Below are 57,671 nucleotides of genomic sequence, written 5' to 3' on the forward strand. Positions count from 1 at the left end.
AGTCCTTTTTGAAACTTATTTTTTTTCAAGACTGTCAACTTATTTCAGGACAGGACACGTACTAATTCGAAAAAGTATGGCATATAGATAGAATTAGTATGTAATCTAAAAATAATGCCATGGCAATAAAATTTAAAGTTTATTCAACGCCAAAGCCAAACGGGCGCGCTGGTGCAAGATTAACACATGCCCGTGCAATCAGCCGGGGAACTTATAACTTGGAGAAAGTATGTAGGCTGATAAGCGAACGTTCTGCCGTATCGTCTGCCGAAGTGAAAAGTGTCCTTGACTCATTTGCCTGGGTGATTGAACTGGCATTGGAAGACGGTTGCCATGTGGAACTGGATGATCTGGGCTATTTCTCACCATCGTTGAAAACTGTTTTGAATAAAAAGAATGAAAACAGGAATATGGTTTATGTTGATGGGATCAATTATCGTTGTTCGACCTCTTTGCGTGAGAAGTTACGTGCGATCGATCTGGAATATGTAAAAGTAAAAAAGAAACCGGGGGATTGGGAGACACGGAGAAATGAGTTGGTAAAATATATGGAAGATTGGGAAAGCGTCACTCCCCGTACTTATGCAGAAGCATTTGGCTGTAGCCGTTACCGGGCGACACTCGATCTGCAACGGTTTGTGGAAGAAGGGGTATTGGCAAAAGTTGGTTATCGGAATAAGGTGATGTATTTGCTGGCGAATAACGAATGAAAGGACTGAATTATGAAAAACCATATTTTTGTTTATAGTATAATAGCATTGATGTCACTGCTATCCTGTAATAAGGAAAAAGGGACTATATATACGGTCGATTTCTCTTCCGGAAATTTTCCGCAAAAGAGTGTAGATCTGGATGATTATGTCGGTTCATGGAAAAAAGTGGTTCTGGAGACAGATTCGTTTTGTTTAGTGGATAAGTCTGCTCATTTCTATCCATGTAAAGAGTATATCATTGTTTATTCGCCCAATAGGATCATGATGTTTGATTATGACGGTAAGTTCATAAAGAATATTGCTCAGGGCGGCAACGGACCGGGTGAACTTAACTATTTATCAGACTGTACGATTGATGAAGAAAATCAGATGCTATATTATCTGGATATATTTGATACAGAGAATATACATTCTATCTCATTAAAAGATGGGGCCATTGGAACCATCCCGATTGCTATCGGGAAAATGTTAAAATCATTTGTGTTCCATCATGATGTTATAACCTGTTTCCCGTATGTAGGAAATAGAAGTCAGTCGTGTTATACACAGGATTTGAAAGGCAATATACTTGATCCGGCTTCTTTAAGGATAGAGGAACCCGATGGCCCCTTTGTTCAGTCACCGATCAATATGTTCTTTTTGAATGACGATATATTCTATCAGGGATTATATGAAGATACAGTTTACAGTGTAACAACACATCTGCCCATGCTTGTATTTTCAAAAGGCAATAGGCATGCGGACGATGTCAATACTAAAGATATCCGGGAAAATCAGGTGTTTTTTAATTCCCTGTTTTCTTCCGGAGATAACTGTGTGCTGTCAAGAGTTGAATATGTGTTGAAGGCGACTGATGAGGAGGGGCAACTCCTTGAAATGATTCCGGATGAATATAGATATTACCTTTATGACCATCATTTAAAAGAAGTAAGCGAAATAACCGGATGTACATTCACGCCGATTGATAAGAAATATGTAAAGGATAAGTTGACGGATCTTTTCCCTCTTATCTCTTCGTTTAATCCGCGTAAGATCGTATTGGCATTTCCTGCAGAGGAACTGGGCGGTGAGTTTGATGATAATCCGATTTTATATGTTGGTGATTTAAGAGATCGATGAATGGAAAGTGGAATAGGATAATTGTGCTAAAAGTAAAATATGGATAATATAGGGACGAGGATATATGTATTATCTATTTTATTCATTCAGATCCTTTTGTGTATTTCTTGCGCAAATGGAAGGAATGAAATGATATTATCCGAATCAGAATCTCTTTTGAATACTGATCCTGATAGTGCTTTATTGGTATTGAATTCAATTGCTTATCCTGAAAAATTGAGTGAGAAAGAGTATAACCGTTATATTTTACTGAAAATTCAGGCGGAATATAAATCTTATCAGGATATAACATCTGATTCGGTTATTCTTTCTGTACGTGATTATTATTTGGAAAAGAAGGATAACCCCAACCTGGCTTTGGCATCGTATTATTGTGGTTGTTATTACAAAGAGTGTGGTGATGGAGAGAATGCGATGAGGTATTTTCTGGAAGCTGACAAGTATGCGGGAAAAGGTGATGATAATAATTTGAGAGGGTTGATTTTGAGTGCGATCGGAGTCATTCTACTGGATCAATTTGACAGTGAAGGAGCAATACGTTATTTTCGTGAATCAGCAGCTTTAGACAGATTGACCGGGAATTTGAATAATGCGGCAGTTTCCTACATGCAAATCGGAGATTGTTTCCAATATTTAGAACAACCGGATAGTGCTTTACATTATTATATGAAGTGTCTGCATTTGGTAGATGAAGGGAATTTATGCCATGAACAGTCCAATATCCGGCAGAACTTAGGAATATTATATGCCCGGAAAGGAGACTTGGCAAAAGCAAATCAACTTTTGAAAGAAGCATTGGAACATGCTCCCAATCAAGACGATCAAATAAAAATATATCTCTCGTTGTTAGATTTATATGTAGAAAATCATCAGATAGATTCTGTAAATTTCTATATGAACCATTTGTTACAGAAAAAAGACAGCATAAAAGATATATATGTAAAAGCAAATTTGTTTCAGGCTCTTTCAGAGAGAGAAGAAATGTTGGGGAATTATCCGGAGGCGTTGGAATATAATGAAATGTATGCCGAGAATCTTTTGCAGATAATTACGATCAATTCGGATAAGAGATTGTTGGAGCTTCAGAAAAAATATGATTATGAAAAAATGCATTTACATAATACTCGCTTAAGACTGGAAAGAAGCTATACGTTTATTGGATTATTAGTGTTAGTTTTCTGTATTGTTCTTTCGATAATATTTTTATCAAGAGAGTATCGAAGACGTGAAAATGTAATGCTGGAATTAGAAGATAAAGTATCGCAATTGAATAGTTTGGCGAAAAAATATGATGAAAAAGAGAAAACATTTGTTTCCTATTTACTTAAACATTTTAAAGTTTTAAAGAAAGTATCCAGTTTGGAGATTTATATAAATAAAAAACAATCTCATAAGGATGAATTTTGGATAAAGAAATTTAATGATATAGTCTATGGTCAAGATACTTTGAATTGGGATATTTTATATGATGTAATGAATGAATTGCATAATGGTTTTTTTATCAAATTGAAAGCATTATATCCGCAGTTAAAGGAAGTAGATTTTCGTATTCTATGTTTGACTTATTCAGGCTTTTCAACAGAAGAAATAGCGATTGTCTTAAACTTAAGTATAAATACGATTAATACAAAACGTTCAGCTATACGTAAAGGTCTTGCCATTCCTTCTTTTGCCAATTTGCGTGACTTCCTGGATGACAAATTGCTTTGATAAACCTATACTATTAGAAAGAAAAAGTTATATCTGATATTTATTATATTCTTGAATATCATTATTCTATCTTGCTTTTTGTGTGTGAAAAGTTATATCCCTGAATAAGGATAGTTAAAAATAGATACTTTTACTCCTGGTTTTTTAATTTAATTAAAAGAGTGAATGTATGAAACTAACTAAAACACTATTCGGTATTTTTATTGTGGCAGTATGTTTATTAAAACCATCTGTGCAAACTATAGCATCTTCTTCTGCTAATAATGAATTGTCTTCTAAAATAATGAGTTCTACCAAAGTCTATTTGAAAGGACGATTATCTACTCCGACAAAACGAAGTGTATCCCAACCTGTTGAAGTCTATCAGGAAAATAAGACTTTGATGATTTCTTATTTGTCTGAATTGGGAAAAATAGAAATTATAATTAGTGATGAATGGGATTCGATTGTGTATTCGGAAATCGTATCTGTTTCTGAAAGTACTGTATCATTTGTTGATTTGAGTGGACTTAAAAAAGGGAGTTATACTCTTAATTTGAGAAATATTGAAGGAGAAGAGTTATCCGGAATGTTTGCTGTTGAGTGATAGACTATCTGTATTTTGTTTTATAAATGACAAGTAACATAAATAACTGGATTGATATGAAAAAGAAAATTTACTTATTAACTGTTTTAATAACCGTTTTGTGTTTTAATTCAAATGCTCAATTGAGATTATTGCAGAATGGCCGTGTACAAGTAGGAACATTGAGGTTGGAAGGTGAAGATGAACTGAATGTAACAACAATGCAGGTATTCGGACCTCATGGCGACATGCGTTCAGGATCGAAGTTAACCTTTGGTGATTTTGGGAAATTTCCAAGTAATGGCTGGAATGTTTTTATAGGGGAATACGGAACGGGGGATACCGACCAATTATGGTTACATGGTAAAAACGGAATTTATTTGACCAGAGGCGGCCAGGCAAGTAATGTGATCGGTTATTATAATCCGTCTTCCAACAGCAATTTTGTATTTAATACGAATCTACGTGTGAACGGAGTCGATATAACTTCCGATGCCCGGTTGAAAGAAAATGTTCAATCGCTTCAAAATCCACTGGATCTTTTGTCTCATGTAAGTGGTGTAACTTATAATTATAAGCTTTCCGAAATGAAAAAATATCGTGAGCCGGATAAATCGAAGTTTACTGAGGAACAAAGCATGCAAGATAATGCATCAGATATGCAAACATCGATGGATGCAGCCGCCATCGAGAAAGCAAACAGAGACAAACTACTTCAAGATGCAATTGACCGCAAGGATGCAGAAGAGGCTGGTCGTAAGAGAATCGGTTTTTTGGCTCAGGATGTAGAAAAAATTCTGCCGGAATTGGTTAAGACGGATGAAGATGGTGTAAAATCTATTGATTATATAGGCTTTATTCCTTTATTAGTTGAAAGTATCAACGAAATGCGACTTACTATTCAGGAACAACAAAATGAGATAGAGATGTTGAAAAGTTTACTGTCTGTTGAAACAAAATCGACATTGCGTTCAACATCAACTGGCAATCCAAATGTGATAGAAGGTGCAAAATTATATAATGGAACCGGGGCATCTGTTTCTTATATATTGCCGTCTACTTTTAGTAATGCATATTTACAGGTCTTCGATATCTCCGGAAGGATGGTAAAGAAAATTACTCTGACTGTTGCCAATGACGTTGTAGAAATTAACCCTACCGAAATTGGTTACGGAACGTTTGTCTATGCCTTGTATGTAGATGGACAAAAAGCGGATACGTTGAAGAAATTTGTTAATTGATTTTCCTATGAAAATAAAATATGCATTTACGACATATGCGAAATTATGTATGTCGGCCTTCTTCTTATTTTGTTTTGTGGATATTGTATTTGCCAGAGACTTAAAAGAAGGAGAAGAAGAATCGAAGGATAGTATATATAAAACTGAACAAGATAGTTTGAGAGTTGAACAGATTGATCGTTCTTCAGTTACTTATGCTTCTTCATGTGTTAATTTGTATGAAAACAAGACTGTAGCTTCTGTTGTCTCGGTTTTAGGATGTGATACTCTTGCTGTACGGAATGTAACGGTAACGAATAGTGGTAATTTAACTCTTATAGCTCCAGGATATGTAACGTTAAATGGACTGTTTGAAACAAATTTGGGAGGGACGTTGAATATAAAAGCAGAGCCGACTCGACTAATTTTTGAGTTTTTTTATGATGATTCTGGAAATCGGATTATGCGACAAGTAAATGTAGTGGATTCAAACCTTTAATTATTTCGACATATAATATGGCTAAATACGTTTTATATATATTACTAATCTTTGTCTCTTTGGAAGGGTTAGCTCAGAATACATCTAACTTATCCGGTTCATTCGATATTGGCCCGGTTGGAAATGCGACATATAATATACCGGTTGATCTACCTCCTGGAACGGCTGGATTGAAACCGGACATTTCTATTGTCTATAACAGCTTTTCTGGAGATGGTGTTATGGGAAAGGGTTTTTCATTGTCGGCTATATCTTCTATCACGCGTGCCAATACAACTGTTTTTCATAATGGTTATATCAGTGATATAAAGTTCGATAATACAGATAAATATATGTTGGACGGTAATCGTTTGATGTATAATGCGTCGACGAATCAATACCGAACGGAAATGAATCCCTACTCTCAAATAAAAATCGTATCACCGAATACTTCTTCAGCCTATTTTGAGGTAAAGACAAAAGAAGGTTTGATTATGGAATACGGTAATACATCTGATTCTAAATTATATGCTCAGGGATCTCATAAAGACCAGGTGGCATTCTGGATGCTCAATAAAGTGAAAGATCGTATAGGAAATTATTATACGTATACATACGAAAAAAATGATGACAACGGAGAAATCCGTTTAAAGCAGATTGATTATACAGGCTATATGGGAAATACAAACCGTGCTCCTTATTGTTCCGTGAAGTTTGCTTATACGAGTCGAAATTATGATGTTAACTTGAACTATATAGCAGGAAGTGAATTTGAGGAAACTAAACTATTAAGTGAAATCGGAATTTATTATGGAGCAGAGCTTTATCGTAGATATACCATGACTTATAATTATGACGGAAATGATTTTACTTATCTTTTGTCAAAAATAACAGTTACCGGTCAGAATAATGAAACTCTAAAACCAGTAGTATTCAATTGGTATAAAAATACTGATTTTAAGCATAAACAGGTTGTATACGATCAATCGTCGAGTGCCATGAACTACATTAACAAAGCCTATATATCTTTGGGTGATTATAATGGTGACGGTAGAACTGATCTTTTAGCAACGCCGATGGAAGATGCTGATTGGACAGGCTGGAGATTGTTTTTAGCGAATACAGATGGAAATAAGCTCACTTATTCGGGGAGTGGAACTCTTCCTGAAAGATATAAGGAGCCGGTTCCCGGTGATTACAATGGAGATGGTATTACAGATTTTCTGGCGTGCCGGGAGACTGTAGCAAAATCTCTTGATGGGGACGATCCGGCTTCAGCTTCATCGGTAGACACGTTAATAAATCAGACATCTGAGAATAGGGCATCTGTCACTTACTACAATTATTTTGTTTATTATGGCACCGGTAATGGATTTACAGCAGGGCCGGTGCCTGCTATTACAACTGAATCACGTCCTCATGGAGTTCGGGTAGCGGACTTTAATGGAGATGGTGCTATGGACTTGTTTGTGTATTATAAGGAAAAGAATGGTTCTGTGGATTATAAAATCTGTATGTCCGGCTATTCTGGCGGGACATTGACTGCGTTTAATACAATTAAAACGGGTACTATCCTTTCAGATATGAATTGGGATCAGGTGGAAGTATGGGATTTTAATGGAGATGGTTTGGCTGAAGTGATTAATTTTCGTGACGATGGTTACGACTATATGGAGAATAACGGAGCCGGTTCATTACATAGAAGCCGGACCGGAACATTTCCGAATAAAAAGCATAAAATAAGTTTTGGTGATTTTAATGGAGACAGAAAAATCGATTTATTGCTGACAGGTTGGAACGATATAGAATGGAGTGAATGGCAAACCTTGTTATCTACCGGTTCCGGATTTAAAAGTTATTCTTTTCCCAAGAAATTTAATACTTATTCTAAAGATATTTATGTCTGTGACTTGAATGGTGATGGAAATGATGACTTTTTTGCCGTTGATAAATCTTCGGAAAATTTAAGTGCTCTCAAATGTTTTATAGGATATGATAACGGGCGTAATTTTAAGGAATATTCCAGCGTGAGTACATACGGGTCTGATAAATGGAACTTTTTCCCGTTGGATACCAGAGGCGATGGAAAATTAGGCTTTTTAGTAACGTCTGCGCCTAATTCATGGAAGGGGTATCAATTGTATATGCCGAATGCCGAGTTTTCTAATTTATTAAAATCAGCAACAGATTCTCATGGGAATGTGACGTCTATTTCCTATAAAAAAATGCCGGATACTTCCATATATACAAAAACATCGCCTGTAGGAGGGAGTGCAACAGTTTCCGGATATGATAGCTTATCTTTTACTGCTCCCTTCAAATTGGTTTCGAATGTTAGTATAAGTAATGGTATCGGAGGGACGAACAGTATTGCATATACTTATGAGAATGCAAAAGTATTTAAACGGGGACGTGGCTTTCTGGGGTTTACAAAGACAATAATGAGTGATTTAAGTACTTCTGTTAAAACGACGATTACACAGAGTTTTTCAGATACTTATTATCAAGCGGCTGTTAAAAGTATAGAAAAAATCTACACGCCGACGAACCGAAAATTGACACAAACAAACTATACAAATACTTTAACGAAGCCTTCAAATGCATACGGATCATTTGTATATCAACCAACATCTGTAACGGAACAAACTTATGAACCGACTGCAAATAAGGTTATTCAAACTGTAACAACAAATTATTCTTATGACGATTATGGGAATTTGTTGACTCAGACTGCAACGTATGGTAATGGAGATGTACAAAAAGTAACGAATACATATAGTAATAATACAGCAGCCTGGCTTATAGGATTATTAACAAGAAGTGTGAGTGTCAGTACGGTTAATAGCAGTTCACAAACAAATACGGTCGATTATAGTTATTACAGTACAACCGGGTTGTTGCATACGCAAACGGTTGAACCTAATCAGCCAGCTTATAAATCGGTGGTCACTTATACATATGATGAATATGGGAATGTAGCGACAAAAACTAAAACGGTAGGTAATACTTCCCGTATGGAATCTTATACGTATGTAAATGGGCGTTTTGTTAATACTCATACTGATGTATTAGGACAAGTCGAGTCCTTTATTTATGAACCAGTCTCAGGCTTGATGTCTTCTCATACGGATATAAACGGTGATAAGTCGACTTACACTTATGATGGTTTCGGAAAAATCAAGACGCAGACGTCCAGTTCTTCGTCAGGAAATAATGTTTTAACGAGTTGGACATGGACGAATGGTAATCCTTCAAAATCTGTAATTCTTCGAACTGAAGCGGCAGGTGACGGTCAGGTTATCAAAAACTGGTATGATGCTTTAGGGCGTGAGATTCAATCCAGCCACAAAAATTTCTCAAACAAAGAGGTTTTTTCAATGACGGAGTATGATGCTTTGGGGCGTGCTATAAAAACGTCTGAACCCTATTTTTCGGGAAGCACTTCGTCTGCAATTCAATATCATACCAGTCAATATGATAATTATGGCAGAATAAGTAAATTAGTGACTCCTTTGGGAACAATAACATATAGTTATTCGGGAAATCAGACAACAATCAATGATGGAACTAAGGGGTATACGACTGTCCGGGAAACTGATACAGGCGGGAAGTTAAAGTCTGTAACGGATCCGGGCGGTAAGATTACTTATACTTATGGTCCGTCGGGTGATCCGGTGAAAGTGGCCTGTGGTTCTATTTTTTCTACTATCAGTTATGATTTATTAGGGCGCCGTACCGAATTGAAAGATCCGAACGCCGGAACAATTTCTTATGCATATGACGGATGGGGTAATTTAAAGATGCAGACGGATGCCAGAGGTGAAACAGAAGAATATGCATATGATAATAATGGCTTGCTAAAGACTTATAAAAGGGGGAAAGAGGAATCATTTTCCTATACTTATGATTCGAAATATAAAGGACAGGTTGGTTCAGTGGTGTATGGTGGTAGTAAAACAGCATACACGTATGGTGATTATGGACGATTGAAATCGAAGACAGAAACGGTAGATAACAAATCTTTCCAATTTTCGTACAGTTATAATACCAAAGGACAACTGGAAACGCTGACTTACCCAAACTCGAAGTCAATAAAATATGAATATATCAACGGTGACCTTTATAAAATAATCTGGCAACCGAGTACTACGACAGTTTGGCAAAAAAGTGAGGAAAATGCAAAAGGGCAGATTTTGTCTGTAAATTTAGGAAATGGTATGCAGGGTAGTTATACTTATAATACGATAGGTGTACCTACATCGATTCGTGCCTTAAAAGGGACTACAGCCTTATTAAACATAGGTTACCTGAATAACGATTCGCGTGGAAATATCAGAAACAGAAAAGATTTGATAAAATCACAGGAAGATAATTTCACCTATGATAATATGAATAGGTTGATTGATGGAGTTGAATATGAAGCGAATGGTAATATTTCCTATAAATGGGATGCCGGGACGTATGAATATGAAGCAAATCATCCTCATGCAGTCAGGAATGTGTCTCCCAGTAAGAGTATGGGATTGACGAATACCAATTTGTCGGTTAAATATAACAGTGTGCGTCTTCCTATAGAAATAAAAGAATCCGACAAAAAATATACGATAATCTATAATGGCGAGAATAGTCGTATAAAAAGTCAGTATATAGATAATAATGCGACAGTATTTACTAAATACTATTCTGGTCCCTATGAAGAAATACAAAAAGGCTCAACAACTCGTAAAAATTACTATATTTATGCCGGAGGAGAAATAGCTGCCGTTTATACGGAGGGAACCTCCGATGCTGGTATGTATTATTATCATAATGACCATTTGGGTTCTCCCTGGTTGATAACTAATGCATCAGGTGTTGAGGTGCAACGTTTGAATTTTAATGCTTGGGGGCGCAGGCGTGATGTCTCTGACTGGGATAATTATATGAATCTGCCGGAGATGAAGTTTGATCGTGGCTTTACTGGCCATGAGCATTTGGAGATGTTCGGTCTGATTAATATGAATGCCCGTTTGTATGATCCGGTATTGGGACGTTTCTTAAGCCCGGATCCTATTGTTCAGGTGCCGGATTTTACGCAGTCTTATAATGGATATTCGTATGCGTTGAATAATCCGTTGTCGTATACTGATCCGAATGGTGAAAGTTTCATCCTCGTAGCTGCGATTATTGGTGGATGGATTGGCATGGGAAGTGCTATGGTGTCCAGTGATAAAAGTGGCTGGGGATTGGCAGGTGATATGTTTAAAGGTCTGTTTGTCGGTGCAGCTTCAGGTGCGGCTGGTGCATGGGCTGGTGGAGCTGTGGCTGGGTCGATAACAGCGGGCGGTTTTATTCATGGAAGTCTATCAGGTTTGGCTGGTGGATTTGGTGGAGGTTTTGTTGGTTGTTCCGGGAATGCTTGGTTATCAGGTGCTGGTTTTGGCGCTGGGTTGAAAGCTGGATTTGTAGGAGGTGCGTTGAGTGCTGCTTTCAGTGGTGTATCTGGTGGTTTGATACGTGGGTTTACGGATATGGCTAAAGGATATTCTTTTTGGGATGGAAGAACAACCTCTGAGTTTGTAATAGGAAATTCAATAGAAAAGACAGATTATAAATCAATGGGAGATAATTATAATGACAGTTTTACTGCTGAATTGAATGATGAAAACTTGAGAACTAGAATTCAAGGAGAGTATAGTGTAAAAGAGGGTGATTTTGGCATAGAAAAAATAACAACACGAACAGGAGAAAGATATGGTATGACGACAAAAGAATCATATGTAAACCTAAAAAACGGACACGAAGTTGCTGGATATGCAGATTTATCCTCAACAGGGCGTAGTTCTAAAATACATATTTCACCAAAATACGCAAATGCATTGGATGTAGCTGATTTTAGGGCTGTAGCTGGACATGAGCTGATTCATGCTTACCACCAATATACTTTTGCTCAAGCTTTTGTGAGAGCTTCTTCTGAAAGTGTTGCTTATCGATATTCGGCAAATATTTATTTGAGAGCATCTCAACCAGTAAAGGCATTTCAGTGGATGCAAAACGCTATTAGTCGACGTTTTTTTTGGCACCCTGGTAGTTATGAAATTCCCTATATTTATAGGTTTAGATAATGAAATATATATTTGTCATACTATTTATGTTTTGTGCAAATCCTTTATTTGCACAAAGATATGTTTTGGGTGAAAGTAAATTCTTGAACCATTGGACTCAGGAGTATATGGATTGTCGGTTGTATCTATTGGACAATAAATATACTATGAAATTATCTTTGATATCAGATGATATCGTTTTTAATATGTTTCCCTTTTATGGGTATGTCCGAAAAGAGGGAAATTTGTATTATTTGAAAGATATTCCAACCAATGCTGAAATAGTCTTGGAAAAGGATAAGTCTGCTAATTTCAATATAAAAAAGGGCTTTTCATTTATGCAAAAGAAATGTCTTACTTATGAAGACAAAGCTGATAGTGATGATTTTTCTTGGTTTGATATCGATGTTGAGAATGATAAAAAGAAGAAAGATGTTCAATCAGTAAGAGATAAACAGTTACCTGATAAACTAAAATTTAGGTTTGGGGAATATATGAATGGGAATGTTCATGTGTCTCTTGAAGAAAATGGTTCATATACAATTGCATATAGATTTCAAGAGTATTTGATTGTAATTTCAGAAGGAAAATGGTCAACCAGAAATGGTATTTTAAAATTAAGAGATCCATTTCTTAATTATTCGTTTACAATGTTGACGAGCGTGGATAAAAAGTTGATTGCGATTGATTTTCCAAATGAACTGAACGAGGAGTGGATATACTCCTTTGTGGAAGAAGGGAATGAATATAAAAAAATAAATTTGTAGGAATAAAAATTCCTTATCCAGGCAATAATATAATAAACGGGATCTATCTTTTTCCTCAAAAAGATCAAATGTATCCTTTTACTATGTGGTAATTCTTTGTATAAGAGTGTGTAAGATAGAAATATAAAAAACGAAAAAAATGAAAATAGCAAACTTATTATTGATTTTACTTCTACCTATCTGTTTAGGTAGTTGCGCTCCGAAAGTAATAACCCATATCGAAAGAAGTTACTCTCCTCGTGCTGCGGCAGAGGAGGTTCATTTATATGGAGTGGGACAAACCGTGCCGGAATCGGCAGAGTTGATAGGAACTGTAAAGGTGGTGGATAGTGGAGCTTCAACCAAATGTAATTATGACCAGGTTGTTGCACTGGCAAAACAGACAACCTCCAAAAACGGAGGAAATGCGTTAGCCCTGACCGATCATCGGGAGCCTTCTCTTTTAGGAAGCAGTTGCCACCAAATAGCAGGCAATATGTTGTGGATAGGTGATGCGACCAATCTGGAAACTGAAATTGCTCCGGTAGTTACGACTTCTGGTCGTGATAATAATGCAGGTGTTTCTAAAAGTTCGTTTTATCATAGTACGATCTATGTCAATATCGGTTATGCCTTTATGACGAATAAATTTTATCTTCCCAACGGAGCGTCGGGTCATCCCAAGAAAGGGATGGATTGGCAAGTCGGTTATGATTGGGTGTCAAGGAGTGGTTTTGGCGCTGGTCTGATGTATTCGGGATATAAGTCATCTTACAGTTATTCCCATGTGGATGTGAATGTAGGGCTTGCTTATATTGCTCCTCAGTTCGTGATGAAACAAAAAGTGGGTCGTTGGGGAATAGAAGAAAAGTTCGGCATCGGTTATTTTAAATATCGTGAATCGGCGAAAGGAGTTAGTGAATCGCTATCGGGATTTGGGTATAACTTCCTGATCGGAGCAGAATATTATTTGTCTGATCATATAGGAATCGGAGCGAATTTAGGGTATATTGGCAGTTCTCTTCCTAAACAGGATAATATAGACTATAAGGATGGAGAACATTCGGGAATATTTCGTTTGCATCTGGATGCTGGAATACGTTTTCATTTCTGATAGATTACGAAAAACAATAATAGCGGGATAACCGGATGTACATTCACGCCGGTTGATAAAGAATTATGTAAAGAATGAGTTGCAATGATTAGTTTGGACAGAATATGAAATATGTTTTAAGAATATGTATTGTTTTTATTTTTCTGAGTGCTAAAGCATATGCTCAATCTCCGGTCTCTTTCCGGGTAAAGGCTGGTGCAGGAATTGCGAGCATGTGGGGTAAGAACACGGAGGAAAATGCTAAATTCGCTTATAAGGTGGGCGTTGGAATGGAATATGGTTTTAATAAAACCTGGGCGTTACAACCTTCTTTGAATTTTGTTTCAAAGGGATCTAAAGAAGATGGAAAAGATTTGGGAAAGGCTACGGTGAATATGCTTTATCTTGAATTGCCTGTTATGTTGTCAGCCCGGCTGCATCTTACGAAAACATCTAACCTGGTTATTTCGGGAGGACCTTATATGGCTTATGGAGTAGGAGGCAAAACATCGATCGATGTATGGTTACCGATTCCGGGTACTACAGGATTTCATAACGTTCATAAAGAATATAAACTCAATACCTTTGGTAATATGACCGATGGGAATATGGGATGCAAACGCTTTGATGCCGGAGTTGGACTGGGAATTGCCTATGAGTACCGGAGAATTGTAGTTGGATTGGAAGGACAGTTGGGACTGGTCAAAGTACATGATGGAGTTAGCGGACTTTCCGAGTTGGAGAATATGACTGAACTAAAAGACTATGCTCCTAAAAATCTATTGATGTTAGTCTCGGTAGGATATAATTTTTGATTGTGTTAAGTTCGGATAATATGACATATCCTCAATCGTACTCATTTGGGAATGACAACACATGGCGGGATGCGAAATCGAAATGGAATAACATGCCGATACCAATTTCTTGTAGCTTATATTTGTTACAGGAGAATCGCTATTATATTGATATTAGTATTTGGGAGTCGGATGATATTGTTTTTGGAATGTTTCCGTCTTATGGCACTTTTTACAAAAGAGGAAAGTTTTATTATTTAGAGGATATCTCAAGTGGAGCTGAGCTTGTATTGAAAGAAGTGAAGTATTCCAATTTATTGGTGAAGAAAGGCTTTTGTTTTATGAAAAATGAGTATTTTTTCAAGGATGAATATACTTATGATTCGGATGAGAATATGATTGATTTTGAGGAAGAAGCCGTGAAAAGACAAAGGAGGGAACTGGATTTATTGAAGAATAAACAAACAGATCCCGTGCCTTTGCAATTGGGTGTCTATAAAAATGGAACTATTTCGTTATTTTTGGAGCTTGATTTTCATTATAGAATTCTTTTTTTCAGTGAGAGTCCTCTTTGCTTACTTTCAGAAGGGAAATGGGAAAAACACGGAAATGTACTGCATTTGTATGATCCTTCTCTGAATTATACGTTTTTGGCCTTTGTAGATGTGAAGGGAGTAAAAATGATTCGTTTTCCGAATTGTGGCTATCCGGATTGGATGTATGACTTATCTATAGGATATCCGTTTATTATGAGATGAATGAGAAAATCGTTATTCGATGTCAGGTTCGCTTATGTAGAGTTTCATTATTTCTTTGTTAAAGAATAGGAGGTATATTGCATATCCGATGTTTTTGTTTAATTTTGTTTAAAATAAGGAAGTTGTTGTGAGATATTAAGATTGATGGACTTCGAGAACTTTTATATAACATGGTATTCACGTGTCAAACATTTTGCACGCGACTATGTCCTTTCTGATGAGGAAGCGGAAAACATTACACAGGATGTTTTTCTTGATTTCTATCAAAAGAGAGATACTTTGGATTTCCATATAAACGTAATAGCCTATTTGTTTACCTCTGTAAAGAACAGATGTATAGACTATCTGCGGCGTAAATTACTGGAACAGGAAGCAGCCACGAAAATGCAGGAGGATTTTGATCTGTCCTTCCGTATGAAGTTTGATTCTTTGGAAGCGTTCGATGTGGATGGACTTTCGGAGGATAATATAAAGGATATAATAGAAAAAGCACTTAACGCACTTCCCGAACGATGCCGCGAAATATTTATATTAAGCAAGCTGGAAGGGAAAAAACAGAAAGAGATAGCAGAAGAACTGAATGTATCTGTCAAAACTATTGAAACACAGATGACTATAGCCTATAAAAAGTTAAGGGAAGAATTGAAAAACCATTTACCTCTATTGTTGTTTATTTTGTCTTCCTGGGAAAATTGAGAAAAACTGAAAAATAATCCGATTTCTTTAGGGGGATTATTTTTTCTGTTCGTTTACTATATAAAGAACAGTGAATAATGGACGAAAGAATCATAAAATATTGTCAGGGAATATTATCGAAGCAAGAACAGGACCGACTTTTAAAAGAAGCCTATAATGATCCCGTACTTAAATCTCAAATAATAGATTATCAACATGTGCATAGCCTGTTGGAGTTGGCTCCGGAAAAAGCCGATTCCCTGCAAGGACACGAGGGATATGGCAATTTTAAAAGACTTGTAGATTCTCAAAGGAGAAAAGTGTGGCTGATTTCGTTTAGCCGGTATGCAGCAATAATAGCGATCGCTTTTGTGTCTGCATGGATGCTGGCGTCTTACTATTTCTCCGGCAATGTCACGGAGAAACAAGAGTTGATAGCTTTTCAGCAGGAGTTAGTGGTTCCTTCCGGTCAACGTGCAGAGCTTACGTTGCCCGATGGAACGAAAGTTTGGTTGAATGCCGGTTCCAAATTATCTTATCCTTCTTTCTTTGAAAAGGAACGGAAAGTCTTTTTGTCGGGGGAAGGTTTTTTTAGTGTTGCTAAGAATGAAAAAGTACCTTTCATCGTTTCTACCCGGACGATAGATGTTAAAGCTTTAGGTACCCAGTTCAACGTGTTTAGTTATCCGGAAAGTGATTATACCAGTGTTTATCTTCAGGAAGGAAAAGTAAAAGCTTACTTTCCCTCTTCCGAAACAGAAGGGGTAGAACTTTCTCCGGAACAATATCTGATACAGGAAGGAAAACAATTTAAACTGTCTACCATGGACCCGGATGATCTGTTATGGCGCGAAGGTATTTACACCTTCAAAAGACAGAAGCTGGCAAGTATTATAAAGAAACTTGAATTGTACTATGATGTAAAGATCATAGTGAAGGATAAAGATATATTAGATTACGAATATGTCGGGAAATTCCGTCAGAGGGATGGTGTTATGGAGATATTGCGGTTAATCCAGCGGATACATAAGTTTAAAATCAACAAAGATGATGACCTGAATCAAATAGTGCTGAGTAAGTAAAATAATTATTAACCTTAAAAAATAATATGTATGAGTCCATGAAGAATTAAAAAAAAATCGGCAGATATTGGCGTATCTACCGATTTAGCGAAAAGCAAACCCATTTGTGTTCAAAAAATTAGTATTTACTTAACAAAACAAAGATATGAAAATAAATCCTTTGTTAACGCATATCCTGTGTCTAAAAAATTATCAAAAGGCATTCAGAATTATGAAACTATCCTTTTTTATCCTGTTTGTTTGTGCTTGTCAGTTGTTCGCTGTGAATACGGAAGCGCAAAATGCTGTTATCGAATTGAACTCTAATAAAATTTCAATAGAAGAGCTTTTTAAAGAGATTGAAAAACAGACTGATTATCTGGTGATCTATAGTACAAGCGGTGTTCGTTCAAACTTTGAATTATCATTAACGAAAAAGAAAGCAAAAGTATCCGAATATTTGGAGGAAGCTTTAGCCGGACATAACTTGAAATATGAGTTTGTGAATAATTACATAATCCTGTCGAGTTTGGAGGTAAAACAATCCCAACAGGATAAAAAACAATTGCAAGGAACTGTTTATGACCAGAATGGAGAACCAGTCATTGGTGCGAATGTAATAGAAAAAGGTACTCACAATGGAACGGTTACAGATATCGATGGTAAATTCTCTCTTGCTATAGGAAAAAATAGTTCTTTGGAAATTACCTTTATCGGTTATTTGGCACAATCTGTAACACCTAAAGACAATACAATCAATATTTATCTGAAGGAAGATTTACAAACTCTTGACGAGGTGGTTGTAGTTGGTTATGGTGTACAGAAAAAGGTAAATGTAATTGGAGCTGTAGCTGCAGTTAATTCTGAATCGATCGGAAACAGGCCTGTGACTAATATATCCAATGCTATTCAAGGTCTGTTGCCTGGGGTGTCGGTTACTTCCGATACAGGACAGCCAGGGCGTGATAACCCCACACTGCGTGTTCGCGGAACCGGAACATTAAATAACTCGAATCCTATGTATGTTGTGGATGGAATGCCTGTAAGCGGTATCAGTGACATCGATCCGAATGATATTGAAAGCTTATCTGTTCTGAAAGATGCTTCATCTGCTGCTATTTATGGATCACGTGCTGCTAACGGTGTAATTCTCATCACAACCAAAAAAGGAACCGAAAGAGCTCCCCGTTTAAAATATGACGGATATGTAGGATGGCAGAATGCAATTAGTTTACCGGAATATCTGTCTTCTGCGGAATATGCAGAGTTGTATAATAAGGCTTTGGTCTATGAAGGTAAAGCTCCGAGATATACAACGGAAGAGATCGCTCTGTTTAAAAACGGATCTGATCCGGATAATTATCCGGATACGGATTGGCATGATCTGTTTTATAAGACAGGGTTTATGCAAAATCATAGAGCAGAAATAAGCGGCGGAAATGGTGGGACATCCTATATGTTTTCGGTCGGTTATTTAGGACAAGATGGTATCGTTAAGAATTCTGAATATGATCGTTATACAGTAAGAGGTAATGTGAATTCGAAAATAAGCAATGTGATTACAGCTGGTGTAAATCTGTCTTTTATGTATGGAGATATGAAAGAACCTATTTCTGCGAAAACTGGGTCGACAGGTTCTTTATTCACTATGATAAATACAATAGCTCCCTTTGTTCCTTATAAATATTCGAATGGCTATTATGGTTATAATTCCGATGGTAATCCGATATCCAATTTGGATATTAATAATATAAATAACGAAAAATGGTACTCAAGTCGCGCTGTAGGAAATATTACTTATGAACCGATTAAAGGGTTAAAACTTCAGGAAAATGTCGGATTTGAATACAAAGCGAATGTAGCGGAATGTTTCAAAAAAGATCAGCAGTTCTATAATTGGAAAACCGGTTCTCCAAGTATGTATATCGGTCCTAATAGTCAAACGGATGAACGTAATAATCAATTACGTGTCAATTTGCAGACATTAATTAATTATAATAAGACTTTCGGACCTCATGATATAGGTATTATGGGAGGATTCGAACAGGAGTACACTCGTTATGACTGGACAAAAGGATATCGGATCAATTTCCTTAATAATGACTTGTGGGAATTGAATGCCGGTTCTCCGGATGGACAACAAGCTTCCGGTTCTGCCTATGAAATAGCTCTCCGTTCTTTCTTTGGCCGTTTAAGCTATATTTACGATAACAGATATTTATTGGAGGTCAATATCAGAAGGGACGGAACTTCTCGCATTGCTCAAAGTACACGATGGGGCAATTTCCCTTCTTTCTCTGCTGCCTGGAGAATTATTAATGAATCGTTTATGGAAGGAACCCGGGATATTTTGTCTGATTTGAAACTTCGTGGAGGTTGGGGTAGATTAGGAAACCAGGCGATATCCAATTATCCTTATCAATCGGTTCTTGCACAGAAGAACTATGCATTGGGTGGTTCTGTTTATCAGGGTGTTGCTCCTGTTGACGGAGCAAACAAGGACATCAAATGGGAGACAACGGAAACGATCAATTTGGGATTGGATGTTGCTTTCTTATCCAATCAGTTTGTTTTGTCGGTCGATGCATATAAGAAAAAGACATATGATATATTAATGAAATTACCGGTCAGTCCGCTTTACGGATTATCAGCTCCTTATCAAAATGCAGGGGAGGTTCATAATACAGGAGTTGAACTTCAATTAGGATATAAATATGCACATAAAGATTGGACAGTAGATGTTACTGCGAACACTGCTTATAATAAAAATGAGATCGTAGATTTAAAAAATAACGGTGCACGCATCTGGGATGGATATAAATTCCTGCAGGAAGGGTATTCCATTGATTCCTATGGCGGATTTATTGTAGACGGTATTTTCCAAAATGAGGAAGATGTTAAGAATAATGCAGTGATAAATAGAGCAAATGCCGGTCCGGGTGATTTTAAGTATAGAGACGCAAAAGAGGATGGCGTTATAGATGCAGAAGATCGCGTTTATCTGGGATGTAGTACTCCTAAATGGATATTTGGTTTGAACTTGTCCGCTACATGGAAAAATCTGGATGCATCGGTGTTCTTCCAAGGGGCTGCTGATGCGAAAGGATTTCTTCATTCATGGGCAGTCGGCGAATTGATGGGAGATAAATCGAAGCCATCTTCCCTGTATCGGGATGCATGGGATGCAGAGACCAATCCTGACGGGAAATTTCCAAGGCCATTGTCATCCTGGTCGCAGAACAGCAGTATATATTATAATTCGTCATTTTGGATGAGAAATGCTTCCTATCTGCGATTGAAAAATCTCCAGGTTGGGTATACAATACCAAAAGAATGGCTGAATATCCTTAATATAGAAAAAGTACGATTTTATTATAGTGGCCAGAATATGCTTACCATCACAAAATATCCAAAAGGATTTGATCCGGAAAGAACGTATACGGACGGTGGTTCCAATCCTCTGTTAAGAGCGCATACGTTTGGTGTAAATATTGTTTTCTAATTTAATACGATGAAAAAATGAGAAATATAATTTATTCGATAATAGGTGCGCTGTTTTTATCAGCGTGCAGCAGTGATTTTTTGGAAAGAAATCCATTGGACCAGCCATCAAACGAAGGATTTTGGAATACGGAAAAAGATGCTGTAGCTGCGGCTATGGGATGTTATGACGGGTGGTTTTCAATGACAGAGGTGATATCTTTAGATTGTGCTTCTGATAATGCACATGATCCGTTCCCTTGGGAAGGATGGTCGGTTCAGGCTTCCGGGTATGCAACACCTTCTGATCCGGGGACAGATTATTTTGGATATAGCAAAATGGTCCGTTACAATAATTTTCTGGAAAATATTCATCGTCCGGAAATGGATGATGCATTGAGAACCAGACTAACTGCGGAAGTCCGGTTTTTGCGTGCATGGGATTACTTTTGGAAAGTTCTGTTTTATGGTGATGTCCCTTTGGTAAAAGAAGTTTTACCTATAACGGATGCGAATAAACCGCGTAATCCGAAAGAAGAAGTTATTCAGTTTATTTTGGACGAACTTACCGAGATAGCACCTCAACTAGATATTAAATATACAGGAAATGATGTGGGGCGTGTTACACGTGGAGCTGCATTGACATTAAAAGCGAGGATGTTGTTGTATAATAATCAATATGCAGATTGTCTGAAAGCATGTGAAGAAATTATGAAACTCGGATATTCCTTGTTTCCGGATTACAGAGGTTTGTTTCGAATTTCGAACAAGAATAATCAGGAAATAATCATGGATGTTCAGTATGTTGAAAATTTATATTCTAATGAGACATTGGGTATATTGCCTCCTGCCAGTAGCGGAGGGTGGTGTTCTATCAATCCGACACAAAGTTTGGTGGATGTATATGAATGTATAGATGGAAAAACGATAGGAGAATCGCCTCTTTACGATCCTGACCAACCTTATCAGAATCGTGATCCTCGACTTAGTGCCAGTATTTTATGTCCGGGTGACCTGTACGAGGGAAAATACTATGATCCGATAGATCAGAATGATCCCAATGGAGATTATTATGCTCCTTACGGACGTTCTAAAACAGGTTATCTGGTTCGTAAATATGTGGATAATTTGGGTGATTATGCTGATATGTGGAATACGGCTATGAATGCTATCGTGATGCGTTATGCAGAAGTCTTATTAATGTATGCAGAGTGTAAAGTAGAATTAGGGGAAATAGATGCTTCTGTCTATGACGTACTTAATGAACTTCGTGATCGTGCCGGTATGCGTGAAGTCGATAAAACGGTTTATGCGACTCAAGCGAAAATGAGAGAACTGGTGCGGCGCGAACGTCGTGTAGAACTGGCTTTGGAAGGATTACGCTGGTTTGATGTTTGTCGTTGGAAGATTGGTGAAGAGGTAATGCCCGGGCAGGTTTACGGATGTCGTTTAGGAACAGTGGATCCTGTAACCGGTAAATTGGCTTTAACGGAGGAACGGATCAAGACGGAAGTTCGGATTTTTGATCCTGCGAAGCATTACCTGTGGCCTATTCCACAAACAACGATCGATGCAGCTTCTGAGATAAAACAAAATCCGGGGTACTGATAAAATATCCGGTATAACTAATCAAGGCAAAACTGATTGTCTGTTTTGCCTTGACCTTTATAAAAGATCATCTATAATGAAAAAAATAATCTGTTGTATTTTTCTACTTTTTTCTTTACATCAGTTTTTAATATCCCAAACTACCGGACGGATATCGTTAGCCGGAGATTGGCGGTTTGAACTGGATTCGGCTGACATTGGCGAAAAAGAATTATGGTATACAAAAACATTAATTGATAGTATAAAACTGCCGGGCATTACGGATGAAGGCGGTTATGGTCCAGAAGTTATTGAGACAGGAAAACTGTCCCGGTTGCATAAATATATAGGGAAAGCATGGTACCAGATGGATATAAGCATACCTGAAAACTGGAAAAATAAAAATGTATCCCTTTGTTTTGAGCGGATAATGTGGAAAAGTAAGTTGTGGTTAAATGATCAATATATTGATGCGCAGGAATCGTTATTGACACCTCACTATTATTTTTTAGGTAAGTTGTCTCCGGGTACCTATAGGTTGACTTTATGTATTGATAATCGCGAAATCTATCCGATAGGAAATGAATGGGGACATAGTTATGGCGAACAGACACAAATTATCTGGAACGGAATAATCGGAGAAATGATCATGTCATCACATCCGGATGTACAAATCAGCCAGATACGTACTTTCCCGGATGATACGGGACAATTGGATATTGAAATTTCGGTTTTGAATCGATCAAAAAAGGAACAGAAAGCAAAACTGTGTTTTGAATTAAGGGATAGGAAAACGGGCAAGGTGGTTAATACAATGGAGTCGAATTGTCGGATAACTTCCGGAAAAAACAGGATCGTCGAATCTCTTAAAGTCTCTGATGTAAAACTTTGGGATGAGTTTTCTCCTTCCTTATACGAACTGAACTGTTCTTTGATGAGTAAATCGGGAAATGATGTTTATGAACCTGTTATATTCGGATTCCGTTCGATTGGAAAAACAGAGGATTATATAACGGTTAATGGTCTGGAACGTTACTTGAGAGGAAATTTGGATTGTGCCGTTTTTCCATTGACAGGATACCCGGCCACGGATAAAAAGAGTTGGCTTCATATTCTTCGACACTATAAAGATTTTGGTTTAAACCATGTCCGCTTTCATTCATGGACTCCCCCTAAAGCTGCTTTTGAAGCAGCAGACGAACTTGGCTTATATATATTGAGTGAAATATTCTGGCGAGACGGATGGATGGGGAAAGAATTGGATATTGAAAAAGTAGAACCTTTTTTGCATGCAGAGTTAAGGAGGATAGCTGATTCTTATGGGAATCATCCCTCTTTGATCATGCTGGCAATGGGAAATGAACTGGGGGGATTTGATCGTAATAAGTTGGACCCTTGGATAAAAGACGTCAAAGAGTATGATCCGCGGCATTTTTATACAGCATCGGTCAGACGACCTGTTACAATGAATTCGGATATCAATTTTCAAGGGGATCTTTCATCTCCTTATCCGTTACTTTTTATTAATGAAGGACGATTATCCACGGATTGGGATTATGCCCGGTGGTATGGGGATGCCTCTCCGTTACCATCTATTCAACATGAAGTCGGGCAATGGGTGTTTTATCCCGACTGGAATGAAATAAATAAATATACAGGAAATCTGAGAGCACGATCGATGGAATCGTATAAAAAACTAGCTTTGAAACATGGTGTATATGAGCAAAATAAGGAGTTTATACAATCTTCCGGACTCCAATCGCTTACTTTATATAAGGAGAATGTGGAATCTTTATTGAGAACTCCTTATTGTGGAGGTTTTCAATTGTTGAGTATTCAGGATTTTCCGGGACAAGGAGTGGCATTGGTCGGCTGGTTGGATTCGTTTTATGATAACAAAGGGATTGTCACACCTGAAAAAGTTAGAAATTGGTGCAATACGACAGTTCCGCTTATGCGGGTCCCATCTTATATATACATGTCAGTCGATACTTTGAAAGTCGGAATAGAGGTTTTTCATTTTGCCAATAAAGATATAGAAGATGCAAGGATTGATTGGCAATTAAGGAATGAAAATGGTTATGTATGGGATAAAGGGACTTTCGACCATTATGATATTAAAAATGCGGTATTGAATAAAATTGGATTATTGTCAGTCCCATTGAATAAAATAGATCGTTCACAGAAATTGGTTCTGGAGGTCTCGATACGTGATACGGAGTATAAGAATAACTGGAATTTATGGGTATTCACCGAACAGAAGGATTTAAAGGATAATTCAGTGAAAGAAACAACTTCTGTTACAGAAGCTATTGATTATCTTAAAGCAGGAAAGAGTGTTGTTTTGTGGGCACATCGGTTGGGGGGTAATAAAAATGCCGGATATGCTCATTGGAAACCTACTTTCTGGCAGGCGGGAGATCAGGGAAATGAAGGGTTCACGAATGGAGCGGTTATTCGAAACACACATCCGGCATTCAACAATTTTCCGACCGACAACTATCTGGATTTTCAGTGGTTTGAGATTTGTCAGGGAGGACGTGGTTTTGATTTAGAAGGATTTCCGTCTACTATACGCCCTATTGTACAACCGATTCATGATTTTCATTTTAATCGTAAATTAGGTTCCATCATGGAATTTGTAAGTAAAGAAGGAGGACGTATTTTAATCTGTGGGTATAATTTGGTGGATTCGTTGGAGAAGAGACCTGCAGCGCGGGCTTTGAAGAACAGCTTACTAGGATATGTCGCTTCCTCCGGTTTTCAACCAAGTGACATTATTGATTATGATTGGATGAAACGCGAATTATATGATATAAACACATCTTACTTAGCCCCTAGTGAATTTGAAAAGGCTTATCTCTATGTAAAGGCTGGAGGCCGTTGGGAGCAAAACGGGGTAACAGAATGGACACTCGAAAAGGATGCTTCTACATTTTATGAAACAGATAAATATGGTTATCGTGTTCATTGTGATAATATAATAGTAGATGAATCATTTTCGGCATGGCAGGGAAAGAAGATTGAATTGGACTTAAAATTACCATTTGATTTTGATGGTGTGATTAAATTATTCCTCTGTAATCCGGATAATAAGGTTAGAAAAGGGACTGTTCTTTTCAATGGAAGAGAAACAATTGTCGATCATATTCCGCATAAAGGAAAATGGATTACATTTAAGTTGAATCCGGGAGAAACCTTATTAGGTAATATCGGTATTACGCTTACAGGCCTTGATGGTGGATCTTTGTTGGTTGGTGAAATAGCCTTGATGCCTAAACAATAATATTTTATGAAGAGTGCGAAAAAGTATATAAATAAGTTTTTAAGTGGGATCATCTTCTTTTGTATGTTTTTTGCGGAAACGTATGCAGGAGATGTTTCACGGATAAACCTTTCAATGAATACTGACTGGGCTTTTTTTCGGGGTGATATTGAAAACGGTGAATCTATTACGGCTGATGACTCCTCTTGGATGCCGGTTTCAATTCCTCATATTATGCAACTGGAAAGGAAACATTGTGGTGGAGATGTGATTTATGATGGGATAGGTTGGTATCGTCGTTATTTTACTCTCGCTCCTGAATATAAAGATAAAAATATTCGTATAGCATTTGAAGGTGTTATGACTTCATGTAAAGTCTATCTGAACGGGCATGAAATAACTGAAAATCATGGTGGGTATATTGGCTTTATTGCAGATATCACGGGTATGGTCAACTTTGACGGAAATAATGTCTTGGCAGTACGTGTATCCGCGGAATATGATCCGTTGACTCCGCCTGGAAAACCACAGAGCGATCTGGACTTTTATTATTATAGCGGCATATACCGGGATGTGGGAATGATAATTTCAGATAAGCTTTATGTTACGGATCCTCTGGAAGAGAATGAAATTGCCGGAGGAGGAGTTTTTGTCACTTATCCCGAGGTGAGTAGAGAAAAGGCAAAGATACATATAAAGACTCATGTCAGGAATCGGAACAATATTTCCAGAAAAGGATATCTTCTCACCTGTTTGATTGATTCGGATAACAAGGAAATTGTTTGTCAACGGCGTCCCTTTTCATTAAAAGCTGGTACAAGTATTCATTTGGAGCAAGAATTGTCGGTTGATAATCCTTCTCTTTGGTATCCTTATCGTCCTTGCTTGTATGAATTGAGAACAGAAGTGGTAGTTGACGATAAAACGGTAGATAAGGTTACCCGCCAAATAGGAATACGCTCTATACAATATACGACAGAAGATGGCTTTCTTATAAATGGAGAAAAATTGTATATGCGTGGTGCAAACCGGCATCAGGCTTATCCCTATGTAGGGGATGCCGCTTCGAATTCGATGCAGGAAAGAGAAGTGATCAATATGAAACAGGGTGGTTATAATGCGGTACGTGCAGCTCACTATCCACAAGATCCAGCTTTCCTTGACGCTTGTGATAAATATGGACTGTTGGTTGTAGAATGTATACCGGGGTGGCAGTATTTTAATAATGATACTACTTTTATAAACCGAGTTTATGAGGTTTGCCGTAGAATGATCAGGCGTGACAGGAATCACACCTCGGTTGTTTTATGGGAGACAGCGTTAAACGAGACGCGTTATCCGAAGGAAATTGCTAAGATGCTTTACAGGATAGCTCATGAAGAATATCCCGGTGATCAAATGTATACGGCTGGAGATTATTTTGGTCATACGGATCTGGTGGATTGTTATGATGTGTTCTATAAACAAGTAGCCCGTTTCCCGAAAGACGGTAATGTAATGAGTAATTATACGGAGGATCAAGTTGTAATTAAGCCGTTACTAACCAGGGAATGGGGAGATGGAGCCGGAGAGAGACCTCGTGTGAGTATAGCTGGGGATGAGAGAGAATTGCTTGAACAATGTAATACCCGCTATGAACAGCTGGAAGGAAGAGGTTATTTTGATTGGTGTATGTTGGATGCCAATGAACGTTTAGGAGGACATTTCTTATGGAGTTATAATGATTATAATCGGGGAAGTCAGGAAGCGACAATGTATTGCGGCGTTGTGGATGTAAACCGTGCCCCAAAGTTTAGTTATTATATGATGCAGAGTATGCGTGATAAAAATATAAGCCAGGCTGGTTTATATGAAGGGCCGATGGTGTTTATCGCTTCCTATAATATGCCTTCGGAGACCGGGGGGGCTTTATCCCCAATCACTGTGTTTTCTAACTGTGATGAAGTAAAACTCTATCAGAATAAACGGCTTATAGGAACACAAACTCGGTTGGAGCGAACTTCATTCCGCCCTAATATAGTAAAAAAAGGAGGGAGTCCGGATTTCGTTTTTTATCTAGATAGATATGAGCAAGGAGAATTAATGGCTGAAGGTTTATCAGATGGCAAAATTGTAGCTACACATATGGTACGTACCCCTGGGAAGCCACATCATCTGGAAGTCTTTTTTAGTCATAAAAATGTGATGCCGGTGGCGGACGGAAGTGATATGATACCAGTTTATATAAAGGTTTGTGATGAAAACGGGACATTAGTGAATAATGCTACAGATTTGATTACTTTGTCAATACGTGGAGAGGGAGAGATCATAGGTGATGGTATTGAACGGATAGGTGTTAGTCGTCAAAAGGTAGAAGGTGGTATTGGTTTTGTTTTTGTCCGGACCGGCAAATATCCCGGGGAGATAATAGTTAAGGCTGAAGCGAAAGATCTGCAGGAAGGAATAGCTGGTATAAAAAGTATCCCTTATGACGGTTTGTTCGTGCCGGACGGTATTCACGCACCTTTTAAAGGGAAAGAAGAAGATGGCGTAGTAGAAAAGATGAATGTAAAAGAAAGGATGTTGCTAAATCTTCCTGTGTTAATTCCCCGGAAGGTTACGGCAACCAGTTCTCATGTTTCTTATCCTGTAGTAAATCTCGTAGATGGGGATGATCGGAGTTGGTGGATTGCGGATACGGATAGTCTGCCTCAGGTTGTGACTTTTTCGTTTGATGAACCTGTCGATATAAAGGCAAGTCGTATTCTTTTTCAAAAGGATAGCTCTTTGTACGGACATACTGTTGAAGTGTCGTCTGATGGAAATAATTGGAGTTTGCTCTATGAGCGGGAGTGTACCGGTTGGGAGTTTAAACCGATAGAATTGAATTGTAGAAATGTGAAGTATTTTCGGGTTACAATTCATAGTGTATCGGAAGGACGTGCTGGTATGGGAGAAGTTACTTTGTTTGGGAAACGTAATACAGATTGATTTCAAATATTCAATTCTCAAGGACGAATGAGTGACTTTTTAGACAACCCCCTTTTGTTTTTTATTATTAATGTTTAACATCGTGGTTTGCTTAGTTTACCAATCCCTCTGACGGACTGAACATATAAATTGCAGAAACTGGCAAAAGGGACTGATAGGGAATAATAGAATTTTTGCGTGGCGATTTGGAGATAATCATGTATATTTGCAAGTTATAAAAGATACCTGGACTGTTTTTCAGATATCATTGAACGAGGATTTATATGGCAAAGAAAGCAACTACAACAAAACAAAATAGTAATAACGAGCCGGGCAAATTTGCGTTGATGAAAATGTTTTTCACTAATGAGCGTACCCGTTTCATTACAGGATTGGTAATAGCAATTATCACTATTTATATAGGATTGGCACTTATATCCTTCTTTTTTACAGGAGGTGCCGATCAGAGCAAGATTGAAAACGTTCCGTTGGCAGACCTGCTGACGAACAGAGGGTCGGTTGAGAACTGGACGGGAGTGCGGGGGGCTGTTTTGGCTGACCTGCTGATGAACCGCTGGTTCGGGATATCTTCTTTTATGATCTTGTTTTTCCTCGGATCGGTAGGAGCCAAACTGATGAACCTTCGGCGGGTATCGCTATTGAAGCGGTTTCTGTTTTGTGCCGCTATGCTGGTTTGGGGATCTATGTTTTTTGCCTTTGTATTTATCAGCGGATATGAAGATACATTTATTTATCTGGGAGGGCAGCATGGATATTATCTGTCGGAAATGATGATCACCAATGTCGGTATTCCCGGAACTATCTTGCTGTTGGCCGGAGTTTTTCTGATCATTGCTATATTTTCAAGCAAGAGAACGATCCCGTTCCTGCAAAGTGTGCTTTCTTTCGGATGGCTGAAAAAACGCCTGAAGAGAGAAAAGGTGGAAGATACGGATGACGCGGAAGAAGTAGTTGAAAATAAAGAGGATGAAGAGAAGGAGTCAGGCAGAACTGTCGTAGAACGGCCGGATGAGAAACCCGAAACGGTTGATTTCGTATTCGATACGGAAAGAGAAATGGAGACTGCCCGCCATGAGGAGAAGAAGCAGAAAACAGAAACCTATTCGAATATCTCCAATGATGATACGTTTGAAGTGACAGTACCTCGGGAAGAAGATGTTTATGATGCTCCGAATGCGGAAAATCAGCCGGATGAACCGGAAGATCTTCCCGGCGATCCGCGTTTTACCGTTGAAGTTCCTACCGGTGATGACGAAGTGTACGATGCTTCCGCTTTGGGTGATTATGACCCGAAACTGGATCTGTCCAGCTTCCGCAATCCGCCGATCGAACTGCTGAAGAAATATGATGTCAGCGATCATCAGGTAGACATGGAAGAGCAGATGGCTAACCAGAAACGAATCAAACAGACACTGGAAAGTTTCGGTATCAGCATCGCATCAATTAAGGCGACGGTCGGTCCGACCATTACATTATATGAAGTAATTCCGGATACGGGTGTCCGTATTTCGAAGATCAAGAATCTGGAAGACGATATTGCCCTGAACCTGTCGGCTTTGGGTATCCGTATCATTGCGCCGATGCCGGGTAAGGGCACGATCGGTATCGAGGTGCCGAACAAAGACCCGCAGATCGTATCTATGCAGTCGGTTGTTGCTTCACGTAAATTCCAGGAGTCGAAATATGACCTGCCAGTCGTTTTGGGTAAGACCATTACCAACGAGATCTTTATGTTCGACCTGTGTAAGATGCCCCACTTGCTGGTGGCCGGTGCTACCGGACAAGGTAAATCTGTCGGGCTGAACGCCGTAATAACATCTTTGTTATATAGAAAACATCCGTCTGAACTGAAGTTTGTACTCGTCGATCCGAAGATGGTGGAATTCGGTATCTATTCCGATCTCGAACGCCATTATCTGGCGAAACTGCCGGATGCGGACAAAGCCGTTATTACCGACTGTACCAAAGTGATCATGACGCTGAATTCCGTATGTAAGGAGATGGACGACCGTTATGAATTGCTGATGAAAGCGCATGTGCGTAATATCAAGGAATATAATACCAAATTCGTATCCCGTCATCTGAATCCGGAAAAAGGACATAAATTCATGCCGTTCATCGTGGTGATCATCGATGAGTTTGGTGATCTGATCATGCAGGCAGGTAAAGAAATTGAAACGCCGATCGCCCGTATCGCACAGAAAGCGCGTGCCGTCGGTATCCATATGATCATTGCGACACAACGTCCGTCTACCAATATCATTACCGGTATTATCAAGGCGAACTTCCCGGCCCGTATGGCATTCCGTGTAATGCAAATGGTCGACTCGCGTACTATTCTGGATGCTCCGGGAGCGAACCAGTTGATCGGTCGTGGTGACTTGCTGTTTTCGCAGGGAGGTGATACGAACCGTGTACAGTGTGCCTTTGTGGATACTCCGGAAGTGGAACAGATCGTCAATTATATCTCCGGCCAGGTCGGATATGCTACAGCTTTCCTGTTGCCTGAATATGTGGGCGAAGGTGGTGACGACAAAGCACCGGGTTCGGTCGACCTGTCCGATCGTGACCCCTTGTTCGATGAAGCAGCCCGCCTGATCGTAATCCAGCAACAGGGATCGACTTCGCTGATCCAGCGTAAGTTTGCTATCGGGTATAACCGTGCCGGTCGTTTGATGGACCAGTTGGAGGCTGCCGGTATCGTCGGACCGTTTGAAGGAAGTAAAGCCCGTCAGGTATTGATTCAGGATGAATATAATCTGGAGCAATTACTTAATTCGCTGAAATAAGGTTTCCTTTTTTCCTAAATAATTAATTACCTATGAAAAGAGAACAGAAAATAAAAATATGGAGAGCGATCGCTATTTTCGGACTGCTGGCATGCCTGCTCTTTGGGATCAGAGTAACAAGCCGGGCACAGAATGCTGCTTCCATCCTGGATAAGGCGGCCGATGCTTATGAAAAGTCAAATGGTATTTCAGCCTCCTTCGCTCTGAACACCCGTTCGGACGTGCAGAAAGTATCTGAGAGTTTTGAAGGTACGATCAATATGAAGGGGGATAAGTTTACATTGGTTACCCCCGATATGGTTACCTGGTTCGACGGAACGACCCAATGGTCTTATGTGGAACGCAATGACGAAGTCAATGTAAGTACCCCGAGCGGTGAAGAACTACAATTTACCAATCCGGCTTTATTGTTACGGGCGTATAAGAAAGGGTTTACCCCTAAATATATCGGTGAAAGTACAGCTTCGAACGGAAAGTCTGCCTATGATATCGAATTGACGCCTAAAAAGAAAGGGGATATCCTGAAAGTGGAATTACAGATCGAGAAATTCTCCAATTTCCCTGCCAAAATAAAGGTTGAAGCAAAGAATGGTATCAGTAATACGATTCATATCAGCAATTTGAAGACAGGCGTAAACCAACCGGACGATTTTTTTGTTTTTAAGGAAAGCGATTATCCGGATGCCGAAGTGATCGACCTGCGTTAAAATATAAGCGATAAAATAAGTTTCAAGTATCAATTTCAATTAACATAAAACTATGAGTGATTCAATAAATGAAAAGGTTCGTTGCCTGATTATAGGTTCCGGTCCTGCAGGATATACAGCAGCAATCTATGCTTCACGTGCTAATTTGTCTCCCGTATTGTACGAAGGAATTCAACCGGGCGGCCAGCTGACAACGACTACAGAAGTTGAAAACTTTCCGGGATATCCTGAAGGTATCACCGGTCCGGAGTTAATGGAAGATTTGAAACAGCAGGCTTTGCGTTTCGGAGCCGATATTCGTTTCGGCATCGCTACGGCGACAGATCTTTCCGCTGCTCCTTATAAAATAACGATCGACGGCGAGAAAGTGATTGAAACAGAAACATTGATCATTGCTACCGGTGCAACCGCTAAATATCTGGGAATCCCCGACGAGCATAAATATGCCGGGATGGGTGTTTCTGCCTGTGCAACCTGCGACGGTTTCTTCTATCGTAAGAAAGTGGTAGCTGTAGTAGGTGGTGGCGATACGGCTTGCGAAGAAGCTATTTATCTGGCAGGTTTGGCTAAACAGGTGTATCTGATCGTACGTAAACCTTATCTGCGTGCTTCGAAAGTGATGCAGGACCGTGTGTTCAATACGCCGAATATCATGGTGCTGTTTGAGCATAATACAATCGGTCTGTTCGGAGAAAATGGCGTGGAAGGTGCTCACCTGGTAAAACGTATGGGTGAACCGGATGAAGAAAAGGTGGATATCGCTATCGACGGTTTCTTCCTGGCTATCGGACATAAACCGAACTCTGATATTTTCAAACCGTGGCTTGAAACTGATGAGATCGGTTATATCAAAACAATACCTGATACGCCGCGTACAACTGTTCCCGGTGTTTTTGCGGCAGGTGATGTAGCAGATCCGCACTATCGCCAGGCAATTACTGCTGCCGGTAGTGGTTGTAAGGCAGCCATTGAAGCTGAACGCTACCTGTCTGAAATGGGTAAATAAGCTCTGATCTTTTAAACTAAATATCAGTAAAATAATAGGTAATACATCTATGTATCATGCATAGATGTATTATTTTTGTCCACCAAATAATATCGTAGAGGGAGTGGTATGAAGAAAATTTTATTGTTGTTGCCTGTATTTTTATTGATAATAGGATCTGTACGTGCGGTGGAATCTCCGAAACGGGAGATACGTGCGGTTTGGCTGACTACTATATACGGTCTTGACTGGCCGAAGAAACCGGCGACAACAGAAGCCGGACGAAAAGCCCAGCAGCAGGAGTTATGTACTATATTGGATCAGCTGGCCGATGCCAATTTTAATACCGTCTTTTTGCAGGTTCGCTTGAGGGGTGACGTGATCTACCGTTCGGCAATTGAACCGGCATCGAAAACTTTCTCAGGTAAATACGGAACAATGCCCGGATATGATCCGTTGGCTTTTGCAATAGAAGAATGTCATAAACGGGGAATGGAGTGCCATGCCTGGTTTGTCACATTTCCAGTCGGTACGGAAAAGGCCGTGAAGGAACAGGGCAAGCTTTCCGTTGTGAAACGGAATCCGAAGTTGTGTAAACGGCATAACGGAGAGTGGTATCTCGATCCGGGAGTGCCGGAGACGGTCGATTATATTTTATCATTGGTGAAGGAATTGGTGAACGGATATGATATCGATGGTATTCAGTTCGACTATATCCGTTATCCGGAGCAGGCAAAGACTTTTCCGGACAAGGCGGTCCATCAGAAATATGGAAAATCTACCCGTTTGCCCGATTGGCGCCGTGAGAATATCAATAAGATGGTATATCGCATTTATGACTGGGTCAAACAGGCAAAGCCCTGGGTTCAGGTCAGCAGTTCGCCGCTGGGTAAATACAACCGTATCGAACGGGTTCCCAATGCCGGATGGACGGCGTATGAAAGTGTTTTCCAGGACCCTAAAATGTGGATGCAGAAAGGGAAACAGGATATGATCGTTCCGATGATGTACTACCTGCACGACAATTTTTTCCCGTTTGTGGACAACTGGGTGGAAAATTGTAACGGGCGTTTGGTTGTCCCGGGATTGGGGGCTTACCGGATGGATAAATCCGAAGCAGACTGGACGGTTAATGACATTACGGACCAGATAGATTACAGCCGTTATTATGGAGGTGCCGGTTGTACTTTTTTCCGCTGTGCAAATGTGCTGGACAATTCGAAAGGGTTATATAATGAGCTGAAAGATAATTATTATAAATATCCCGCCCAGTTATTACCGCTGACCTGGTTGAATGACCGCATCCCTGGTGCGCCGGAGGGGATATGCGTGGAGCGGATAGGAGATGAGTTGAAATTATCCTGGCAGAAACCGGCAACGGAAAAAGAGGATCTTACCTATACGGTATATTACTCGTTGACGGATTCGATCGATACGGCGTCGGCCAAATCCATGCTCGCAACAGGGATAAGGGATACAGTCTTGTATCTGCCGGTCGGACCGAATGAGGAGAGAGGTTACAGTTTCAGTGTTTCGGCTTCTACCCGCTATCATATAGAAGGGCAGCCGTCTCCTGAAACCTATTATTACTTATCCAAGTTTCCTAAATAATATTAACGATTAGGAGTGAATATGTGAAAGCACTATCTTTGTGCTGAATGAAAAAGACTGTTACATATCTGTTTATCGTTTTTCTGGCGTCTCTTATTTTCTATGGAGGTGCCGGAGTGAACTTTGTGACGTATTGTTGCAATGATTGCCGTACGGAAGGTGTAGCAGTTTTATTAAATGATAATTGTTGTGAAGTGCACGGTCATGGTTGTTGTGACACAACTACAGAAGAGGCATCCTGCTCCTCCGGTTGTTGCGAAGACGACTGTTGTGATCTGGAACGGATCAGTTTTGATTGGAGCAATTTTAATAATCCCATAGTAGAATTACAACCGGTAATGATCGACTTATTGTCGTTCAGTTCATCTCTGACCTCATTGGTACCGGTTCCTTCCATAAAAGAATCTATCTCGCAGGATCAGGACGGACCACCTATTGTCTGTCCCCGCATTTATTTGAATTTACTTACTTCTCTGTTGATTTAGTAGCTTAATATTAGAAAAAGGTGAAACCTTTTTCAGTTGACAGTTGACAAGTGACAGTTGACAGTTAGGCTTCGCAATCGAATATATAAAACGGGAGTCTATTCGTCAATCGGCTTCTGTTATCAATAAGGCATGCTTTGTTACAGGTTCATTTGCCGTCAGTTTTAACTGACGGAGTACAAGTTGTTTCTCTTTTTGGCTTTAGCCACATTTCTCTTAGCATGGAGAGTGTGTTTAAAATGGGACTAAAGTCCAAAGAAATAGATCATTTACTAATCCGTCAGTTAAAACTGACGGCAAATGAACCTGTAATAGCGAAATATCTTTGATAAGGGGATAGCTCAAACTGATAATCTTTGAAACATTCAATTCAGATAATTATTGAAACATTCAAATCTGATAATAACTGTCAACTGTCACTTGTCAACTGTCAACTACAGAAATGTTTCATTTCTGTAATAATAGAAACCCCAAATTCCGGTTTTACCGGAATATCTACTGAATCAAAATATAAAGTAATGTTGAAACAACTCTATCTTATTATAATACTGATTTTCTTCGCCATTACAGCCCAGGCGAAAGAAGTAAAAGGGCATGTGTTTGATGATAATGACCAGCCGATAATCGGAGCGAATGTCTATTGGGAAGGAACCCAGCAAGGGACAACAACCGATGTAGACGGTGCTTTCAAACTGAAAACCAGGGAAGGCGCGAATAAACTGGTCGTAAGTTATATCGGTTATGAGACTTTTGTCTTACCGGTTACGAATGTAGACGAGCCTTTGAAGATAAAACTGAAAGGTGAAGTCGCTCTGGAGGAAGTCGTGATCAGTGAACGTAAAATAGGAACGATCGCTTCACGAACCAGTGTGTTGCAGACACAGAAGATCACTTATGATGAACTCTGCCGTGCCGCCTGTTGTAACCTGGCGGAAAGTTTCGAGACAAACCCTTCTGTCGATGTCTCCTATGCGGATGCAGCTACCGGAGCGCGACAAATCAAACTGTTGGGGTTGGCTGGAACCTATGTGCAGATGCTGACGGAAAATTATCCGAATTTCCGTGGTGCAGCTTCTTTATACGGACTGGATTATGTACCCGGTGCCTGGATGGAGAGTATTCAGGTGTCTAAAGGAACCTCTTCCGTTAAGAATGGCTATGAAGCACTGGCAGGCCAGATCAATGTGGAATTCAAGAAACCACCGACGGCAGATATCTTTTCCGTAAATCTGTTCGGTAGTGATGCCGGACGTTATGAAGGAAATGCAGATGCTTCCTGGCATATCAATGACAAGGTTTCGACCGGCTTGCTGGTCCATTATTCCAATGATAAGAAGCAGCATGACGGTAACGATGACGGTTTTCTGGATACTCCTTTGAGGGAACAGGTCAACCTGATGAACCGTTGGTATCATAAACTGGATAAATATGTTGCCCAGTATGGAGTCCGTTATCTGCATGAAAGCCGTACCGGGGGACAAGCCACCAAACATCATGATTTTGTCGATCCGTACAAGGTTCATCTGAATACGAACCGGGCGGAACTCTATACGAAGCAAGCCTATATTATCGATAATGAAAAAGTAGAAAGCGTGGCATTGATCCTTTCCGGTTCTTACCACGAACAGAAGTCTATGTATGACCGTACCCCTTACAATGTGTATCAGAACAATGTTTATGCAAGTTTGCTTTACGAAAAGGAATTTTCGCCGGCCCATAGTCTGAGCACCGGTCTAAGCATGAATTATGACGGCTTCAATGAAAACCTGTTACAGAATGATGTGCGTAATGTCTTTGACCGGACGGAGGTGGTGCCAGGTGCTTATCTGCAATATACTTACAACCTGAACGATAAATTAATTGTGTTGGGAGGTATCAGGGCAGATTACAGTTCTTTGTATGATTTCTTTGTTACGCCTCGCGTACATATTAAATATAATCCGTTTGACTGGTTTCATGTCCGTGTTTCTGCCGGTAAAGGTTTCCGTACGGCAAATATTCTTGCAGAAAATAACTTCCTGCTGTCGAGTAGCCGTAAAATGAATATCGCAGATAATCTGGATCAGGAAGAGGCCTGGAATACAGGTGTAAACCTGGCTTTCTATATCCCGTTGTTCGGAAAGGAACTGACATTGAACGGAGAATGGTACTATACCAATTTCCTGAAACAGGTCGTAGTCGATATGGATAGCGATCCTCATGCCGTTAGTTTTTATAATCTGGATGGGAAATCTTATTCAAACAGTTTTCAGGTGGAAGCGACTTATCCCTTCTTCCGTGGATTTACATTGACGGCCGCTTACCGTTATACGGATGCGAAAACCGATTACCGGAATGCTGAGGGAGTAACACAACGTCTGAAGAAACCGTTGGTTAGTGATTATAAGGGACTACTGACTGCTTCTTATCAAACTCCTTTGAAGAAATGGCAGTTCGACCTGACCGGCCAGTTCAATGGAGGAGGCCGGATGCCTGCCCCGGATGCAACAAATCCGTTGTGGAAATCCGACTTTAATGCTTATACTGTTGTGAATGCGCAGATAACGAAGTATTTTCGCAGATGGTCGGTCTATATAGGTGCGGAGAACCTGTTCGATTATAAACAATCTCATCCTATCATAGATGCTGAAAATCCGCGGGGAGATAATTTTGACGGTTCGATGGTCTGGGGGCCGGTTCACGGACGAAAAATATATGCCGGTCTGCGTTTTAACATCAGCCGCGATTAAATAACGATCATATTCACCAATTAATACAGATACATTATGAAACAGTTTGTAGTAGCATTGATTTGTGCCGTATTTACTTTTTCTACGGCGTATGCACAGGATGCAAAAAAGAAAAAAGACACCGTGACTTTCTTCGTTGAAGGAATGGAGTGTGCCAATTGTCAGAAAAAAGTAGAAAAGAATATCTCATTCGAAAAAGGAGTGACCGATATGAAGTGTGATCTTAAAACCCGCACGGTAGAGGTTACTTACAAGACGGATAAGACATCGAAAACGAAATTAGCTTCAGCCTTTAAAAAGATTGGTATGGAAGCCGTGCCGGTGGATGATGGTGCCGGTTGTCCGGTCAGTCCTGCGAAAAAAAATTAAGCAGTCTATATCCGTTAACACGAAAATTCGTTAGAACATCTTATCTTTGCAAAGCATACCTGTATGGGGCGGATCTATGTGTCCGCCTCTTTTATGAAAAAAAAGTTCATAAAACATGCAGCGTTTTGTACGAGAATAACATCATAATAGTTGTATGGCCTCGTAAGAGGTGAGAAGGCACACACTGAATGGATGAGACACAACTGATAAATGGTTGTAGGAAGGGGGACAGGCTGGCTCAGAAAGAGCTTTACGAGAGGTATTCCCGCAAAATGATGGGAGTTTGTCTGCGTTATGTGAACGACAGGGAGACTGCCCGCGATTTGTTGCAGGATGGATTCGTAAAAGTTTTTACCAGTATGGACTCTTTCTCGGGTATAGGTTCATTCGAAGGGTGGATGCGTAAGATCTTTGTCAATTGTGCATTGGAACATTTGCGTAAATCGGATGTGTTGCGCGAATCGACCGATCTGGATAACACGGCTGAATTGATACAGCCGGATAGTTCGGTCATATCGGATATGTCGGCGGCGGAGCTGATGAGGCTGGTACAGGAGTTACCGGCAGGTTTCCGTACCGTATTCAACCTGTTCGCAATAGAAGGATATTCGCATAAGGAGATCAGTGATATGTTGAATATAACGGAAAGTACGTCACGTTCACAGTTTACGCGCGCCAAACAGATGTTGCAAAAGAGGATTAACGCTTTGTATTGAAAGGAAAAAATGGAAAAGGAAAGAGATACAATTGATGATTTGTTCCGCTCGAAATTACAAGATTTTGAGGTGGATACAATGCCGGGCGACTGGGAGGCAATAGCCGATCGTTTGCCGGATAAAGCGCCGGTACCTTTCCGCCGGACCCTGCGCTATTGGGCTGCAGCAGCGGTTATATCGCTGTTAATGATAACGAGTAGCGTTTATTTATTCAGGTCAGAGAAGGAGGCAACTCCGATCGCGGCAAAGATCGAACAGGAAACAAAGAAAATAGAAACAGAGCTGGCAAAGGAAACAGAACCATCTGTTGCTCAGATACAGCCTGTAGAAGAACAAATTACAGCTACACCGGTTGCCAGAGTGCAACAGCCGGTGAAGCATGAAACATATAAGGCGACTGTAACAGTTGCCGATACTGAACCTGCCGTTATTTCTTCAGATGATGACATGGAGGAGAATGCAGAAGTAATAATACATTCGGATGATACCGCTGTGGTTGAAACAGAGGATGTTGTACAGGATCATCCGAAAGTAGGTTCTGCTGATGAATCCCGTTCGTTGATAGCAGACGCTGCTCCGGTCGGCAAAAAAGAGAAGAATGTTTCTACTCGTCGTTGGGGATTCGGTATGGGAGGCGGTAGTGTTACTGCCGGGACAAGCAATTCGTTGAATACGTATGCTTTGAAGAATACATCGCTGACAGATCAGGAATTGTTATTCCTGAACGCGGCTAATTTTGAGAGTTCGTTGCCGAGGACCAATGTAAAGCATAAGACACCGGTTTCTGTGGGGATGTCGATAAGTTATTCTTTGAATAATCGTTTTGCTTTAGTGACCGGTTTGAATTATTCTTTATTGTCTTCTTCTTGGGAAACAACTGCGTCGTATCATAATAAAACGAGTCAGAAGCTTCATTTTATAGGCATTCCGTTGTCTTTGTCATATAAAATAGCGGAATGGAATCGTTTCCAGGTATATGCTGCAGCAGGAATTATGACAGAAGTGAATGTGGCAGGTAAATTGGTTACGAACAAATATATGCATAAAGAATTATACGGTAAAGAATCCGAACATATTCGTATGAAGGAATGGTTGTGGTCTGTTAATGCCCGTGCCGGTGTTAGCTACCCGTTACTTCGTTTTTTAAGTCTCTATGCTGAAGTGGGAGCGAATTATTACTTCGATAACGGAAGTACCATTGAAACAGTTCGTTCTGAAAAACCATTTAATGTAAATCTGCAAGCCGGTTTCCGGTTCGGTTTTTAATCTGATAAGAAACAAATACTAATAACATAAAAATAAAAAAACGGAAAATGAAGAAGCTTAAATCTTTAGGAGCGGTTGCTGTGGCAACTGTGTTGTTGACCTCTTGTTTGGATGGTAATAATGAGAGTAGTTTAAATGGCATTGGAGTTATTGATTATTCGGATGATTTTAGAACTGTTGCTTATATAGATGATTACACACCTGTATATTCTCCGGTATTTAAAGATTTGAAAACTGGTGATTGTATTTATTTTACTAGCACTTATAGTTCGGATGATCCTGCAAATAATGGCTCGAACAAATATGTGACAGTAACTAATGCTGTAGTCACAAACAAAATAGATAATGATGGATATTTCAATAGTCAGCTGGATACGGCTAACATTAAACCCGGTGAAATAACTGCTTTGAATGCCGGTCTTTTATATGCAACTCAATATTCGTATACTCTTAAAAATTATTTATTTGTAGGTTCCAGTCATGAAAAAGTCCCGGCAGATCAGGATAATACATATTTTTTGGAATATGATTATAGTCAAGAACCCCAGACTGTAGATGGGAAACGTGTTTATGACTTCTTTTTGCGTATTGTGAAAAATGCTGATGGTAAAGGTGTTGTCGGTACTAATCCTTTTAATTATGCATTTAATACACATGGTTATTTCAAAACTTTACAGTCAAAAGAAACTGCTGCAGGAAACGAGACCTTGAACATCCGAATTAATTATATCAAGGAGTTTAATAAAGATACGACAGCTGCAACATGGGCTAAGTCTCAGATTTATCAAACCCAGATATTGAAGGAAACTAATTAAGACAATATAATATCTACAATAAAAAAGGAATTCAGTAATGAGTTCCTTTTTTATTGCTACTAACCAATGAAATACTTTTCGGGAATATAAGTTTTAGTCTGTAAACTTATTGATTTGTTCTATAAGAGCACTTTTCTCCATTACTCCGGATGTTCTCCATACGACTTCTCCTCTTTTGAAAATGATTAATGTCGGGACTGACTGGATCCGGTATAAATTCGCAACAGCCTCATTTTTATCGACATCAATTTTCAGGACGCGAGCCTGACCGATCAGTTCCTTACCTACAGCTTCGACTGTCGGACTCATAACTTTACACGGACCGCACCAAGTGGCAAAGAAATCTACCAATACTGGTCTATCTCCGTTTATGATATCTTTGAAAGTTTCCATATTGCTTTTTATTTATTATAACAATTGGAATGTAATGCTTGTTCATAGGACAGATGAAGCCGGTTATTTAATTTCATTAATAACAGTTTGGCTGCTTTCAAAAACGATAAATACACCTTCCCATTTGCCTTCTTTCTCATAGCTATCAATACCTTCTTTCTCAACAAAACGAATTCGATATGTCGCTTTTATTTTTTTCATCGTAAAAGTTGAGCTGTTTCGTAACTCACATGAGGGAGCTAACGATATCGTTTCTGTAATTGTTCTGTCTGGTGGAAGATGTGTTTTTTCATTTTTGAAAGGTGCTTTTCTACCTCCAATGAAATATTTGTATTCAGAAGATAACAATTCGAATACATCAGGAAAAGCGATCGTTATCTCTTCTTCCGGCAAATAAGGCAATATATTTTCGTCAATGAAAAATTGAGAAGATTCTTCTACATTTTCAGACGAATTAATAACAATCTCTTTTGTTGTATTCCCTGTATTACGGAAAACCTGTTCAGGTGTTTTTATTTCAAAAAGATCTTCTCCGTCACCTTCCTGCAAAGCCCACATGATAGAACTAAATTCATATTGTTTTTCTTCGATTAGTTCTTCATCATTGTCTTTGTTGCATGATATCAGTGAGAAAAATGATACAAGTAAGAATAGGAGTCCAATTATATTTTTCATGACATTATAAAATTTATTTATACAAATATAAATGATAATTCTGGGTGTTGTGATTTTTGCTTTAATGTAAATAGGCATTTAAGGTTATTTAAACAGTAATGGATGAGATCTTTTGAAAAACAATGCTAAAGTCGGGGTGATGTCGATTTGAAATGATCTATGGGAAATTGATAAAATAGAGATTATCCATATTAATTCATTACATTTGTCTTTCATAATCTGTTAACAATAAACGACGTGATTACGGCTTATTGATTGCTAATATCTAATTTGAAGTGAAATACACATGGATACTGATTTTATAAACTTAACAACAGAAAATCTTGCCGATGAGCATTTATGTTGCATTATCCGCTCTAAAAAGCTCCATCCTGGTGTTGAGGCAAAGCGGCAATGGCTTTCTGACCGGCTGAATGAAGGTCATGTCTTTAGAAAGTTGAATGCAAAGGCAACCGTTTTTATAGAGTATGCCCCTTTGGAAACGGCCTGGGTCCCCATTACTGGTGACAACTATTATTATCTCTATTGTTTATGGACGCTGGGAAGTTACAAAGGGAAAGGTTATGGGAGATCGCTGATGGAGTATTGCATTGCCGATGCCAGGGAAAAGGGTAAATCAGGTATTTGTATGCTCGGGGCGAAAAAACAAAAATCCTGGCTTTCCGACCAGTCATTTGCGAAGAAGTTCGGTTTTGAAGTAGTCGATACTATCGATAATGGATATGAATTGCTGGCACTTTCTTTTGACGGAACCATACCGAAGTTTGCGCAAAATGCGAAAAAGCTGGAAATAGAAAGCAAAGAACTGACAATTTATTATGATATGCAGTGCCCTTATATTGATCAAAAAATTGAGATTGTCAGACAGCATTGTGAAATGAATGATGTTCCAGTATCTTTTATCCAAGTGGATACGCTGCAAAAAGCCAAGGAGCTACCTTGTGTATTCAATAACTGGGCCGTATTTTATAAAGGACACTTTGAGACGGTGAATTTATTACAGGATGTTGCCAGTTTAATGAGAATACTCAAAAAGTAAAAATGTAATTCCTGCTTTTTCCTGTTTATGATAATAATACCAGTGCTGATCTACTGGTTTTGCGTGTTTGAAAATAGCATTATAAAAAAGGAAATAAAAAAAGGTTATGAAATTTAATAACTTCATAACCTTTCTTGTTTTGGCGGTCCGGACGGGACTCGAACCCGCGACCCCATGCGTGACAGGCATGTATTCTAACCAGCTGAACTACCGAACCAAAACAAATAAGAAAAATAGTAATTAAAAAGAAGCGGTCCGGACGGGACTCGAACCCGCGACCCCATGCGTGACAGGCATGTATTCTAACCAGCTGAACTACCGAACCTCTTTTTATTATCAATCTCTCTCGATTGCGGTGCAAAGGTAAGTATTAATTTCAATTCTGCAATACTTCGTGCAAAGAAAATATGCGTTTTTTTTAATCATGGCTGATATGCAGGAGATTAAGAAATGAAATTTTTTTTGCCTATTTCGGATGTACCGGAGTTCTTTGTCGGGCAATTTAAAACAGGTTTGTCACATTTCTACACTGTTTCGCAACTTTTCATAAACCAAAGGGGAATATGTTATGATAATTTGTTACTTTTGCAACTCAATATAAAAAAAGAAAACGGAGAAAGAAAATGGACGTCGCCATTATTAAGTATAATGCCGGAAATATCTACTCAGTGAGTTACGCCTTGAAAAGATTAGGGGTAAGTCCAGTGATTACAGCCGACCCGGAACTATTAAATAAAGCAGATAAGGTAATTTTCCCGGGTGTAGGGGAAGCACAAACTACCATGGACTATCTGAAAGAACATAAAATGGATGCTGTTATTAAGGATCTGAAACAGCCCGTACTGGGTATTTGTCTGGGTATGCAATTAATGTGTCGTCATTCTGAAGAAGGAGATGCAGAGTGCCTGGGGATTTTTGATGCGGAAGTAAAGAAGTTTATTCCACACCGTCATGAGGATAAAGTACCTCACATGGGGTGGAATACGATCACTCAAGTTAAAGACGGTTTATTTACCGCACAATTGGAGAATAAATTTGTTTACTTCGTACATAGTTATTATGTACCCGTAAATGAATATACGGCTGCAACCACTAATTATATTCAACCGTTCAGTGCTTCGCTGCATAAGGATAATTTCTATGCAACACAGTTCCATCCGGAGAAAAGCGGTTCAGTCGGTGAAGTTATTCTGAGGAACTTTCTAAAATTGTAAGATAATATGATCGAGCTTATCCCTGCTATAGATTTGATAGATGGCAAATGTGTCCGCCTTACGCAAGGCGACTATGATACGAAGAAAGTGTATAATGAAGATCCACTGGAAGTAGCGAAGATGTTCGAAGCACATGGTATCCGTCGTTTACATGTGGTTGACCTCGATGGTGCCCGTCAGGGCAGGATCATCAACTATCGTGTGTTGGAAAGACTGGCAACGCGTACTTCTTTGGTGATCGACTTCGGTGGAGGATTGAAGCAGGAGGACGATCTGGAAATTGCATTCGAAAGCGGTGCCCGGATGGTGACAGGAGGAAGTATTGCCGTTAAGAATCCGGAGGTTTTTACTTCCTGGATCACGAAGTTCGGAAGCGAAAAGATTATATTGGGAGCTGATGCGAAAGATAAGAAAATAGCCATCAGCGGGTGGAAAGAGACTACAGATAAAGAACTGATCCCTTTTATCCAGGGATATTACGACAAGGGGATCACGAAGGTGATCTGTACGGATATCAGCCGGGATGGAATGTTGCAGGGACCGGCTATCGGATTGTATAAGGAAATACGGGAAGCAATCCCTTTTATATATATCATAGCCAGCGGCGGTGTCAGTTCGATTGAAGATATAGAAAAACTGGCTGAAGCGGGAATACCGGCGGTAATTTTCGGCAAGGCCATTTACGAAGGGAAGATCGATTTAAAGGATCTGCTTCGTTTTACCTGAAATTTGGAGGAGAGATCAACGTATGCTAGCCAAGAGAATAGTGCCCTGTCTGGATATCAAAGATGGAAAAACAGTAAAAGGAATTAATTTTGTGAACTTCCGCGACGCAGGAGATCCTGTTGAGTTGGGGGCACAATATAGCCGGGAGGGAGCCGACGAGCTTGTCTACCTGGATATAACCGCTTCGCATGAAGGACGTAAGACCTTCACCGAACTGGTCAAAAAAGTAGCAGCTAATATCAGTATCCCTTTTACGGTGGGAGGTGGTATTAACGAATTAAAAGACGTAGACCGTCTGTTGAGTGCCGGTGCAGATAAAGTATCGGTCAATTCGGCGGCACTACGCAACCCTTCGTTGATCGAAGAGATTGCGAAGAATTTCGGAAGCCAGGTTTGTGTAGTCGCTATCGATGCGAATTACGAGGACGGGGACTGGATTTGCTATCTGAACGGGGGACGTATCCCGACAGAAAAGCATCTTTTCCAGTGGGCAGCCGAAGCCGAAAACCTCGGAGCCGGAGAGATCCTGTTCACCAGTATGACCCACGACGGAGTAAAAGATGGATATGCCAATGATGCCTTGTCGACATTAGCCGACAATCTGCATATACCGGTCATTGCATCGGGTGGTGCCGGAAAGATGGAGCATTTCCGCGATACCTTTGCCCGGGGAAAGGCCGATGCCGCACTGGCAGCCAGTGTGTTCCATTTCGGTGAAATAGGCATAGCCGACCTGAAGCTGTATTTGAATAAGGAAGGAATCAATGTAAGAATATAATTACAAGAATAAGATGAAATTAGATTTTGAAAAAATGGGCGGACTTATCCCGGCAATCGTTCAGGATAACAATACCAACAAAGTATTGATGCTGGGTTTTATGAATGAAGAAGCCTATGAAGAAACAAGGGAAACCGGTAAGGTTACATTCTTCAGCCGCACGAAGAACCGTTTGTGGATGAAAGGGGAAACCAGTGGCAACACCCTGCAGGTGGTGAGTATGATGGTGGATTGCGATAACGACACGATCCTTATCAAGGCAGTTCCGGCTGGTCCCGTTTGCCATACAGGTGCTGATACTTGTTTCGGTGAAAAGAATGTGGAAGATATCATGTTCCTGAAATATCTGCAGGACTTTATCGAACAGCGCCGTCAGGAAATGCCTGAAGGTTCCTATACCACTTCCCTGTTTTTGAAAGGGGTGAACCGTATGGCTCAGAAAGTGGGTGAAGAAGCTGTTGAAACCGTGATCGAAGCAACTAACGGAACAGAAGAAGGCTTTATTTATGAAGCATCCGACCTGATATATCATCTGATCGTATTATTGACCAGCAAAGGTCTCCGTCTGGAAGATCTGGCACGTGAATTAAAGAAAAGACATAAAGGATAAATTGCTATGGAAGATACAACACTGCTCAGACTGGATGGCGTAGAGATCTGCCGCGACGAAAATGTCATATTACACAATGCCTCTTTTAGCTTGCGTAGCGGAGAGTTTGTGTACGTCATTGGAAAAGTAGGCTCCGGAAAGAGCAGTCTGTTGAAATCCTTATATTGCGAAATTCCGATCAGTCAGGGCGAAGCCTGGCTGATGGATTACAATCTCTGTAAGATGAAGCGGAAGGACATTCCTTATCTTCGCCGGAAGCTGGGGATTGTTTTTCAGGATTTTCAGCTGCTTACCGACCGTTCAGTGATCAAAAACCTGGAGTTCGTCCTGCGGGCAACCGGGTGGAAGAAAAAGAGCGAGATAAAGGAACGCATCGAAGAGGTGCTTCACCAGGTAGGCATGCAGACCAAAGGATATAAAATGCCGCACGAACTGTCGGGTGGCGAACAACAGCGTATCGTCATAGCAAGAGCACTCCTGAATGACCCTGAACTTATATTGGCCGACGAGCCTACCGGTAATCTGGACCCGGAAACAAGCGGGCAGATCGTACAGCTTCTGCATGATATTTGCCAGAAGGGTACAGCCGTGATAATGACCACACATAACTATACACTGGTACATAATTATCCGGCCCGTATAGTTAAATGTGAGAATGCATGCCTCGGTGATGTCGGAGAATGATTTTTTATGTAACTTTGCACACGCAAAATAGCAAGGAACAAACAATTTAATTATAGGAAAAGAAAATGAAAATTTTAAAGTTTGGCGGTACTTCTGTGGGATCTGCACAGAGAATGAAAGATGTAGCAAAATTGATTTGCTCAGGCGACCGTAATATTGTCGTATTGTCTGCCATGTCAGGTACAACCAACTCGTTGGTTGAAATATCCGACTACCTGTACAAGAAAAATCCGGATGGTGCAAACGAAATCATCAATAAGCTTGCACAGAAATATTACGGACATATCGAAGAACTGTACAGTACCGACGAATATAAACAGAAAGCCAAAGAACTTGTAAAATCTCATTTCGATTATATCCGTACTTTTACGAAAGACCTGTTCACTTTGTTTGAAGAAAAGGTTGTATTGGCTCAGGGAGAATTGATCTCTACCGGGATGATGAACCTGTATCTGAATGAAACAGGTGTGAAATCCGTCCTGCTTCCTGCGCTGGAATATATGCGTACGGACAAGAATGCAGAACCGGATCCTGTTTATATTAAGGAACGTCTGGTTAAATTACTGAACGAGCATAAAGATGCTGAATTATATATCACCCAGGGATATATCTGCCGTAATGCCTACGGTGAGGTGGATAACCTGCAGCGTGGTGGCAGCGACTATAGCGCATCTCTGATCGGTGCAGCCCTGAATGCGGATGAAATCCAGATATGGACGGATATCGACGGCATGCACAACAACGATCCGCGTATCGTAGATAAAACGTCGCCGGTTCGTAACCTGCATTTCGAAGAAGCAGCAGAGCTGGCTTACTTCGGTGCGAAGATCCTGCATCCGACCTGTATCCTGCCTGCCAAGCTGAACAATATCCCGGTTCGCCTGCTGAATACCATGCAGCCTGAAGCTCCGGGTACATTGATCTCTAACGAAACGGAAAAAGGAAAGATCAAAGCTGTTGCAGCAAAAGATAATATCATCTCTATCAAGATAAAGAGCGGTCGTATGTTGCTGGCTACCGGTTTCCTGCGCAAGGTCTTCGAAATTTTCGAAAACTACCAGACGCCGATCGACATGGTTACAACTTCCGAAGTAGGTGTATCGGTAACGATCGACAACCGCAAGCATCTGGAAGAAATCGTAGACGACCTGAAGAAATACGGTACGGTCACTGTCGATCAGGATATGGTGATCGTTTGTGTTGTGGGCGACCTGGAATGGGATAACGTCGGCTTCGAAGCCCGCATCGTTCATGCGATGAAGGATGTGCCGGTACGTATGATCTCCTACGGAGGCAGCAACTATAACGTATCGCTGCTGATCAAGTCGGCAGACAAGAAGAAGGCGCTGCAGGCGTTAAGCGATCATTTATTTAACAACTAAGTAATATGAGGGCAGCCTATTCGAGACTGCCCTTTTTTTTAATTTATATATAATAAAATAATATGCTCAAAGGAACATTCCCGATAGACAAACTGAAGGCACTTCCTACGCCTTTTTATTATTATGATGTAAAGTTATTGCAGGATACATTGGATATGGTGAAGAACGAGGCCGGTAAATACGGTTATCATGCGCACTATGCCGTCAAGGCGAATGCCAATCCGCGTATCCTTTCTATTATAGCAGCGAACGGGTTGGGAGCCGATTGTGTGAGTGGCGGTGAAGTACAGGCTGCTCTGAATGCCGGATTCCCTGCCGGTAAGATTGTTTTTGCAGGTGTAGGTAAAGCCGATTGGGAAATCAACCTGGGGCTGGATAACGATATTTTCTGTTTCAATGTGGAATCGGCTGTCGAGCTGGATATCATTGACGAGCTGGCTGCTGCTAAAAACAAAGTAGCTTCGGTGGCCCTTCGTATCAATCCGGAGGTAGATGCCCATACCCATGCAAAGATCACGACCGGAATGAAAGAAAACAAGTTCGGTATCAATCTGAGCCAGTTGGGAGAGGTGCTGGACAATCTGGCGAAGCTGAAACATGTGAAACTAATCGGTATCCATTGCCATATCGGTTCGCAGATCACGGATATGTCGGCATTCCGTAACCTGGTTATCCGGGTGAACGAAATACAGGAAGAGCTGGAGGCACGTGGCGTCCGGATCGAAAATCTGAATTTTGGCGGCGGTTTGGGTATTGATTATTATCACCCGAATCATTTGCCTATCCCGGCATTCGATAATTACTTTGCAGTATTCAATAAATTGCTGAAAGTTCGCCCCGGCCAACAGGTTCATTTCGAACCGGGCCGTTCGGTTGTCGCCCAATGCGGAACACTGATCTCCAAGGTGCTGTATGTTAAAGTCGGTGAAACGAAGAAGTTTGCGATCCTGGATGCCGGTTTTACCGAATTGATCCGTCCGGCAATGTACGATGCTTATCACCGGATCGAGAATATATCCAGTGACGAAGAAGTTGAATTGTATGATGTAGTTGGTCCGATCTGTGAGTCGTCCGACGTGTTCGGCAAAGACGTCGAGTTGAACAAAGCACATCGTGGCGACCTGATCGCATTGCGTTCAGCCGGTGCTTACGGAGAGGTGATGGCATCCCAGTATAACTGCCGCCAGCTTCCGAAAGCCTATTATTCCGATACGATTTAATTGTTAATTAATAATATAACGAAAGCCGGGTTTCTTTGTTTTTGCAAAGGTTCCCGGTTTTCTTGTTTGTAGTGTTTCCTTTTTTACTACCTTTGTACGATCCCGTCATGTGGGGTGTGGTAAAACTTGAATGTTTATAAAGATTGAAAGTGATGAAAAATAAAGAGTTATATAGCATACTCATTGTTTGCTTGATGATGTTGTCCTCTTGTCTGGGAGATACGAATACACGGATTACTGTAGGTGAGCAGGAGGCTGTCTATCAGGTACGTCCGACTAAAGGTTTTTATGTTAAAGACGGCCGTTTCCTATATGGCTCTAATCTGAGTGTGAGCGGTGATGGCGGCGATTGTTTCCTGATAGAATATTCATTCGATTCATCGGCCCCTGAATTGCAGGGATCGGACAGTTTGTCTATCGAACTGATCGGTAATCCTATAAGTGTTCCTTTATGGCCTTTGGACAGTCAATGGACGGATACGACAAAAGTATTGAAAAACGAAGTTTTGACGGAATCATTACTGAAACGGAATGCCTATATCAGAGGACGTTTGTTCTTATGGTCCAATCATACGGAAACAGAATCTCAACAGGATAGTTTCATGATGAGTTATGATCCTGAAAAGATGTATACAGCAGAGAACGGCAAGCGTATTTATAATCTTTATCTTAGAGCAATAAAAAAAGTAACAGAGAAAGAAGAAGGATCTGAAGGAGAGGAAGGTACTGAACCGACAGAAGAAGAAAAGACTGTAAAAGTATTGATTACAAATGCTTTCAATATCGAAGAGTTCTATAACAAAGCGAAGACGTTTGAAGAAGAGAATGGAGAAAAAGAAGTTGCTATAGCTATAAATTATGCATCTGCCTACAATAAAGATACGACAGCATGTTTATGGAGCGTGACGGATACGATAAAGATTTCATTCAACGGAAGAACTGAATAAGGGGAAGATAAGGGGGTATTAAATAGAAAAACAGAGAGATGTATAAGGAGATAATTAAATGGGTTATAGCCATTATATCCCAACCGGGGAAGGCCTGGGATATGTTGTCGAGGAAAGAAGAGAAGGGCGACGAGTTCTTGTCGCGATTCATATATCCGTTAATCGGGCTGGTTACAGTAGCTGCTTTTCTGGGTGTATTGTTTACGCGAAAGGAGTTTGATGTTGAATTGGCTTTGAAATCGTCTATCAAAACGTTGGTAGCCTCTTTCGGAGGATTCTATCTTGCTGCCTACTTCCTGAACGAACTCTGGCAGGGATTCTTTAAGAGAGAGAAAGACCTGAAACTTTGTCAACGTTTCGTCGGTTATTCATCCTCATTGATGTTCGCATTGAATATCGTACTGATGCTGTTGCCGGAGTTTTTCTTCCTGCGTATCTTTATACTTTATACTTTTTATATTGTATGGGAAGGAGCCGGACCTTACATGCAGGTGGAAGAAAATGAACGCCTGAAATTTGCCGGTATAACGACCGTTATTATTTTACTGACTCCGGCTGTGATCGAATTTGTTTTGTTCATGTTGATGCCAGGGTTACGTTTTTGACAGTTAGAAAAAGATGAAAGAAAAGATTAGTAACAACATTCAGATAAAGAATAAGCGGGCAACCTTCGATTATGAATTGCTCGACACTTTTACTACCGGGATCGTGCTGACCGGGACGGAGATCAAATCTATCCGTCTGGGCAAAGCCAGCCTGGTCGATACGTTTTGTATCATGGAAAAAGGTGAGTTGTGGGTCAAGAACATGTATATCGCCGAGTATTTTTATGGTACTTACAACAATCATGTCGCACGCCGCGACCGTAAATTGCTGCTTACCAAAAAGGAATTGCGAAAGATTGACAGTGCAGCCCGTAACAGCGGCTTTACCATTATCCCGACCCGTATGTTCATCAACGAGAAAGGATTGGCAAAAGTGGTCGTTACCATCGCCAAAGGTAAGAAGGAATATGATAAACGCGATTCTATCAAGGCCCGTGATGATAAGCGGGAGATGGACAGAGCTTTTAAACGGTAAGAGATACTCCTGCCGTTTCTTTTTTCAAAAAGAAAAAACATATCTATGAATAAAGAATTATTTATACGGTCCCTGCAGGAACGTATCCTGATTTTGGATGGTGGTATGGGTACCATGATCCAGGGATTCAAGCTGAATGAACAGGATTACAGAGGCGACCGTTTCGCCGATTTTCCCGGACAACTGAAAGGAAACAACGACCTGTTGTGTATAACCCGTCCGGACGTCATCAAGTCTATCCACCGCCAGTATCTGGATGCCGGAGCAGATATTTTTGCAACAAATACATTTAATGCGAACGCTATTTCGATGGAAGATTACGCCATGCAGGAGTATGTGCGTGAAATTAACCTGGCAGCAGGAATGTTGGGACGCGAAGTCGCCGATGAGTTCATGGCGGAGCATCCGGACCGCACCATCTTTGTAGCCGGTTCTGTCGGACCGACCAATAAGACGGCCTCCATGAGCCCCGACGTGAGCAATCCCGCTTATCGCGCCGTTACTTATAAAGATGTATATAAGGCATATAAAGAGCAGGTGGAAGCTCTGGTCGACGGAGGTGTGGATATTATTCTTTTTGAAACGACTTTCGATACCCTGAACGTAAAAGCCGGATTGGAAGCAGCCGAAACTGTTTTGAAAGAAAAAGGCAAGGATTTACCTATCATGTTGTCTCTGACACTTTCAGCTCAGGGAGGACGGACGCTTTCCGGCCAGACTTTAGGAGCCTGTCTGGCTTCGGTTCAACACATTAACCTGGTAAGTATCGGTTTGAACTGTTCTTTCGGGGCGGCGGATATGAAACCTTTCCTTGCCGAACTAGCCAAACATGCTCCCTATTATATAAGTGCTTATCCGAATGCGGGATTACCCAATACTTTCGGAACTTATGACGAGACACCGGAAAAGATGGCCGGTCATGTCAAACCATTTATCGAAGAAGGTCTGGTAAATATACTGGGAGGTTGTTGTGGTACGACTCCCGCCCATATCGCCCAGTATCCGGCATTGATAAAAGGAGCGAAGCCGCATATCCCTGCTCAGAAACCGGATTGCCTGTGGCTGTCCGGCCTCGAATTGCTGGAAGTAAAGAAAGAGAATAACTTTATCAATATAGGCGAACGTTGTAACGTCGCCGGTTCCCGTAAATTCCTCCGCCTGATCAAAGAGGGGAGTTACGAGGAAGCACTTACGATTGCCCGTAAACAGGTAGAAGACGGAGCACAGGTGATCGACATCAATATGGATGACGGGATGTTGGATGCTGTCAAGGAAATGACGACCTTCCTGAACCTGGTCGCTTCCGAACCGGATATAGCCCGTGTGCCTGTCATGATCGACTCTTCCAAATGGGAGGTGATCGAAGAAGGTCTGATGTGTGTGCAGGGAAAAAGTATTGTCAATTCGATCTCATTGAAAGAAGGTGAAGAAGTGTTCCTGGCCCATGCCGCCCGTATTAAACAACTGGGGGCTGCCGTTGTCGTGATGGCTTTCGATGAGAAAGGACAGGCCGATACGTTTGAACGAAAGGCGGAAGTCTGCGGACGTGCCTACCGTTTGCTTCGGGAGAAAATCGATTTCGATCCGAATGGTATTATTTTCGACCCGAACGTACTGGCAATCGCAACCGGTATGGAAGAACATAACGGATACGGTCTGGACTTTATCCGTGCCGTCGAATGGATCAAACAGAATCTGCCGGGAGCAAAGATAAGCGGGGGGATCAGTAACCTCTCTTTCTCATTCCGCGGAAATAATTATGTACGTGAGGCGATGCATTCCGTATTCCTGTACCACGCCATCAGCAAAGGGTTGGATATGGGTATCGTGAATCCTTCCTCTGCCGTATTATATGAAGATATCGAGCCGGAGTTCCGGAATCTGCTGGAAGATGTTATTCTGGCACGTCGTCCGGAAGCAGCCGAAGAACTGATCACATATGCCCAGAACCTGCATGTGGAGAAGCAGGGTGGTGCTGAAGAAAAGCATGAAGCCTGGCGGGAGCAACCGCTGAAAGAACGGTTGGAGTATGCGTTGATAAAAGGTATCGGCGACCATCTGGAAGAAGACCTGCAGGAGGCGTTGAAAGAATATCCGCGTGCCGTGAATATTATCGACGGTCCGCTGATGGGCGGCATGAATAAGGTAGGCGAACTGTTTGGTGCCGGTAAAATGTTTTTACCGCAGGTCGTGAAGACGGCCCGTACCATGAAAAAGGCAGTCGCTATCCTGCAACCGGCCATTGAAGCCGATAAGACGGCGTCCGGCTCGGCTAAAGCCGGAAAGGTTGTCTTTGCGACCGTGAAAGGTGACGTGCATGATATCGGTAAAAATATCGTCTCGATTGTTCTGGCCTGCAACAACTACGAAGTGATCGACCTGGGTGTGATGGTTCCTGCTGAGGTGATCGTAAAGACAGCGATCGACGAGCAGCCCGATCTGGTCTGCCTGTCAGGATTGATCACTCCTTCTTTGGAGGAGATGGTACATGTGACGGACGAAATGCAGAAAGCCGGACTGACCATACCTGTGATGGTTGGCGGTGCCACAACCTCTAAATTGCATACTGCTATAAAGATAGCTCCCCATTATGATTATCCGGTAATCCATGTACTCGATGCCTCGCAGAATCCGCTGATCGCGGCTAAGTTGCTGAACCCGAAAACCCGTAATAGTTATATTGAGGAACTCAATAAAGAATATGAGGTCTTGCGTGCCTCTATGGAAAAAAGGAAAGAGGTACTGGTTTCATTGAGCGAAGCCCGTGCCAATCCTCAGGAAATAGACTGGTCGGCCTATACTCCGGTTGTTCCTGATCGGATGGGGGTACATGTACTTCCTTATATTCCGTTGGAAGAAATCATACCTTATATAAACTGGATTTTCTTCTTTAGTGCCTGGAAACTGAGCGGCCGCTTTGCTTCCATAACGAAGATACACGGATGTGACGGATGTCGTGCTGCGTGGTTGGCCGATTTTTCGGAAGATGAACGTCCGAAGGCTGCCGAGGCCATGCAGTTATACAAGGATGCCGTTAAACTGCTGGATCGTCTGGTCGATATGAAAGTGGAATACTGCAAGGCCATTTACGGATTTTTCCCGGCTAACAGCGATGGGGATAATATCCGGGTAGGAGACCTTGTGATCCCTGTGTTGCGTCAACAGGCAAAAAAGGAAGAGGGTGTTTATAAATCGCTTGCCGACTACATCATACCGGCTTCGGAAGGCCGTACGGATTATGTCGGAGCGTTTGTCGTGACAGCCAGTGTAGGTGCCGAATCTTTGAAGAACCAGTTTGAAGAAGAAGGCGATACCTATAATTCGATGCTCCTTCAAACCTTGACAGACCGTCTGGCGGAAGCGTTTGCCGAATATTTTCATGAAAAGGTCCGCAAAGAATACTGGGGCTATGCTCCGGACGAGTCTTTATCCATCCCGGATCTGTATAAAGTGAAATATCAGGGAATCCGTCCGGCGGTAGGTTATCCGTCACTGCCCGACCAGTTACTGAATTACACCTTGGACAAGCTGCTGGATATGTCGCAGATCGGTGTGAAACTGACGGAAAACGGTGCTATGTATCCGACGGCAACGGTAAGCGGTATTTATATAGCTCACCCTGATTCTCAGTATTTTATGATCGGTTCGATCGATGAAGAGCAAATGAAGGATTATGCGGCCCGTCGTAACTTGTCGGAAGCGGAAGCGAAGAAGTTACTGAACAAGAATTTTGCCTGAATAACTGAAAGTATATAATAATCTTATATATATTGAAATAATAGTTTTGAAGTAAAAAAGGTTGATAGAAAAGAACTATTTTTGGCTTCGATTGTAACGCATTTATGGGAAATATATATATAAGACTAGTATTAGTTGTAGCGGGGATCTTCCTGGGGCTTGTGCGCAGTCAGGCAGAAACGGTGACAGATTCCCAATATGTTTCTGTTCGCGACAGCCTTTTGTCCTTACTGAATGAGACTTCAGATACAGGGGTTAAACTGGAAGCCTTGACTAAATTGGCCCGGCTGAACTGGAATACATCGGAAGGCTGTGAAAATCTGAAGCAAATGGCTTCCATTGCCGGGGAGACTGATTCGATCAAAGAGTATTATTGGGCAGCCATGCAGTTGGGACGTTACTATTGTAACAAAAGAAAGCTGGATAGCCTGCAGCTTTGGGCGCATCTGGTCGATTCCGTTGCTACTGCACGTCAGGAGGTCCCGGATGCTGTATTTGAGTTTCTGAACTGTTACTGCCGTTATTATCTGATAGGGGAGAATTATGAGCTGGCGATGAATGAAGCCGTGCGGCTCCAGCTTTTATCGGAAGAAACGGGTAACCAGAAAGGACTTATCTCCAGTAATGAATACATGGGATTGATCTATCTGTTGATCGGACGTGACAGCGATGCTGTCGTGGCTTTCGAGAAAGGAATCGATTTACTGAAACAGAAAGGCGATTCACCGGATTATCAGCTTCAGATCATTCCCTATTTATTGATCTCTTATCAACGGTTGGGTAAATTAGAACAGTTGAATGAAACGCTCGATTATGCAATAGGCCTGCTGAAGGATATGGAAAAGCAGGACTCTCTCCGTTGGATGAATTATCCTTTCAAAAGTAAATACTGTGTGCTGTACGCAAATTACCTGAACCTGTATGTCGCAAGAAACGACATGGAGCGTGCCCGCGAAGCATTGGATAAAGCTGCCTATTATTTTGTTGAAAATTGTGGTAATGATGTGGAGTCTGTTTATTTTCTGGCACGTGCCCGTTATTATTTCCATATAAAAGAGTATCCGAAGGCGCTTGAAGAGATCGACCGCACGCAGGAAACGGATTATTCGGTGGAGGTATTGAAATTGAAAATAGAAATACAGGAAGCGACCGGAATGAGAGATGCTGCGTTGAAGACCCATGATGAGTTGCTGACATTTATGGAACAGAGCATTATCTCGGCATATACGCGACAGATCAGCCAACTTCGTTCCATCCACGATCTGAATGAAAAGAATATACAGAAGAAAGAACTGGAATACCAGAAAGAGAGTCTGGAACATAAGCAGGATCAGTTAAAAGTATTGGTCATCTTATTATTGGTCCTGGTCTTTTTGCTGTATTTGCTGTTTTGCTATGCCTACCGTACGTCCCGTTTGAAGAATGTACTCCAAAAAGAACGTGAGGCATTGCTCGAAACCACCAGAAAACTACGTGTAGCCAAGGAAGAGGCAGAAGAATCCAGCCGGATGAAAGCCGCTTTTGTAGCCAATATCAGCCATGAGATACGGACACCGTTGAATGCCATAGTCGGTTTTTCCGGATTACTGGAAGACGCAGACGAAGAGGAACGGAAAGAGTTTATCCATATCATTAATAACAGTTCCGATCTGCTGCTCAACCTGGTGAGTGACGTACTCGATCTGTCACGGCTCGACTCGACTAATTTTAAACTGACCCTTGCTGATTGTAATATATATGATTGTTGCCGGAAGGTGCAGGAAAGCATACAGCCCAGGATACAACCGGGCGTTGACCTGACCCTGACATTTTCGGATAAAGACTTCGTTATGAAGACGGACGGTTTACGGGTGCAGCAATTGCTGCTGAACTTACTTAGCAATGCGGCTAAGTTTACGGAACAGGGGGAAATAAATCTGGATTATAGAGTAGACCGGGAAGGAAAACGGATTGTCTTTTCTGTTACGGATACGGGATCCGGCATTCCTCCGGAAAAGCAGGAAAGTATTTTCAACCGGTTTGAAAAGATCGATGAATTCAAGCAGGGTACCGGTTTAGGGTTACCGATCTGCCGTGTGATTGCCGATCGTCTGAACGGAACCCTTACCCTCGATGCTACTTATACCCGGGGAGCACGTTTTATATTTGTGCATCCCTTTGTCGAATAACTGCTATTTTCTATCTTTGTCTGTATGATAAAAGGAATAGATTGGATTAAAAAGATACGTATACGCTGGGTAGTCCTGGTTGTTTGTCTGGCTTTTGTCTGGACTGTGATGGCTTTACCGGTATGGGGCGAATGGTATGCCCGTAGAATTTATCCGTTCTTTTCGATCGTATTATCACGTGTTTCTTCCTTTTTCCCTTTTTCTGTCGGTGATTGTTTTATTTACGGG

At 40.7% G+C, this 57,671-nt stretch carries 43 protein-coding genes and 2 tRNA genes (1 of these 45 running past the window's edge); 41 read left to right on the forward strand and 4 right to left on the reverse strand.

Annotated elements, in window-relative coordinates; genetic code table 11:
- Positions 1–119 precede the first annotated feature (119 nt).
- The 27 genes from DWX23_RS20975 (at position 120) to DWX23_RS21105 (ending at position 40,789) form a co-directional block, all read left to right on the forward strand.
- Entirely contained in the window at positions 120–710 is a 591-nt protein-coding gene (locus tag DWX23_RS20975) for an HU family DNA-binding protein (RefSeq protein ID WP_122375905.1), read from the forward strand.
- A 12-nt stretch (positions 711–722) separates the two neighbouring features.
- Positions 723–1,832, forward strand: coding sequence for a 6-bladed beta-propeller (locus DWX23_RS20980; RefSeq protein WP_122375906.1), 1,110 nt, complete (start codon positions 723–725; stop codon positions 1,830–1,832).
- A 129-nt stretch (positions 1,833–1,961) separates the two neighbouring features.
- Positions 1,962–3,542: a tetratricopeptide repeat protein gene (locus DWX23_RS20985; protein ID WP_158607109.1), complete on the forward strand. Its 1,581-nt coding sequence runs from the start codon at positions 1,962–1,964 to the stop codon at positions 3,540–3,542.
- 169 nt (positions 3,543–3,711) lie between these two features.
- Positions 3,712–4,128 (forward strand): DUF3244 domain-containing protein, encoded by a 417-nt coding sequence (locus tag DWX23_RS20990; protein WP_122375908.1) that lies wholly within the window; start codon positions 3,712–3,714, stop codon positions 4,126–4,128.
- A 56-nt stretch (positions 4,129–4,184) separates the two neighbouring features.
- A complete protein-coding gene (locus tag DWX23_RS20995; protein WP_122375909.1) occupies positions 4,185–5,348 on the forward strand; it encodes a tail fiber domain-containing protein in 1,164 nt (387 codons plus the stop codon).
- Between the two features lie 7 nt (positions 5,349–5,355).
- Entirely contained in the window at positions 5,356–5,826 is a 471-nt protein-coding gene (locus DWX23_RS21000) for a hypothetical protein (RefSeq protein ID WP_122375910.1), read from the forward strand.
- A gap of 17 nt (positions 5,827–5,843) precedes the next feature.
- Positions 5,844–11,909: an FG-GAP-like repeat-containing protein gene (locus DWX23_RS21005; RefSeq protein ID WP_122375912.1), complete on the forward strand. Its 6,066-nt coding sequence runs from the start codon at positions 5,844–5,846 to the stop codon at positions 11,907–11,909.
- Positions 11,910–12,055: 146 nt separating this feature from the next.
- Positions 12,056–12,655 carry a hypothetical protein gene (locus DWX23_RS21010; RefSeq protein ID WP_158607110.1) on the forward strand — a complete coding sequence of 200 codons (600 nt, stop codon included), beginning with the start codon at positions 12,056–12,058 and terminating at the stop codon, positions 12,653–12,655.
- A 139-nt stretch (positions 12,656–12,794) separates the two neighbouring features.
- Positions 12,795–13,748 (forward strand): outer membrane beta-barrel protein, encoded by a 954-nt coding sequence (locus DWX23_RS21015; RefSeq protein WP_122355572.1) that lies wholly within the window; start codon positions 12,795–12,797, stop codon positions 13,746–13,748.
- A 104-nt stretch (positions 13,749–13,852) separates the two neighbouring features.
- Positions 13,853–14,542 (forward strand): porin family protein, encoded by a 690-nt coding sequence (locus DWX23_RS21020; protein WP_122355570.1) that lies wholly within the window; start codon positions 13,853–13,855, stop codon positions 14,540–14,542.
- Between the two features lie 92 nt (positions 14,543–14,634).
- Positions 14,635–15,279 carry a hypothetical protein gene (locus tag DWX23_RS21025; protein WP_147382558.1) on the forward strand — a complete coding sequence of 215 codons (645 nt, stop codon included), beginning with the start codon at positions 14,635–14,637 and terminating at the stop codon, positions 15,277–15,279.
- A 144-nt stretch (positions 15,280–15,423) separates the two neighbouring features.
- Entirely contained in the window at positions 15,424–15,975 is a 552-nt protein-coding gene (locus DWX23_RS21030) for an RNA polymerase sigma-70 factor (RefSeq protein ID WP_122375917.1), read from the forward strand.
- A gap of 77 nt (positions 15,976–16,052) precedes the next feature.
- Positions 16,053–17,036, forward strand: a complete 984-nt coding sequence (locus DWX23_RS21035; protein WP_122375918.1) for a FecR family protein — start codon at positions 16,053–16,055, stop codon at positions 17,034–17,036.
- Positions 17,037–17,247: 211 nt separating this feature from the next.
- Positions 17,248–20,517 (forward strand): TonB-dependent receptor, encoded by a 3,270-nt coding sequence (locus tag DWX23_RS21040; protein WP_122375973.1) that lies wholly within the window; start codon positions 17,248–17,250, stop codon positions 20,515–20,517.
- A gap of 17 nt (positions 20,518–20,534) precedes the next feature.
- Positions 20,535–22,103: a RagB/SusD family nutrient uptake outer membrane protein gene (locus tag DWX23_RS21045; protein ID WP_122375919.1), complete on the forward strand. Its 1,569-nt coding sequence runs from the start codon at positions 20,535–20,537 to the stop codon at positions 22,101–22,103.
- Positions 22,104–22,179: 76 nt separating this feature from the next.
- Positions 22,180–25,368, forward strand: coding sequence for a sugar-binding domain-containing protein (locus DWX23_RS21050; protein WP_122375920.1), 3,189 nt, complete (start codon positions 22,180–22,182; stop codon positions 25,366–25,368).
- A 6-nt stretch (positions 25,369–25,374) separates the two neighbouring features.
- A complete protein-coding gene (locus DWX23_RS21055; RefSeq protein ID WP_370450112.1) occupies positions 25,375–28,317 on the forward strand; it encodes a glycoside hydrolase family 2 TIM barrel-domain containing protein in 2,943 nt (980 codons plus the stop codon).
- Positions 28,318–28,580: 263 nt separating this feature from the next.
- Positions 28,581–31,106 carry a DNA translocase FtsK gene (locus DWX23_RS21060; RefSeq protein ID WP_122375922.1) on the forward strand — a complete coding sequence of 842 codons (2,526 nt, stop codon included), beginning with the start codon at positions 28,581–28,583 and terminating at the stop codon, positions 31,104–31,106.
- Positions 31,107–31,138: 32 nt separating this feature from the next.
- The gene (locus DWX23_RS21065) at positions 31,139–31,813 is read left to right on the forward strand and encodes a LolA-like putative outer membrane lipoprotein chaperone (RefSeq protein WP_122375924.1); all 675 of its coding nucleotides are present in this window, start codon (positions 31,139–31,141) and stop codon (positions 31,811–31,813) included.
- Between the two features lie 52 nt (positions 31,814–31,865).
- Complete coding sequence (trxB, locus tag DWX23_RS21070; protein ID WP_122354007.1) at positions 31,866–32,819, forward strand: thioredoxin-disulfide reductase; 954 nt, start codon at positions 31,866–31,868, stop codon at positions 32,817–32,819.
- A 108-nt stretch (positions 32,820–32,927) separates the two neighbouring features.
- Positions 32,928–34,409, forward strand: coding sequence for a glycoside hydrolase family 10 protein (locus DWX23_RS21075; protein WP_122375926.1), 1,482 nt, complete (start codon positions 32,928–32,930; stop codon positions 34,407–34,409).
- A 47-nt stretch (positions 34,410–34,456) separates the two neighbouring features.
- Complete coding sequence (locus tag DWX23_RS21080; protein WP_122375927.1) at positions 34,457–34,894, forward strand: hypothetical protein; 438 nt, start codon at positions 34,457–34,459, stop codon at positions 34,892–34,894.
- 518 nt (positions 34,895–35,412) lie between these two features.
- Positions 35,413–37,623 (forward strand): TonB-dependent siderophore receptor, encoded by a 2,211-nt coding sequence (locus DWX23_RS21085; protein WP_122375929.1) that lies wholly within the window; start codon positions 35,413–35,415, stop codon positions 37,621–37,623.
- Positions 37,624–37,659: 36 nt separating this feature from the next.
- Positions 37,660–37,992 carry a cation transporter gene (locus DWX23_RS21090; protein WP_122354003.1) on the forward strand — a complete coding sequence of 111 codons (333 nt, stop codon included), beginning with the start codon at positions 37,660–37,662 and terminating at the stop codon, positions 37,990–37,992.
- A gap of 188 nt (positions 37,993–38,180) precedes the next feature.
- Positions 38,181–38,708, forward strand: coding sequence for an RNA polymerase sigma factor (locus DWX23_RS21095; RefSeq protein WP_122354002.1), 528 nt, complete (start codon positions 38,181–38,183; stop codon positions 38,706–38,708).
- 9 nt (positions 38,709–38,717) lie between these two features.
- A complete protein-coding gene (locus DWX23_RS21100) occupies positions 38,718–39,974 on the forward strand; it encodes a porin family protein (RefSeq protein WP_122375931.1) in 1,257 nt (418 codons plus the stop codon).
- Positions 39,975–40,021: 47 nt separating this feature from the next.
- Positions 40,022–40,789, forward strand: coding sequence for a hypothetical protein (locus DWX23_RS21105; RefSeq protein WP_122375933.1), 768 nt, complete (start codon positions 40,022–40,024; stop codon positions 40,787–40,789).
- A gap of 93 nt (positions 40,790–40,882) precedes the next feature.
- On the opposite strand, the gene trxA is transcribed toward DWX23_RS21105, so the two are convergent.
- Both trxA and DWX23_RS21115 read right to left on the reverse strand, forming a co-directional pair.
- Positions 40,883–41,182 carry a thioredoxin gene (gene trxA, locus DWX23_RS21110; RefSeq protein ID WP_122375935.1) on the reverse strand — a complete coding sequence of 100 codons (300 nt, stop codon included), beginning with the start codon at positions 41,180–41,182 and terminating at the stop codon, positions 40,883–40,885.
- Positions 41,183–41,245: 63 nt separating this feature from the next.
- Complete coding sequence (locus tag DWX23_RS21115) at positions 41,246–41,857, reverse strand: hypothetical protein (RefSeq protein ID WP_147382559.1); 612 nt, start codon at positions 41,855–41,857, stop codon at positions 41,246–41,248.
- 286 nt (positions 41,858–42,143) lie between these two features.
- Here DWX23_RS21115 and DWX23_RS21120 point away from each other — a divergent pair, with 286 nt between their 5' ends.
- Entirely contained in the window at positions 42,144–42,896 is a 753-nt protein-coding gene (locus DWX23_RS21120; RefSeq protein ID WP_122375937.1) for a GNAT family N-acetyltransferase, read from the forward strand.
- 140 nt (positions 42,897–43,036) lie between these two features.
- Here the strand turns inward: DWX23_RS21120 and DWX23_RS21125 are convergent.
- Both DWX23_RS21125 and DWX23_RS21130 read right to left on the reverse strand, forming a co-directional pair.
- A tRNA-Asp gene (locus tag DWX23_RS21125) sits at positions 43,037–43,113 on the reverse strand.
- 34 nt (positions 43,114–43,147) lie between these two features.
- Positions 43,148–43,221: transfer RNA gene (locus DWX23_RS21130), tRNA-Asp, on the reverse strand.
- A 298-nt stretch (positions 43,222–43,519) separates the two neighbouring features.
- Here DWX23_RS21130 and hisH point away from each other — a divergent pair.
- The 13 genes from hisH to DWX23_RS21195 form a co-directional block, all read left to right on the forward strand.
- Positions 43,520–44,110 (forward strand): imidazole glycerol phosphate synthase subunit HisH, encoded by a 591-nt coding sequence (hisH, locus tag DWX23_RS21135; protein WP_122353996.1) that lies wholly within the window; start codon positions 43,520–43,522, stop codon positions 44,108–44,110.
- A 6-nt stretch (positions 44,111–44,116) separates the two neighbouring features.
- On the forward strand, positions 44,117–44,836 hold the full coding sequence (hisA, locus tag DWX23_RS21140) for a 1-(5-phosphoribosyl)-5-[(5-phosphoribosylamino)methylideneamino]imidazole-4-carboxamide isomerase (protein WP_122375938.1): 720 nt from the start codon (positions 44,117–44,119) through the stop codon (positions 44,834–44,836).
- 22 nt (positions 44,837–44,858) lie between these two features.
- Positions 44,859–45,614: an imidazole glycerol phosphate synthase subunit HisF gene (gene hisF, locus DWX23_RS21145; protein ID WP_122353994.1), complete on the forward strand. Its 756-nt coding sequence runs from the start codon at positions 44,859–44,861 to the stop codon at positions 45,612–45,614.
- A gap of 13 nt (positions 45,615–45,627) precedes the next feature.
- A complete protein-coding gene (gene hisIE, locus DWX23_RS21150) occupies positions 45,628–46,224 on the forward strand; it encodes a bifunctional phosphoribosyl-AMP cyclohydrolase/phosphoribosyl-ATP diphosphatase HisIE (RefSeq protein WP_122353993.1) in 597 nt (198 codons plus the stop codon).
- Positions 46,225–46,230: 6 nt separating this feature from the next.
- Positions 46,231–46,908, forward strand: a complete 678-nt coding sequence (locus DWX23_RS21155; RefSeq protein WP_122353992.1) for a cell division ATP-binding protein FtsE — start codon at positions 46,231–46,233, stop codon at positions 46,906–46,908.
- 65 nt (positions 46,909–46,973) lie between these two features.
- Positions 46,974–48,290: an aspartate kinase gene (locus tag DWX23_RS21160; RefSeq protein WP_122353991.1), complete on the forward strand. Its 1,317-nt coding sequence runs from the start codon at positions 46,974–46,976 to the stop codon at positions 48,288–48,290.
- Positions 48,291–48,352: 62 nt separating this feature from the next.
- Positions 48,353–49,510: a diaminopimelate decarboxylase gene (gene lysA / locus DWX23_RS21165; protein WP_122353990.1), complete on the forward strand. Its 1,158-nt coding sequence runs from the start codon at positions 48,353–48,355 to the stop codon at positions 49,508–49,510.
- A 152-nt stretch (positions 49,511–49,662) separates the two neighbouring features.
- Positions 49,663–50,457, forward strand: coding sequence for a hypothetical protein (locus DWX23_RS21170; protein ID WP_122375939.1), 795 nt, complete (start codon positions 49,663–49,665; stop codon positions 50,455–50,457).
- A 38-nt stretch (positions 50,458–50,495) separates the two neighbouring features.
- Entirely contained in the window at positions 50,496–51,062 is a 567-nt protein-coding gene (locus DWX23_RS21175) for a YIP1 family protein (protein ID WP_122353988.1), read from the forward strand.
- Positions 51,063–51,075: 13 nt separating this feature from the next.
- Positions 51,076–51,537, forward strand: a complete 462-nt coding sequence (gene smpB / locus DWX23_RS21180; RefSeq protein WP_122375940.1) for an SsrA-binding protein — start codon at positions 51,076–51,078, stop codon at positions 51,535–51,537.
- A gap of 45 nt (positions 51,538–51,582) precedes the next feature.
- Positions 51,583–55,275 carry a methionine synthase gene (gene metH, locus DWX23_RS21185; RefSeq protein ID WP_122375941.1) on the forward strand — a complete coding sequence of 1,231 codons (3,693 nt, stop codon included), beginning with the start codon at positions 51,583–51,585 and terminating at the stop codon, positions 55,273–55,275.
- Between the two features lie 104 nt (positions 55,276–55,379).
- On the forward strand, positions 55,380–57,443 hold the full coding sequence (locus tag DWX23_RS21190; protein ID WP_122375942.1) for an ATP-binding protein: 2,064 nt from the start codon (positions 55,380–55,382) through the stop codon (positions 57,441–57,443).
- Between the two features lie 24 nt (positions 57,444–57,467).
- Positions 57,468–57,671, forward strand: the 5' end (the start) of a protein-coding gene (locus DWX23_RS21195) for a DUF3810 domain-containing protein (protein WP_122375943.1). It continues 849 nt past the right edge of the window; 204 of the gene's 1,053 nt are visible here — the first part of the coding sequence; its start codon is at positions 57,468–57,470; the stop codon falls past the right edge of the window.

Source organism: Parabacteroides sp. AF18-52 (assembly GCF_003479145.1).
GTDB classification, from domain to species: Bacteria; Bacteroidota; Bacteroidia; order Bacteroidales; family Tannerellaceae; genus Parabacteroides; species Parabacteroides faecis.

Bases quoted from the DNA above. Each gene is read 5' to 3' on its own strand.
- DWX23_RS20975 (WP_122375905.1), top strand. From the start codon at position 120: ATGGCAATAAAATTTAAAGTTTATTCAACGCCAAAGCCAAACGGGCGC.
- DWX23_RS20980 (WP_122375906.1), top strand. From the start codon at position 723: ATGAAAAACCATATTTTTGTTTATAGTATAATAGCATTGATGTCACTG.
- DWX23_RS20985 (WP_158607109.1), top strand. From the start codon at position 1,962: ATGATATTATCCGAATCAGAATCTCTTTTGAATACTGATCCTGATAGT.
- DWX23_RS20990 (WP_122375908.1), top strand. From the start codon at position 3,712: ATGAAACTAACTAAAACACTATTCGGTATTTTTATTGTGGCAGTATGT.
- DWX23_RS20995 (WP_122375909.1), top strand. From the start codon at position 4,185: ATGAAAAAGAAAATTTACTTATTAACTGTTTTAATAACCGTTTTGTGT.
- DWX23_RS21000 (WP_122375910.1), top strand. From the start codon at position 5,356: ATGAAAATAAAATATGCATTTACGACATATGCGAAATTATGTATGTCG.
- DWX23_RS21005 (WP_122375912.1), top strand. From the start codon at position 5,844: ATGGCTAAATACGTTTTATATATATTACTAATCTTTGTCTCTTTGGAA.
- DWX23_RS21010 (WP_158607110.1), top strand. From the start codon at position 12,056: ATGAAATTATCTTTGATATCAGATGATATCGTTTTTAATATGTTTCCC.
- DWX23_RS21015 (WP_122355572.1), top strand. From the start codon at position 12,795: ATGAAAATAGCAAACTTATTATTGATTTTACTTCTACCTATCTGTTTA.
- DWX23_RS21020 (WP_122355570.1), top strand. From the start codon at position 13,853: ATGAAATATGTTTTAAGAATATGTATTGTTTTTATTTTTCTGAGTGCT.
- DWX23_RS21025 (WP_147382558.1), top strand. From the start codon at position 14,635: ATGCCGATACCAATTTCTTGTAGCTTATATTTGTTACAGGAGAATCGC.
- DWX23_RS21030 (WP_122375917.1), top strand. From the start codon at position 15,424: ATGGACTTCGAGAACTTTTATATAACATGGTATTCACGTGTCAAACAT.
- DWX23_RS21035 (WP_122375918.1), top strand. From the start codon at position 16,053: ATGGACGAAAGAATCATAAAATATTGTCAGGGAATATTATCGAAGCAA.
- DWX23_RS21040 (WP_122375973.1), top strand. From the start codon at position 17,248: ATGAAACTATCCTTTTTTATCCTGTTTGTTTGTGCTTGTCAGTTGTTC.
- DWX23_RS21045 (WP_122375919.1), top strand. From the start codon at position 20,535: ATGAGAAATATAATTTATTCGATAATAGGTGCGCTGTTTTTATCAGCG.
- DWX23_RS21050 (WP_122375920.1), top strand. From the start codon at position 22,180: ATGAAAAAAATAATCTGTTGTATTTTTCTACTTTTTTCTTTACATCAG.
- DWX23_RS21055 (WP_370450112.1), top strand. From the start codon at position 25,375: ATGAAGAGTGCGAAAAAGTATATAAATAAGTTTTTAAGTGGGATCATC.
- DWX23_RS21060 (WP_122375922.1), top strand. From the start codon at position 28,581: ATGGCAAAGAAAGCAACTACAACAAAACAAAATAGTAATAACGAGCCG.
- DWX23_RS21065 (WP_122375924.1), top strand. From the start codon at position 31,139: ATGAAAAGAGAACAGAAAATAAAAATATGGAGAGCGATCGCTATTTTC.
- trxB (WP_122354007.1), top strand. From the start codon at position 31,866: ATGAGTGATTCAATAAATGAAAAGGTTCGTTGCCTGATTATAGGTTCC.
- DWX23_RS21075 (WP_122375926.1), top strand. From the start codon at position 32,928: ATGAAGAAAATTTTATTGTTGTTGCCTGTATTTTTATTGATAATAGGA.
- DWX23_RS21080 (WP_122375927.1), top strand. From the start codon at position 34,457: ATGAAAAAGACTGTTACATATCTGTTTATCGTTTTTCTGGCGTCTCTT.
- DWX23_RS21085 (WP_122375929.1), top strand. From the start codon at position 35,413: ATGTTGAAACAACTCTATCTTATTATAATACTGATTTTCTTCGCCATT.
- DWX23_RS21090 (WP_122354003.1), top strand. From the start codon at position 37,660: ATGAAACAGTTTGTAGTAGCATTGATTTGTGCCGTATTTACTTTTTCT.
- DWX23_RS21095 (WP_122354002.1), top strand. From the start codon at position 38,181: ATGGATGAGACACAACTGATAAATGGTTGTAGGAAGGGGGACAGGCTG.
- DWX23_RS21100 (WP_122375931.1), top strand. From the start codon at position 38,718: ATGGAAAAGGAAAGAGATACAATTGATGATTTGTTCCGCTCGAAATTA.
- DWX23_RS21105 (WP_122375933.1), top strand. From the start codon at position 40,022: ATGAAGAAGCTTAAATCTTTAGGAGCGGTTGCTGTGGCAACTGTGTTG.
- trxA (WP_122375935.1), bottom strand. From the start codon at position 41,182: ATGGAAACTTTCAAAGATATCATAAACGGAGATAGACCAGTATTGGTA.
- DWX23_RS21115 (WP_147382559.1), bottom strand. From the start codon at position 41,857: ATGAAAAATATAATTGGACTCCTATTCTTACTTGTATCATTTTTCTCA.
- DWX23_RS21120 (WP_122375937.1), top strand. From the start codon at position 42,144: ATGGATACTGATTTTATAAACTTAACAACAGAAAATCTTGCCGATGAG.
- hisH (WP_122353996.1), top strand. From the start codon at position 43,520: ATGGACGTCGCCATTATTAAGTATAATGCCGGAAATATCTACTCAGTG.
- hisA (WP_122375938.1), top strand. From the start codon at position 44,117: ATGATCGAGCTTATCCCTGCTATAGATTTGATAGATGGCAAATGTGTC.
- hisF (WP_122353994.1), top strand. From the start codon at position 44,859: ATGCTAGCCAAGAGAATAGTGCCCTGTCTGGATATCAAAGATGGAAAA.
- hisIE (WP_122353993.1), top strand. From the start codon at position 45,628: ATGAAATTAGATTTTGAAAAAATGGGCGGACTTATCCCGGCAATCGTT.
- DWX23_RS21155 (WP_122353992.1), top strand. From the start codon at position 46,231: ATGGAAGATACAACACTGCTCAGACTGGATGGCGTAGAGATCTGCCGC.
- DWX23_RS21160 (WP_122353991.1), top strand. From the start codon at position 46,974: ATGAAAATTTTAAAGTTTGGCGGTACTTCTGTGGGATCTGCACAGAGA.
- lysA (WP_122353990.1), top strand. From the start codon at position 48,353: ATGCTCAAAGGAACATTCCCGATAGACAAACTGAAGGCACTTCCTACG.
- DWX23_RS21170 (WP_122375939.1), top strand. From the start codon at position 49,663: ATGAAAAATAAAGAGTTATATAGCATACTCATTGTTTGCTTGATGATG.
- DWX23_RS21175 (WP_122353988.1), top strand. From the start codon at position 50,496: ATGTATAAGGAGATAATTAAATGGGTTATAGCCATTATATCCCAACCG.
- smpB (WP_122375940.1), top strand. From the start codon at position 51,076: ATGAAAGAAAAGATTAGTAACAACATTCAGATAAAGAATAAGCGGGCA.
- metH (WP_122375941.1), top strand. From the start codon at position 51,583: ATGAATAAAGAATTATTTATACGGTCCCTGCAGGAACGTATCCTGATT.
- DWX23_RS21190 (WP_122375942.1), top strand. From the start codon at position 55,380: ATGGGAAATATATATATAAGACTAGTATTAGTTGTAGCGGGGATCTTC.